The following is a 54,983-nucleotide window of genomic DNA, read 5'->3' as shown; positions in this document are numbered from 1 at the left end:
GCACGACGACGGTGGCACCCGCACTGCACCGCCCTGCTCGCCGAGCAGGGCATCCGGAAGGAACCATGCGAAGCACCAGCAGCGCCCAGTCCGATGCCCTCGACCGCGGGGAGCTCCCGCAGCTCGACCGGGTGCGCGACGACGTCTGGGCTCTCGCCCAGCCCATGCCCGGCGGGCACCTCGCGTACTCCTTCACCTACCTGCTGACCGCGGGCGACGGCGGTATCCACGTCGTCGATCCCGGGTGGGACTCCGACGGGAACTGGGAGCGCCTGCTCGCCGCGCTCGCCGTCGTCGCGCCCGGTTCGACCGGCGCCGGAGCGGTCTCGGGCATCACGGGTACCCACCTCCACCCCGACCACGTGGGTATGGCGGCGCGGCTGCGGCGAGCGTCCGGCGCCCCGCTGGGGATGCACGCGGACGAGCGTGCGGCCCTGGAGCAGCACAGCACGCGGCTGCTGGACCTCGACGCGGCCCTCGGACGGCTCGGGGGATGGGGTGTGCCCGAGGAGCGGCGGACCGAGCTGGCGCAGTACGTGGACCGGTCTCCGGAGGGCCTCGTCCTCGCCGTCGACCACGAGCTGCACGGCGGCGACCGGCTGCCCGTCGCGGGATTCGGCCTCGTCGTGATGCCCACCCCCGGTCACACGGCCGGGCACGTCTGCCTGCGTGACGACGCCCGCCGGCTGGTGTTCACGGGCGACCACGTGCTGCCGACGGTGTTCCCCGGGCTGGGGCTCGGCGGGCCGACGGCGACGAACCCGCTGGCCGACTACGTCGCGTCCGTCGGGGCGCTGGCGCCGTGGAGCGACTACGAGGCGCTGCCGGGCCACGGTTTCCGCTTCACCGGGCTCGGGGAGCGGGCGGCGGCGTGCGCCGGGCACCAGCTGGCCCGGGCTCGGCAGGTCGCCGCGATCCTCGGTGAGGAGGGGCCGGAGCCCACGGTGTGGGAGCTCGCGTCGCGCCTCGCCTGGACCGCCGGCTGGGACGGGCTGCACGGCTTCCAGCTCCTCTCGGCCCTCAACCAGACGGAGATGCACCGCGGTTTCGTCCGTGGCGGCGGCCTGATCGGTACGTGAGACGTCGGACACAGTCGGACTTATCCGGCGAAACCCGTCCTGCTTGCTCCGGGCATCTATACGATGCGTCCATGGAGACAGCGATGGGGCACGACGACGTGGAGTTCGAACGTGCCATCGAGGTGCTCGAGGAGCAGACCAGCGTGCTGTGGAGGCGGGAGCGCACCACCTCCCATGCCCTGGCGAAGAACGTGCACCCGGCGATGGAGCCCGCAGCCTACGGAATCCTGACGCTCCTGCAGCGCGAGGGGTCCCTGCGTGCCACGGACATAGCCCAGAGCATCGGCGTCGGGAAGCCCTCGGTGAGCCGCCAGCTCGGGGCCCTCGAAGGGCTGGGCCTCGTGACCCGCCGCCTCGACCCGCTGGACGCCCGCTCGCAGCGGGTCCTCCTGACGCCACTCGGCGAGCAGCAGCTCGCGGCCGCTCAGAGCGGACGCCGCACGGCGTTCACCGCCCTCATGCGGAGCTGGGATCCGGAGGACGTGGAGGTCCTGGGCTCGCTCATCGCCCGCCTCAACCTGACCTACACGAAGGACACCTGGTAAGGGTCAGCCCTCGGTCCACCCCTCACCCTCGCGGAAGGAGCCGGTCCGCCGGCCGCTCCCGGCCTCCGCCCGGGCGTCCGCGAGGGAATCCGCCGAGATGCGGCTCCGCGCCGGCAGCGCGTCGAGGTGGATGACACGCTCTCCGGTGCCGCCGTCGGGGGTCGGAGCATCCACGGGCACCTCCGCGCCGTCGTGTTCGGCAGGGACGAGGTATTCGAGGAAGTACGCCATGCTCCACGGTCGCACCCGGAGCCGCGGGCTGCTCGACCGGGGTGGCGTGCACGAGCAGCTTGCCCTGGGTCACCCGGCCTGTTATCCGGCAGAGGCCCCGCGCCGGGCGTCCCTCCCGTCACATCCCGTCCGGGACGCCGGGAACATGCGAAGCCTGCTGATCCACGCCTAGATTGGGAGCATGGCCGACACGACACTGCACGAAGACTCCGAACCCACGACCCCGACGCCGCTCGAGCAGCTGGCCGAGGCCCACAGGGTCGGCACCACCTTCAAGGGATGGGACGGCGGATCAGCGCAGGTGTCCGAGGCGACCCTGAAGACCGTGCTGGGGGCCCTCGGCGTGGCTGCCTCGTCGGAGACCGAGATCAGCCGGTCCCTGGCGGAGGTGGACGCCGGCCCGTGGCGTTCCGTGCTGCCCGCCGTCGTCGTCGTACGCAGCAGTGACACCGATCCGCTGCACCTCCACGTGCCCGCCGGGTCCGATGTCGAGTTCTGGGCCGTCGACGAGGACGGCGTCCACTATACGGGGACCGTGGGCGAGGCCACGGTCACGCGCGCCGTCGACGGGCAGGACCTCGAACGGCGCGAGGGCACCCTCCCGCACGCGCTGCCGCTCGGCTGGCACACCGTGCACGCGAGGGTCGACGGCGTCGAGTCCTCCTGCACGCTCGTGGTGACGCCGGACCGGCTGAGCACGACGGCGTCCCTGCTGGACCGCCGCACCTGGGGGATCATGGCGCAGCTCTACTCCGTCCGGTCCGCGGATTCGTGGGGCATCGGAGACCTCGCGGACCTGGCCGGGATAGCCCGCGCGGCAGCGGAGCACGGCGGCGGCTTCGTGCTGGTGAACCCCCTGCACGCGGCCGAGCCGAAGCCCCCCGTCGAGCCGTCGCCCTACCTGCCGACCACCCGGCGCTACTTCCACCCCCTCTACCTCCGGATCGAGGACATCCCGGAGTACGCGAGGCTCGACGACGCCGCCCGCCGGCGCATCGAGGTACTCGCGGCGGGATTCGACGCGGTCAACCGCACCGCGGACCTGCTGGACCGCGACACGACCTATACGGCGAAGCTTGAAGCGCTCGAGCTCGTGTACGCCGTGGAGCGCCCCGAACAGCGCCAGCACGACTTCGATGCCTACCGCGCGCACCAGGGCCAGGGGCTGGCCGACTTCGCGCTGTGGTCCGCCCTCGCGGAGTCGCTGGAGCCCGGAGCGCAGGAATGGGACGACGTCGGACGGCCCGGGTCGGCGGGCGCGGAAGCGTTCGCCGAGCAGCACGCGGATCGCATCGGCTTCCACGCCTGGCTGCAGTGGCTCCTCGACGAGCAGCTGCAGGAGGCGCAGCTCGAGGCGACCGGGGCGGGCATGTCGATCGGCGTGGTGCACGATCTCGCCGTCGGCGTCCACCCGAGCGGGGCCGACGCGTGGGCGTTGCAGGACGTGCTGGCGGCGGGCATCAGCGTGGGTGCCCCGCCGGACATGTTCAACCAGCACGGGCAGGACTGGAGCCAGCCGCCGTGGCACCCCGAGCGCCTCGCCGAAGCCGGGTACGCACCCTTCCGCGACATGCTCCGGAACATCCTGCGGCACGCCGGGGGGATCCGCGTGGACCACATCCTGGGACTCTTCAGGCTGTGGTGGATCCCGCAGGGCCAGGCGCCGGGCGAGGGGGCGTACGTGTACTACGACCACCGGGCGCTGATCGGCATCCTCGCCCTGGAGGCGGAGCGTGCCGGGGCGATCGTGGTCGGCGAGGACCTCGGGGTCTTCGAACCGGGGGTCCAGGAATACCTCGCCGAGCGGGGGATCCTGGGGACCTCGATCCTCTGGTTCGAGCAGGACGACGACGGTCCGCTTCCGCCGGAGTCCTACCGGGAGGGGTGCCTCACCACGGTGACCGTGCACGATCTCCCGCCGACCGCGGGCTACCTCGCGGGCGAGCACGTCAAGCTCCGCGACCGGCTGGGCCTGCTCAGCCGTCCCGTCGAGGAGGAGCAGGCCGAGGACCGCGCGGTGCAGGAGAAGTTCCTCTCCCTGCTGCGATCGCGCGGTCTGCTGGCTGCCGGGGACGTGTCGGTGCAGCAGACCGTCGAGGCACTGCACGCCCTCATCGCGGAGACGCCCTCCGTCCTGCTGGGCGTTGCCCTCGCGGATGCCGTGGGGGAGCAGCGCACCCAGAACCAGCCCGGGACCAATGACGAGTATCCGAACTGGCGCATCCCGCTGGCCGATGCGGAGGGGCGGGCGGTGCTGGTCGAAGACCTTGCCGGCAGCGAGCGGTTCGCGTCGCTGGTGCGCGCCCTCGGTCCCGCCGGTCCGAGCGAGTCGCCTGGCTGACCCGGCGGACGGCGTGGCGTGGCTGACCCGGCGGACGGCAAGGAGTATTTCGTCCTGCCCGGTGGGTGCAGGCGTGATCGGATGAAGGCATGGACAGGCAGGATGCGTACGACGCCGTGATCGTCGGCGGCGGAGTGGCGGGCCTGAGTGCGGCGCTCGTCCTCGGGCGGGCACGACGCCGGGTGGCGGTGATCGACGACGGCTCGCCGCGCAATGCGCCGGCCCGGGCGGCCTTCGGGTTCACCACCAGGGACGGCATCCGTCCCGGCGACCTCGTGGATCTCGCCCGGCAGGACCTCGACCCCTACGGGGTCGCGTTCATCGACGGCAGGGCCGAGGATGCCCAGGCGGACGGGGCGGACTGGATCATCCGGACGGCGGACGGCGCCTCGGTGCGCGGCAGGCACGTCGTCGTCGCCACGGGGCTCCGCGACGAGCTGCCCGGGATCGGCGGGGCGCGGGAGGCCTGGGGGTGCGGCCTGCTGCAGTGCCCGTACTGCCATGGCTGGGAGGTCCGCGACCAGGCGCTGGGAGTGCTCGGGTCCTCCTCCGAATCCGTGCAGCAGGCCCTGCTCGTCCGCCAGTGGTCGGAGGACGTCACCTTCTTCCCGCACGTGCTCGGCGCGTTGTCCGACGATGACGAGCGCCGCCTCCGGTGCCGCGGCATCCGGATCGTCGGAGGGACCGTGCGCGGGCTCGTGCTGCAGGGCGGCGACGACGGCGGACCCCGGGCCGTCCGGGGCGTCGCGCTCGACGGCGGTGCGACCGTCCCGTGCTCCGCGGTCTTCGGCGAACCAGGGTCGGACGCCTTCCTGCCGCTGCTCGAGGCGCTCGGATGCGCCATGCGGGACGACGGCTGCGTGACCACGGACGGGGTCGGACGGACTTCGGTCGAGCGGGTCTGGGCAGTGGGGAACGCCGCCGACCCGGCTGCGCAGCTGCTGCCGGCAGCGGGCGACGCCTATCGCGTCGCGGTGGCCATCAATGCCGTCATGGTGCGGGACGAGGCCGAGGCGTCCCTCGCGTCGGAGGAAGCCGTCCGCGGATAGGGCCCCGGCATGGGACAGGGCCCCGGCTCGACGCCGGGGCCCTGTTCGCCGCCGAGGCCGAGTCAGCTCCTGCCGAGGTCGGGACGGGTGGACTCGTCCTGCTCCTGGAAGGGGGTGTCCTCGACGGTGCGCGGATCACCGCCGCTCGGGCCCGTGGTGCCGCCGGCGCTGCCGGATCCACCACCCATGGCGCTCGCGGTGGGCGGGAGGTCCAGGGGAAGGTCCCCACTCGCGCCGACGTCCTTGCCCGGATCCTGCGGTGCCTCCGCACCGTCAGGACCTCCCGACCCGTCCTTCTTCAGGACTCCCTTGAGGGTGTCCTGGACCTTCGGCGTCGTGCTCTTGAGGGTGTCCGTCGTGGAGCTGACGGTGTCCTGGACCTTCGGACTGTTCCAGAGCTGCTGCGCCTTGCCCTTGATCTGCTCGTAGCTCTCCCGCCCGGCCCGCGTCCCGAGGACGTATCCGGCAGCCATTCCCGCTGCGAAAACGAGTTTGTTCTTCACGCTGTTCTCCTGTCGTCGGTCTGCAGTGCAATCGAATCTAGACCACGGCACCGGTGCGCTGCGAGCAGAGTTTCGCCGGCAGCGGTGCTGTAGACGGCCGGGGTTCCGATGGCGGGGGCCATGCGTGAGAATGGTGTGGAAAGCGCTATCCAACCGAAGGGTCACCAGTGCACTCGGAGCTCGACGTCATCCGTCCCACCACCGATGTGCCGTCGGCGTCCCGGCGTCGGGCCTTGCCCGTCCTGGCGGCACTCGCCATGCTGCAGGTGATCTGGCCGCTCACCATGGATCTCTACCTGCCCTCCTTCCCGGCGATCCGCCGCGACTTCGGCGTGGACGAGGCGGCGGTCCAGCTCACGCTCACCGGCGCCTTCATCGGGATGGGCGTCGGTCAGCTCACGTCCGGGCCGGTGTCCGATGCGATCGGGCGAGCCCGCCCCCTCGCCGTGATGATGGTGCTCTACTGCGTCGCCACGGCATCCTGCGCCCTGGCGCCCAGCCTGGGCTGGCTCATCGCGAGCAGGGCGGTCCAGGGCATGGGCTCCGCGGCGTGCGCCGTCATCGCCCTCGCGATCGTCCGCGACCTCTACAGTGGCAGCCGGCTCCTCGTGTTCCTGGCCCGTCTGTCCATCGTCTCGGGGGTGTTCGTCGTGGCGTCGCCGGCGCTCGGCGCGCAGCTGCTCGGCGTCGTGGGGTGGCGCGGCCTGTTCTGGGCCCTGTTGGCCTACGGGGTGGTCCTGCTCTGCGTGGCCGGTGGGATCCTCCTCCGCAACGAGACCCATACCGAGGAGCGCCGGCGCCTGCGGGAGGGCACGAGGCTGCGGGACGACTACGCTGCGCTGGCCACCGACGGGCGTTTCCGGTCCGTCGCGGTGGCCGGGGGGTTGCTCTTCGCCGCGATGATGGCCTTCATGGCCGGCAGCGCCTTCCTGGTGCAGGAGGTGTTCGGCCTGAGCCCCACGGAGTATGCACTCGTCTTCGCCGCCCAGGGGGCGCTCCTGGTGGTCGGCGCGCAGGTGGGCGCGCTGATCGCGCGCCGGGCCTCGCCCCTGATCACGGTGCGCGTCGGAGCGATCGCCCTGGTGCTGGCGGCCTCGATCCTCGTCCTGAGCGTGGTGCTGCTGCCGGGCCTCGGACTCTGGGGCCTGGTGGGACCGGTCATGGGTTTCACTGCCGCGTTCGGCCTGATCAGTCCGGCCCTGCAGGCCACCGCGCTGGAGCGCCACGGGTCGCGTGCAGGGACGGCAGCCTCGCTGCTCGGCGCCGCGAACATGGTGGGCGCTGCCGTGATCGCTCCGCTGACCGGTGCCTTCGGGCTGACGTCGCCGGTGCCGACGGCGGTCGTGATGCTCTGCTGCGCCGGAGTGGCCTGCCTGGTCCTGATGGTCTCGGTGCGGTCGTCGCGCCCATGGTCGGAGGCAGTCCCGGCGTCCTGAGGAAACCGGTACCTCAGGACACCGGCCTGGTCAGGAGGAGCGGCGGGCCGGCTCGACGACGTCGGGCAGGACGGGCGAGGACTCGGGGCGCCGGTCGCGCCGGTCCAGTTCCTCGGTCAGTTCCTCGTGGCGGATCTCGGTCTCGAGGGAGGGTTCGCCGTCGTGCGCGTACTCGTAGTCGAGTTCGCGGTGGATCTTGCTGTTCAGCGCCTCGACCGTGGGGAGATCGAGCGTGGTGAGGTCTTCCGGGAAGTCCTCGGCGGGCGAGAGTCTTGTGCTCATGGGGGCCTGTTCGGTGGTTCGGAGCGGACACGGGCGACCGGGCCCGCTTCTGGACCACGCATGCCGGGAAGCCCGGCAAAGGTCGATGATATCGGTCGCCCGGCGAGAACGGAAGCCATCCGGCGGGGGATCGACGACGTGTGGACGGGAGCGAGCGGGGAGTCCGCCCGGCGTTCTCGACGCGGACGACGACGCGGACGACGACGCGGACGATGTCGTGGACGACGACGCGGACGACGACGCGGACGACGACGCGGACGACCGGACGGCGGCTGGGCCGCACGCGTGTCGGTGGCGGGCGGTACCGTAGCCCGGATCCATCCGCGCCCACCGCGCACAGCCCCGACGAGCAACGGCAGGGAGGCTCCATGCCCGAGGGAGACAGCGTCTTCCGGCTCGCCGCGAGGCTGCGCAGGTCCCTCGACGGCCGCACGCTCGAGCGCGGCGACCTGCGCGTACCGGCGCATGCCACCGACTCGCTGGACGGCATGCGGCTGATGGAGCACACCACCCACGGCAAGCACCTGCTGACCCGCTTCGACGGCGGCGTGACGCTCCACACCCACCTGCGCATGCAGGGCTCGTGGACGGTGACGGCGCCGGGCAGGTCGCTTCCCCGCGCGCTCCTGCCCGACGCCCGCGTCATCCTGGCGGTGAGGGACGGGCCGACGGCCTACGGCCTGGCCCTGCCCGTCGTCGGCCTCGTGGCCACGCGCGCTGAACACGACGTCGTCGGGCATCTCGGGCCGGACCCGCTCCGTCCGGACTGGTCGGTCGAGGAGGCGGTGCGGAGGTTGCGACGCGACCCGGGCGAGCGGGTGGCGGCAGCCCTGCTCGACCAGCGCAACGTGGCGGGCTTCGGCAACCTGTGGGCCAACGAGCTCTGCTTCCTGCGCGGCGTGCACCCCGACACGGTGATGGCCGACGTCGACGTCCCGGCCCTCGTGGCGTTGGGCGCACGGTGCCTGCGCTTCTCGGCGACCCAGCCCGGCGCCCACCAGGTCACCACCGGCAGGACGCGGAAGGGGGAGCAGCACTGGGTCGCGGGACGAGCCGGGAAGCCGTGCCTGCGCTGCGGCACCACCATCCGTGTGCGGGCGGAGGTGCCCGGTGATCCGGGCCGTCGCCGGACCTGGTGGTGCCCGCGGTGTCAGCCCCTTCGCTGACGCGCGATGTGGGGGCCCGCGCCGTGAAGGAGGAGAGGTCCTCAGCGCCTCGCGTCCAGGGCGGCAGCAAAGGCGTCGACCGACGCCGTGGAGCTGTCGATCCGCCAGTCCGCCTCCTTGGCGATGTGGAACCAGACCAGGCCGACCACGTCCGGCTGCGCGGAGAGGTATCCGAAGAGGTCCGTGATCCAGCGGGCCTTGGAGCCGCCGAGTTCGGAGGAGGACGTCTCGGCGATCACGATGGGCGTGCCGGGTGCGAGGCGCCGGAGCTGCGCGAGGCCGTCCCCGAACAGCGCCGCAGGATCCTGCCAGCCGCTCCAGGACTGCGACGTACCCCAGTTGTAGCCGTCGAGGGCGACGACGTCGGCATAGCCCTGCCCCGGGTACAGGCCGTCCAGCGGGATGGAGCCCCAGTAGGGCACGTTCGGGTTCCAGACCCAGCTGACATTCGTGGCTCCGGTGGACCGGACGACGTCGTGCACGTGGCGGTAGGCGGCCACGTAGTCTCCCGCACCGTTCCCGTTGACGCCCTCGGACCACGGGTACCAGTCGCCGTTCATCTCGTGCCCGAACCGCAGGTAGACGGGTCGGCCCCACTGACCGAGGGCGCTGCCCCACTCACGCAGGTAGGCGTCGAAGTCGCCCGCGGCGATGCGGTCGAGCGAGTAGGCGGGCTGCTCGGTGCCGCCGCCCCAGGTCCACGGCTCCCATGTCAGCAGCGTCTCGGCACCCCGCGCCCTGACGGCCTCCAGCTCCGCGATGGGCGCGGGCTGGTTGAAGTCCTTGTAGGAGAGGACGATCGACGGAGCCTCGCCCGCCAGGGCTGCCACCTCGTCGAGCTCGCCCCCTGCGGCGGGACCGCCACCGGTGCCGACGCCGAAGCGGATGCCCTTGGAGGAGTCGGTCCCGGGCGCCGCCGCGAGGACCGTGTACCCGGTGGAGGCAGCGGCGCTGCCGACCGCTGCGCTGATGGTCACCGTCCCCGAACCGCCGGGCACGATCGACACCTGGAGGGTGCCGGTCGACGTCGTCGTGACCGCGACGCGGCTGGTGCCCGCGACGACGGTCCCCTTCGTGCGCTTGGGGAAGCCAGCACCCGTCACGGTGACGCCTGCGCCGGCTGTCCCGGCGGAGCTGCTCAGCGTGATCGTCGCCGCGGCGCCGGCCGGAGGAGGCGTGAGACCCACCATCAGCACGGCCACCGCAGTGAGGAGCAGCAGGATCCGGGCGGCGGCGGGGAGCGTGCCGGGCGGGAGGGGCTGGGCGGGGACGATGCTCATGCGGGGTACCTCGCTGGTTCGGTAGCCCGGCTGACCGCGTGGGTCCCGTGGCTTTGCGTCCCCGGCTCGCACCGGGTTTGCCTTTGTCGCCCGGCGGCCACCCGCCGGTCGTCCGTCCTCGTGGACTGCTTCCATTCTCCCGCGCCCTACACGCCCCGGGGTGCGATTACCCCGAATTCTGCCGAAGGATTGGTGCAGGTCCGGCGCAGCGACTCCTCCGGTGCCCAGCACCTGCACCGCGCGGGGAAGCCCGGCACTGCTGTGCTTTTGGTGTGTCCTGGCCCACAATGGTCCTGTCGCGGTTGGAGGCACCCGCGACGGGTTGTGCTGGAGGGAACCATGAAGCAGATACCGGCGTTCACGCGCACCATTGCGTCTCAGGTGGACGGCTACAGGCCGGAATTCGAGGCACGGGTGGGGCCGGAACTCGCCGCGGTCTTCGCCCGCGAGCAGGAGGACCTCCGCCGCGCGGGACTGCCGGAGGGTATCGCCCGCGTCGGTGACCGGCTCCCGGATGCGGTCCTGCACGACGCCGCCGGCCGGACCGTGAGCCTGTCCACGGTGCTCGATGCCGCCGCCGCGATCATCGTCTTCTACCGCGGGTCCTGGTGTCCGTACTGCAGTATCGCGCTCAAGACCTACCAGCGGGAGCTCCGCCCCGTGGTCGAGGCCTTCGGGACCAGGCTGATCGCGGTCAGCCCGCAGGCGCCGGATGTGGCCGCGCGGGGAGGGCGACAGGCCGGACTGCACTTCGAGCTGTACTCCGACGAGGGCAATGCGCTCGCGGCGCACCTCGGCATCGTGACGACTCCCAGCCCGGAGTCGCTGCGGGCCCGGGAGGCCCTCGGCATCGACGTGGCGGGGAGCAACATGGACAGCACTGCCGCCATCCCGTTCCCCACGGTGGTCGTGGCCGATGCGACCGGCACCATCCGGCTGATCGACGTGCGGGTGGACTACACCACGCGGACGGAGACCTACGAGATCATCGACGCCCTCGTGGCGCTGTAGGTCCCCGCCGGCGGCCCGTCCTACCGAGGCTGCCACCAGGGCCGATGCCGGTGCCTCTCCGGCCGGTCGGTCGGGCCGGGTCGAGCGAGGGTCCGCCCGGTCAGGCGAAGGAGACGGAGCGGAGGGACCGGGGTGACATGCGGTCCTGCAGGACGAGGGTCGCCGCGCCGAGTGCCGCGGCGTCGTTGCCGTTGACCGACAGGCGCACCTCGACCGGATGGATGGCGCGCGCCATCGCCCGCCGGGAGAGCAGCCCGCTGATGATGTCCACATAGAAGGCGCCGGCCGTCGAGAACGCGCTCCCGGCGAGGACGATGAGCTGGAGATCGAGGAGGTTGACCATGGAGATCACGGCACTCGCCACGTACTCGGCAGAGTTCCGGATGAGCTGCAGGGCCACGGCGTCCCCGTCCGCCGCGGCGGTGCCGAGTGCGGCGAAGTCCTCGGAGATGACGCCTGTCAGGGGGATGCCCAGCTCGCCGCGCGCTGCCGCTTCTGCAGCCTGTGCGACGACGACGCGCGGACTCGCGTACAGCTCCAGGCACCCGATGTTGCCGCAGGGGCAGGGCAGTCCGCGGGCGTCGACGGTGACGTGGCCGATCTCGCCGACGTTCGAGCTGACGCCCTGGTAGATGGTGCCGTCCATGACGATGCCCGAGCCGATACCGGAGCCCATGTAGACCGAGGCGTAGTTGGCATAGCCCTCGGTGGCTCCGAGCCAGTACTCGCCGATGGCGGCGGCGGTGGCATCGTTGTCGAATTCGCAGTGGAAGCCGGTGGTGGAGGTGAGGGCGCGCCGGATGGGGAAGTCGCTCCACGTCTCGAGCGAGGGCGCGTTCCGGACCGTGCCCGCTGCCCGGTCGAGCGGCCCCGGTGTGGCGATGCCCATGCCGACGATGCTCGTCCGGTCGACACCGGACTCGAGGATGAGGGCGTCGATGTCGCGGGTCATCCTGCTGACCACGGTCAGGGGCGAGGTTCCGCCCGGGCCGTCCACGCGTCGCCGCCCCACCACGTGGCCCCGGAGGTCCGAGATGATGTACGTGATGTAGTCCTGGTCGATGTGCAGTCCGACCGCCAGGCGCGACGCCGGATTGAGTTCCAGGAACATGCGTGGCTTGCCGCCTGTCGACTCGCCGCGACCGGATTCGACGATGATGTCCTCGGTGAGGAGGGTGCGCACCAGGGTCGAGATGGTGGCCTGGGTCAGCCCGGTCTTCTCGGCGAGTTCGACCCGGCTGATGGGCCCGCTGGAGCGGATCAGGTCGATGATCTTGCCCCGGGAAGACTCGCGGCGGCGGGTCTTTTCGATCACGGTCAATGGTAGCTCAGCGGCCAAGGAAGTTGAAGGAGCAACCTTTTGCGGGCCGGCCCCCGGAGGCATCGTCACGCTGCCCCCACGGTCCTCGACCAGGCTGCGGCGATCTCCCGGTGTCCGCGCTCGGTGGGGTGCACGCCGTCAGCGGCGAGGGCAGGGGCGCCGAGTGTCCGGGCCAACCGGTGGAGGACCGCGTCGATGGGTACGAGGACTGCGCCGAACTCCTCGGCGAGCAGGTGTACGACCTCGATCCGCGGATCGAGGTCGTCCCGCCACCGCTCCTGGTCCTCGGTGACGGGAAGTACGAAGGGTTCCAGGAGGACGATCCGCGTGGTCGAGGGAAGAGCCGAGAGCAGGAGCCGGTACCGCTCGGCGAAGGCGCCGTGATCCGAGCGCTCGCCGGTGTCATGCAGGCGCCAGGTGTCGTTGATGCCGATCAGCACCGAGACGTGGTCCGGGTGCCGTGCGACGACGTCGGCCTCCCATCGGTCGCCGAGGTCGGCGAGGCGGTCGCCGCCGACGCCCGCGTTGGCGACCCGGACACCCCGTGGGACGAGCGTCGACGCCAGCTCGCGGACGTAGCCGGAACCGAGCCCCGCCGGGTCCTCGCGCCGGCCGCAGTCGGTCACGCTGTCCCCGGCGAAGATCAGGGACCCGTGGACGTCCATCGGCACTCCTTTCATTGCTCACTATCTTTAGTGCACTAAGTTAGTCCATCCGGGCAACCTCCCGGATACGGGACCCGCGACTCCGCGCCTGCAGGCCGCGATGGAAGGATGGGAGGGGCACGAATGACGCCTCACGAGGATGACCAGCGACCATGCACCTGACCCTAGATCCGGTCCCCTTCGACGCCCCCGAAGCGCACGCGCTCCGCACTGCCCAGCAGGCGGAGCTGCACGTCAGGTACGGAAGCGAGGATCACGAACCCGGCGAGCAGCCGACGGCCGCCAACGTGCACTTCTTCCTCGTCGCCCGGACCGAGGACGGAAGGGCTGTGGGGTGCGGCGGGCTGCGACCGCTCGCAGGCGGCGGCCTGGAGGTGAAGCGGATGTACGTCCTGCCGGAGCTTCGCGGCAATGGCGTCGCGACGGCGATACTGCGGCGGATCGAGGACGAGGCACGGGCCCGGGGCGTCGCGGAACTGCTGCTGGAGACCGGGATGGGGCAGCCCGATGCGATGCGCTTCTACGAGCGCGAGGGGTACCACCGCATCCCGGCCTTCGGCGCCTACGTCGGTGAGGACCACTCCGTCTGCTACGCGAGGGTACTGGGTGCTCCTGCCGCGACGTCGGGGTCAGCCGTCGGCCCCGCAGCTGCCGGCGCGGGAGCCGCCGGCGCTCAACCCGGCGTCGAACCCGGCGCGGGAGCCGCCGGCGCTGAATGCGTCCTGCCGAACCGGTGAACGGGACCTAGGACGTGATGTCACCCGTCACGGCGCCCAGCGAGTCCAGCAGCGCGTCGGCGTCGATGAAGAGCAGGTGGTCCGCGGATCCCGATCCCATGCCGATCCGTCGACCCCTGATGCGCTCGTCCGCGTAGACCGGCAGGACCGTCGAACTGCCCAGCGGCGTGATGGTGCCCGGGGCGTAGCCCGTGACCTCGAAGGCGGCGTCCGGGCGAACGAGGGAAGCCTTGTTGACGGACAGCAGGGCGCGGAGCTTGGCCCAGTCCAGGCGCCGGGTCCCGGGGATCAGCACGAAGACCGTGATGCCCCCGCTGATCTTCGCCACCATCGTCTTCACGCCGTCGTCCTCGGACAGGCCCTGTGCGGCGGCCACCTCGTCGAACGTGCCGTCCTCGTGCCGTGCCACGAGGACGATGTCGAGGCCCCGGGCCTCCGCGTCACGCTCGGCGGGGGAGGGGTGGGTGCCGTCGATGTCCATGGTGCCCATCGTAGGGCCGCGCGGCCTCGCTGCGGCCGGGCGTGATGGTGCTTCCCCGCGATGACGACGGCAGGGTGGCGGGCGGCGCCGACCAGGCCGGTGGGGCGAGGGTCCTGGCGGACCGGGATCCGGTGCAGGACGACGGCTGCGCTTCATGGAGGAGTGTGGCGGCTCTGCTGGGGCAGCACGGAGGGGCCACGCTTCGGGACGCACGTCGGACACTTACTTGACTTAGATAATAAAGTCGCCTAAGAAAGTACCCAACGGTTTACCTCGGGTGGTCGAACCGGCCGGCGGCACCGTAGCCGCCCACGATTGAAAGGTACGAAGATGTCCTCATCACTTTCGGGAACCAGGCGCCTGAGTCTGGCAGCAGCCACGATGCTCAGCGTCGCAACCCTCGCCCTCAGCGGCTGTGCGGGCGGCGGGGGAGCATCGAATGACGCCGGCGGCTCGGAGAACACCTCCGTCACCGTCTTCAACGGCGCGACCGGGACCATCTCCGAGAACTTCAACCCGTTCTCCTCCACGGCGCTCCAGCCGACCCTCGGCGTGATCTTCGAGCCGCTCTTCTGGTACAACGCGGCATCCGACGAGCCGCCCACCCCGCTCCTCGCGGAATCGTTCGAATGGAACGAGGACGGCACGCAGCTCACCATCACGACGCGCGAGGGCGTCCAGTGGTCCGACGGCGAACCCTTCACCGCGAACGACGTCGCCTTCACCTTCAACCTCGTCAACGAGACGCCGGAGCTCAACACCACGGGCCTGGCCGCCACGGCGGAAGCCACCGATGACACGACGGTCGTCCTGACGTTCACCGAGAACTCCTTCATGCAGGAGCCCAGCGTGCTCGGCAACCGCGGGATCGTCCCCGAGCACATCTGGAAGGATGTCGCGGATCCGATCACCGAGATCAACTCCGACCCCGTGGGCACCGGACCGTTCAAGGTCAAGGACTTCACGGCGCAGAGCTACCTCCTGGAGAAGAACGATCTCTACTGGGAGGAGGGCAAGCCCGCCATCAACGAGGTGCGCTACATCTCGCTCGACACCGCGGACGCCGCGACGGGCGCGCTGCTCGCCGGGGAGGTGGACTGGATGAGCTCCTTCCTGCCGGGCCTCGAGCAGATCCTCGCGGACAACGAGAACCTGTCCTACGTCAACACCCCCGCGCTGACCGCCTCCATCTTCACCTGCTCCAACGAGGCCCTGGGCTGTGAGGGACCGCAGACAGACCCCGCCGTGCGCCAGGCCATCTACCAGGGCATCGACCGCGAGCAGCTGAACGCCCTCGCCGGCGGAGGCTTCGCCGGTACGGCATCCCCCACCCTGGTGCTCCCCGAGCGGGATGCCGACTGGATCGCCGATCCTGCCAACACCGAGACGCCGGCCAACGCCGATGTCGAGGGAGCCAAGAAGGTGCTCGAGGACGCCGGATGGGTCGAGGGTTCGGACGGCATCCGCGAGAAGGACGGCGAGCGGCTCTCCCTCGGCATCCAGACGGTCACCGGCTACAGCGACTTCATCTCGCTGAACGACGCCATGTCGCAGCAACTGCGCGACGTGGGGATCGAGCTGAACCCGACGTCCATCACCTACAACGAGTGGGTCAACAACCTCAACATCGGCGAGTACCAGCTCACGCTGGAGTCGATCGGCCTGCAGCCCTCCAACAATCCGTACTACTCCTACGAGAAGTGGTACAACTCGGCGAACACGACGCCGGTGGGTGAGTCGGCGCTGAACAACAACACCTCCCGCTACAGCAACCCGACGGTCGACGAGGCGCTCGCCGTCGCGCGCTCCACCAACGACGAGGCGGTGCAGAAGGAGCAGTACGGGATCATCCAGGAGGAGATCGTCCGGGACATGCCGTACATCCCCATCTACGTGAACTCGCTGCTCACCGAGTTCAACACCGAGCGCGCCACCGGCTGGCCCACCAACGAGGACCCCTACGCCCTCGCCGCCACCTGGAAGGCCTGGGACAACGGGATCGTCCTGAAGAACATCACCCCCGCCCAGTAGGCTCCCCTCCGCACCACGGGCAGGACGGCGCGTCCCACCGACGCGCCGTCCCGCCCCCGGGCGCGGACCTCGACCCGTCGTGGAAAGTCGATCGCCATGAAATACATCCTGCAGAAGCTCGGGTTCTACCTCGTCGCCTTCTGGGCCGCACTGACGGTCAACTTCTTCCTCCCGCGGCTCCTTCCGGGAAATCCGGTGGACATCATGCTCGCGAAGCTCGCGCAGCGCGGACCGGTCACTCCCGAAGCGCGCGAGGCCGTCGAACTCCTCCTCGGCACCAACACCCAGGCGCCGCTGATCGTGCAGTACTGGCAGTACCTCGGCAAGCTCTTCACCCTCGACCTCGGGACGTCGGTGGCCTTCTTCCCGGCGTCCGTCACGGACATCATCGCGCAGACGCTGCCCTGGACCATCGGGCTCATCGGCGTCGCCACGGTCATCTCGTTCGTCCTCGGGGTGGGCCTCGGGATGCTTGCCGGGTGGAAGCGCGGCTCGTGGCTCGACAACCTGATCCCCGTGACCACCATGCTGCAGTCGGTGCCCTACTTCTGGCTCGCGCTGATCCTCCTGTTCGTGCTCGGCGGCATGTGGGACCTGTTCCCGCTGAACGGCGGCTACAACGTCTACGAGGTCAGCCCCGGCTGGAACTGGGCCTTCATCAGCAGTGTCGTCTACTACGGGACGCTGCCCGCCCTGACCATCGTGATCTCCTCGGTGGGTGGCTGGATGCTCGGCATGCGCAACATGATGGTCTCCACCCTCTCCGACGACTACATCCTGACGGCCGAGGCCAAGGGCCTGCGTCCCCTGAGGATCATGACCACCTACGCGGCACGCAACGCCGTGCTGCCGTCGGTCGCGGGATTCGCGATCTCGCTCGGCTTCGTGGTGGCCGGGTCGATCGTCACCGAGGCCGTCTTCTCCTACCCCGGCATCGGCTCCGCCCTGCTGAACGCCGTCGGCAGCAACGACTACTCGCTCATGCAGGGCCTGTTCCTGGTCATCACGCTGTCCGTCCTCGGCGCGAACCTGCTCGTGGACCTCCTCTACTCGTTCATCGATCCCCGCACCCGGGCCCGAAGCTAGGATCCGCCATGACCGCCACCACGCAGGACCCGGGGATCGCCGCCACCAGCGCGCGCTCCACCCGGTCGAGACGATCAATGCCACCGATGACGCCGAAGCTGGCCATCGGGCTCCTCATCGCCGGCAGCATCATCCTCTTCGGGATCATCGCCCCCTTCTTCGTGGGTGATCCCTCGGAGGTCGACAACGTGGGCCTCGCCGGCCCCGCCGACGGCTTCATCCTCGGCACCACCCAGACCGGGCAGGACGTCTTCGCGCAGCTCGCGTACGCGACGCGCGGATCGCTCACCGTCGGCTTGATCGTCGGCATCCTGACCCTCTTCCTGTCCGCGTTCTTCGGGATCATCGGCGCCTACTTCGGGGGCTGGCTCGACGAGTCCTTCTCCCTGTTCACCAATGTCATGCTCGTGATCCCGGGGCTCCCGCTGGTCATCATCATCTCCAGCTACGTCCCGGAGAAGAGCATCCTCCTGGTCTCCGTGGTCCTCGCCATCACCGGCTGGGCCGGGTCGGCGCGCGTGCTGCGCGGCTTCACCCTGAGCGTGCGGAACCGCGACTACGTCGCCGCGGCCCGGGTGTCGGGCGAGAAGCCCTGGCGCATCCTCGGCGTCGAGATCCTCCCCAACCTGATCCCGCTCCTCGCCTCGCAGGTGGTGTTCGCCGTCATCTTCGCCATCCTGGGCGAGGCCGGACTGTCCTTCCTCGGCCTCGGCGCCGCGGACTCCTTCACCTGGGGCACCATGCTGTACTTCGCGCAGAACGGCCTCGCGCTGAGGCTGGGCGCCTGGTGGTGGTTCGTCCCGCCGGGACTGCTGATCGCCCTCTTCGGCGCGGCCCTCGCCCTCATCAACTTCTCGATCGACGAGATCATCAATCCGAAGCTGCGCTCGCAGACACGGGCCACCCGGCGCGGCTGGAAGCTATCGAAGGCAGAACTGCGCGCCGCCACCAAGGAGGACGTCCTGTGAGCAGCACCGACCAGGGAGCCCATTCCGTCAGCATCACCGACGTCGGCGCACGCGGATCCGCGGACGAGGCGCGGCCCGGACGCGAACGCCGCACCGAGCGGGCCGCCGAGGCCCGCGAGCACCCGGTCCTGACCATCGAGGACTTCAGCGTCGAGTACAAGGGCGACCGCGTGGTCCGAGCGGTGAAGAACGTGACGCTCTCGCTCGGCCGGGGCGAGATCCTCGGTCTCGCGGGGGAGAGCGGCTGCGGGAAGTCCACGCTCGCCTACGGCATCAACCGCCTCCTGAAGCCCCCCGCCGTCATCACCGGCGGCACCGCCCACTTCCATTCGCGCGAGGGCTACGTGATCGACCTCAACGAACTCAGCGGGGAGGAGCTGCGGGCCTTCCGCTGGGACAAGATCGCGATGGTCTTCCAGGGGGCCATGAACTCGCTCAACCCCGTGATCACGGTCCAGCGGCAGATGGAGGACATCTTCTCCACGCACCGCCCCGACCTGTCCAGGAAGGAGCGCCGGACCCGGTGCGGCGACCTCCTGGAACGCGTCGGGGTGGATCGGGCCCGCCTGCGCTCCTACCCGCACGAGCTCTCCGGCGGCATGCGCCAGCGCGTCATGATCGCCATGGCCATGGCGCTGGACCCGCAGGTCATGATCATGGACGAGCCGACCACCGCCCTCGACGTCGTGGTCCAGCGCGAGATCCTGCGCGAGATCACGCGCCTGCGCGCCGATCTCGGCTTCGCCGTCATCTTCATCACGCACGACCTCCCGCTCCTGCTGGAGATCAGTGACCGCATCGCGGTCATGCGCGAGGGCGAGATCGTGGAACTCGGGGACGCCGTCGAGCTCTACACGAACCCGCAGCACGACTACACCAAGAAGCTGCTCGCCTCCTTCCCCAGCCTGACCGGCGAACGCGGCGACTTCATCCGCGGAGGAACGCGGCACCAGGACGGAGGACAGGCATGAGCGCACTCGAGGTCAGGGATCTGGTCAAGGAGTACCGGCTGCGCAACGGGCTGCGGTCCAGCACCCTGAAGGCCGTGAACAATGTCAGCTTCTCGATCGACAGCGGCCGCACCGTGGCCCTCGTGGGACAGAGCGGCAGCGGCAAGTCCACGCTCGCCAAGCTGCTCATGCAGCTCGAACGGCCCACATCCGGCAGCATCCTGCTCGACGGCGAGCCCGTGAGCAGGCGGGGTGCAGGGCTCCGGCAGTACCGCAGCGACGTGCAGATGGTGTTCCAGGACCCGTTCGCCTCGCTGAATCCCTACCACACCATCGCCCACCACATCGGCCGGCCCTTGATCCTGCACGGCAAGGCGACGGGCCGCGACGAGGTCATGGCCGGTGTCATGTCGCTGCTCGAGAGGGTACGGCTGGACCCCGATATGGCCCAGCGCAAGCCGCACGAGCTCTCCGGCGGCCAGCGCCAGCGCATCGCGATCGCCCGCGCCCTCGCGCCCGAGCCGAAGATCCTCGTCGCCGACGAGCCGGTGTCCATGCTCGATGTCTCGATCCGCCTCGGAGTGCTCAACCTCCTGGCCGACCTGCAGCGCGAGGAGAACCTCGGCGTCTTCTATATCACGCACGACCTCGCCACCGCACGCCACTTCTCGGACGACATCCTCGTGATGTTCAAGGGCGAGATCGTGGAGCGCGGCCCGGCCGACGACGTCATCCTCAACCCCCAGCACGAGTACACGCAGCTCCTCGCGGAGGCCGCGCCCAACCCGGAGAAGCGCCTCAGCGCCTGACCCCGGTCCCCGAACCACAGGCGGCGCAAGCCGCCGCAGACCTACTGGAGTACGCGCATGAACACCTTCACCCCCGCACCGCAGGCCCTCGACCTCGGCGGAAGCTGGAACCTCACCTGGACCGCCGGACCGGTGGATGCGCCGTCGTACGCGACGTCCGGAGCGCCCATCCGGGCCTCCGTGCCCGGCCAGGTGCACACGCACCTCATGGCCGCGGGCCTGCTCGACGACCCCGATGTGGGGCTTCGCGAGGCGGACCAGATGTGGATCGGGCACTCGCAGTGGACGTACGCCCGCCACTTCGCATGGGACGGCACGATCGCGGGGGAGCGGATCGAGCTCGTGGCCGAAGGGCTGGACACCTTCGCCACGGTCACGCTGAACGGCCACGAGGTGGCCGTGACGGCGGACCAGCACATCGGGTACCGCTGGGACGTGGCCCACCTGCTCCTTCCTGGCGAGAACCTGCTCGAGATCCGCTTCGGATCAGCCTGGGACGCCGCGCACGAGTGCGAGGTCCAGGTTGGTGAGCTGCCCCGGCCGTACGACGAGCCGTACCCCTTCGTCCGCAAGAGTGCCTGCAACTTCGGGTGGGACTGGGGACCCCACTACGTCACCGCCGGCATCTGGCAGCCCATCCGCCTCGAGGCTTGGTCCGGCGTGCGGATCGATTCGATCCGCCCCGACGTGACGCTCGACGGCGGTTCGGCCCGCGTCGGCATCACCGTGGGCCTCGACCGGCAGGGGACGACGTCGGACGTGTCCGTCACGGCCGTCCTGACCGCGCCCGACGGCTCGGAGGTGGCCCGCAGCAGCGTGGCGGCCGGGGCCGACCGGGCGGTGCTCGCGCTCGAGGTCGCCGATCCCGCGCTGTGGTGGCCGACGGGCCTCGGGGACCAGCCCCTCTACGGCCTGTCCGTGACGGCCGGGACCGAGGGCCACGTGCTCGCGGAGGGCACGCGCCGTATCGGCCTGCGCACCGTCGTTATCGAGGAGGAGCCGGACGCCGTCGGCACCACCTGGGCCCTCGTGGTCAACGGCAGGCGCGTCCGCGTGCGCGGCTACAACTGGATCCCGGACGATCTCTTCATCGCCGAGGTGACGGAGGAGCGGCTCGGCCGGCGCCTGGACCAGGCCGTGGACGGCGGAGCCAACCTCCTGCGCATCTGGGGCGGCGGATACTTCTCCACCGAGGAGTTCATGGCCGGCTGCGACGAGCGCGGCCTGATGGTGTGGCACGACTTCCTCTTCGCCTGCGCCGCCTACGACGAGTCCGACGCCATGATCGAGGCCGTCACCACCGAGGCCGAGCAGGCCGTGGCCCGCCTGTCCGCGCACCCGAGCCTCGTCATCTGGTGTGGCGGCAACGAGTGCGTCTGGGGCATGTACGACTGGGGCTGGCCCGAGATCCTGCAGGGCCGCCCGTACGGCGCCGCCTTCTACACCGAGGTCCTCCCGGGCGTCATCGGGCGTCTCGATCCCTCGCGCCCCTACGTCCCCAACAGCCCGTGGGCGGGGTCGCTGGAGAAGCACCCCAACAGCCGTGACGAGGGACCCGTCCACATCTGGGAGGTGTGGAACACCGTCGACTTCGTGCACTACCGCGACGTCGATCCGCCCTTCGTCTCCGAGATGGGCTGGTGTGCGCCCCCGGCCTGGTCCACCCTGCGCCGTGTCGTGACGGAGGGGGACCTCGTGCCCGACAACCCGCAGGTGGCGCACCACATGCGTGCCGCGGACGGCATGGAGAAACTCGCCCGCGGCCTCGAACCCTACTTCGGTGCCCCCGAGGCTGCGGAGGACTGGCACTACCTGACCCAGATGGTGCAGGCACGCTCGCAGGCGGTCGGCGCCGAATGGCTGCGGACCCGCGAACGGTGCGCCGGTGTGGTCATCTGGCAGCTCAATGACTGCTGGCCCGTGCTCAGCTGGTCGGCGGTGGACGGTGACGGCATCGAGAAGCCCGTCTGGTACGCGCTCCGCCGGTCCTTCGCCGAACGGATGCTCGCGATCGTCCCCTTCACTGCGGGCGGAACCGACGACCCCACCGGTCCGGACGGACTCGAGATCGTCCTCGTCAACGACGGGCTCGACGCGGCTTCGGTCGACGTCGTCGTCCGCCGCCTGACGCTCGACGGCGCCGAGGTGGGACGGGCGGAGCTCACCCTCACGGCAGCTCCGGACGGGACGGCGCGCACGGCGCTCCCCGCCGCACTCACCGAGGCGAGCGACCGCGAATTCCTCGTGGCGGACGCCGACGGGCTGCGCTCCACCTGGTTCTTCGTCCCCGATGCGGCGCTCGCGCCGTCCGGACCGAGCTTCACGGCGCGCGCCTCGGCCGATGGCGGGTTCCTCCGCATCACCGTCGAGGCGGGGTCGCTGCTACGGGACCTGTGCGTCTTCGCGGACCGCCTCGCCGACCTGCTGGACGTCCCGGCGCCGGATCTCACCGTCGACGACATGATGGTCACCCTCCTGCCCGGCGAGACCGTGACCTTCACCGTCAGCCGGCGGGACGGCGCACCCCTCACCGTGCCCGCAGACCTGTCGGTGGCGGAGCGGTCCCCGGTGATCCGCTGCATCGGTGACAGCGCTGCCCTCGCGGGCACGCCACGGCCGGACGCCGCGGAAGGGACCGCGGCGTCATGATCGCCGGTATCGAGACGGGTGGCACCAAGGTCATCTGTGCCGTCGCGGATCCCCGGGACCCCGGGAGCCCGGTCGACCAGGCGCGCATCGACACCACCTCACCCGCGGAGACCCTCGCGGCGGTCCGCGCCTTCCTCGCTCCGTACGCCGTCGACGGGCGGTTCGACGCCGTCGGGCTGGCCTCTTTCGGGCCGGTCGAGGTCGACGCCGCGTCCCCCCGCTACGGCCGGATCACCTCCACACCCAAGCCGGGCTGGCGCGACACCGACCTCATCGCCGGTCTCGGCCTCGTGGACGGGACGCCCGTCCGCCTCGTCACGGACGTCACCGGGGCTGCGCTCGGTGAGCACCGGTTCGGTGCGGGCCGGGGCGTCGCGGACCTCGCCTACGTGACGGTGGGAACGGGGATCGGTGCCGGCATCGTGGTGAACGGGGCGCCCTTCACGCTCCGCAGCCACCCGGAACTGGGACACCTGGTCATCCGACGGCACCCGGAGGACTCCTTCCCGGGCGTGTGCCCCTTCCACGGGGACTGCCTGGAGGGACTCGCCTCGGGTCCCTCCGTCGCTGCCCGGTGGGGACGCCCGGGCCACGAGCTCGGATCGCTGCGCCACCGCGCGGTGGAGTTCTCGGCCTACTACGTGGCCCAGCTGCTGGCCACGGTCACCTATGCGGCGGCGCCGCAGCGGATCGTCGTCGGGGGCGGGGTGCTGAAGACGCCGGGGCTGCTCGACGCCGTACGGGAGCAACTGGCCCTGCTGGTGGGCGGCGCGCTCGCCGATCACCCGCTGACCGACACCCGCAGCGGCTACGTGGTCAGGCCCGCCCTCGGGGACGAGTCCGGGGTGCGTGGCGCGCTGTCCTTCGCCGGTGAGGCGTTGCCGCTGGGCGCGGCCCTCGCGAGGGCGGGCTGAGCCGAGGCGGAACTCCGGCCGCTCCAGCCAAGGGATCGACCGGTCGCACGGTCGCACTGTCGGGGGCCGGGTCGGCTATTCCTCGGGCTCGTAGCCGATGAGCCAGTGCAGGCCGTGGCGGTCGGTCACCTGGCCGTCCGTGGCTCCCCACGGCTTCCTCGCCAGGGGATCGGTCACGGAACCGCCGTCGGCGAGGGCGTCGAACCACCTGTGCAGGACCGCGGGTCCGGCGGTGCCGAGGAGCGACAGCAGGACGCCCTCGAGCCGGACGGTGGTCCCGCCGTCGGGAGCGTCCGATCCGCCCAGGGCGACCACGCCGTCGAGCACCCCGTGCGCCACGGCGTCCGTCGGTCCGTCGGTCCTGCCGAACTCCTCGTACGTGTGGAGGGTCAGATCACCCCCGAAGGTGTCCCGGTAGAAGCCGAGGGCCTCACGTGCCGTGCCCGGGAAGCTGAGGTAGACGAGGGGTGCAGCCATGGGATGTGCTCCTGACGCTCGATCATGGTCGGTCGGTGCGGTGCGCTGGTGCGTCCTGCGGGTTCCTGCCGGGTCCGCTTCCTGATGGACGGCTCGGGCGGTGGGAAATCATCGGTGGCCGGCTGCACCTCCGGGTGCGGGCCGGTGGCGGCCGCGGTCAGCTCCCGGTGCTGGACCTGGCCACGAGGTCGCTCGCCGGCATCGCACGCGTCTGCAGCGTGCCCGCGTCGAGGAGCGAGAGCAGGAGCTCCGCCGCCACCCGCCCCTGCATGACCGGGTTCCTGGACAGGGCGGTGACCGACGGAGAGGCGAGCTGGCAGTGCAGTGAGTCGTCCCAGCTCACGATCGCCACGTCCTCGGGGCACCGCAGGCCCAGCTCGCGGAGTGCCAGGAGCGCGCCCATGGACATGAGGTCGTTGCCGAGGATCACGGCGGTGACGCCGTCCTCCGCGGTGTCGCCGAGGAGGGACACGACGGCGTCGTGACCGGCGGCGAGGGCGTAGTTCCCCTCGCGTGTGACCACGGCCATGCCGTGCGCGGCAGCACTGCGCCGGACGCAGGCGATGCGCTGCTCCTCGTGCAGGAACCGGTGGGGACCCGAGACGTGCGCGATCCGCCGGTGGCCGCGGAGGTGGAGGTGGTCGACGATCGTCGCGGAATCCACGGCGTGGTCCGTCGTCGTGCCCGAGAACAGGGCCGGCCCGTGCCGCTCCGGGGCGCCGTGCAGGACGAACGGGAGGCCCAGCCGGTCGAGCAGCGCGGGCCGCGGATCCTCGTGCAGGTGGTCGAACATGAGGACGCCGTCGACCTTGCGTTCACCCGCCCACCGCTCGTACGTGGCCCGTTCCTGCGCCGGGTCCGTGCCGACCATGCGCAGCATCAGTGCCATGTCGCCCTCGGCGAGGGCCGTCTCGATGCCCGCGAGCAGCCCCATGTAGTAGGGCTCGGTGCCGATGAGGTCCGGATCCGCCGAGAGGACCATCCCCACCGCGCCCGACCGGGAACGGGAGAGCGCGCGGGCCGATGAGCTGGGGTACCACTCGAGCTCCTCGGCGAGGTCCAGCACGCGGCGCCGCGTCACCTCGCTGACCCCTGGCTGGCCGTTGAGCGCGTAGGACACCGATGCCTTCGAGATGCCCAGCCTCTTCGCCAGGCCGGCGATGGTTTCCTTGGCCATGGCTTCCACAATAGCGTCAGGTTTTCCTTGACCGGCCCCGTCCTATCCCCTAGGTTCGTGTCATACCTGAACCGGTTCAGTAGTCCTACTTTCTCAGCGAGGAGAATCCCCGTGACGTACTCACTCCAGCTCTACACACTGCGGACAGCCATGGGGGAGGACCTGCCGGGCACCATCAAGCGCGTCGCGGACCTCGGCTACACCGCCGTCGAGCCCTACAACTTCGTCGCCACGGCGGAGCAGCTCGCCGAAGCGCTCTCGTCGAACGGGCTGAGCGCACCCTCAGGCCATGCGCCCCTGCTGCGCGCCGACCAGGACGAGATCTTCGAGGCCGCCCGCACGCTCGGCATCGGCACGGTGATCGACCCCCACGTGGAGCGCTCGCACTGGACCACCGAGGAGGACATCAAGGCGACGGCGGAGGCACTCAACGCGGCAGCGAAGAAGGGCGCCGAGTACGGCATCCGGGTCGGGTACCACAACCACGAGTTCGAACTCGAGGAACGCATCGACGGCACCTCGGCCCTCGAGGTGCTCACCCGGTACCTCGACCCCGAGGTCGTCCTCGAGGTGGACACCTACTGGGCCGCGGTCGGCGGCGAGGACCCCGCAGAACTGCTGCGCCGCCTGGGTGACCGCGTGCGCTTCGTCCACATCAAGGACGGTCCGCTCACCAAGAACGACAAGGAGCAGGTGGCGGTCGGCCACGGCTCCATGCGCGTCTGGGACGTGCTCGACGCCGTCCCCGGCCTCGAGGCCGCCGTCGTGGAACTCGACGATTTCGACGGGGACGTCTTCACCGCCGTCGCCGACAGCCTGACCTATCTCGACGAGGGGAAGAAATGAGCACGGACACCCCCGGTACCGCTGCAGCGGGCCACCGCACCGGCCCGGTCGGCGTCGCCGTCATCGGCGCCGGCGTCATCAGCAAGGAGTACCTGACCAACCTCACGAGCTTCCCGGACGTGACGGTGCACATCGTCGCCGACATGTTCGAGGAGGTTGCCGCAGCCCGCGCCGCCGAGTTCGGAGTGCCCGCCTCGGGCGGCGTGCAGGACGCGCTCAACCACCCCGACGTCGAGATCGTGGTGAACCTGACCATCCCCGCCGCGCACGTCGAGGTGGCCACCGCCGCGGTCGCGGCCGGCAAGCACGTGTGGAGCGAGAAGCCCTTCTCGCTGGACCGCGAGAGCGGCATCGGGCTCCTGAAGACCGCCGACGCCGCGGGCCTGCGGCTGGGCTGCGCCCCGGACACCTTCCTCGGCGCCGGCCTGCAGACCGCCTTGCGCCTCGTCGCCCGCGGTGACATCGGGGTACCCCTGACGGCCCTCACCCTCATGCAGTCCCCGGGCCCCGAGTCCTGGCACCCGAACCCCGCCTTCCTCTTCCAGGAGGGTGCAGGGCCGCTCTTCGACATCGGTCCGTACTACCTGACCACGCTGGTGCAGACCTTCGGAGCCATCACCAAGGTGGCCGGGTTCGGCTCCACCTCGCGGTCGACCCGGACCATCGGTTCCGGTCCGAAGGCCGGCGAGGTCTTCGACGTCACCGTGCCCTCGCACGTCAGCGCCATCGCCCAGTTCGCGAACGGCGAGTCCTCGCAGAGCATCTTCAGCTTCGACTCGCCGCTCAAGCGTGCGGGCTTCGTGGAGGTCACGGGCACAGACGGCACCCTCGCGTTCCCCGACCCGAACAACTTCACCGGTGACCTCACCCTGACCCGCCGCGGCTCCGACGAGGCCGAGGTGATCCCCGCCGTGGGCGCGACGTCCACGCGCGGCAGCGGGGTGCTCGAGATGGCGCGGGCCATCCGCGAGGGGCGTCCGCACCGCGCACAGGGCGAGATGGCCTACCACGTGCTCGATGCGATGGTCTCCATCTCCGAGAGCGTGGCCACCGGCGAGTTCGTCACGCTCTCCAGCACGGCGACCGCAGCCGAACCACTGCCGGAGGACTGGGACCCGTACGCCGCGACCCTCTCCTGATCCCGGGGCGGCGCCGCGGATGAGCCGCGGTGCCGCTTCGGCCAGGACCGACGGCGCCCGGCCGGCCCCAGGTGGCCCGACGGAGCCACCTGACGAAGACCGCGGACGCGCGAGCCGCCCGCAGCCGCCCTGCTCTCCACCAGACCGAGAACGGACTGTCCGATGACGTACCTGCCCGCCGACGACCGCTACGACTCCATGCCCTACCGCCGTGTGGGACGGAGCGGCCTGCGGCTGCCCGCCGTCTCCCTCGGCCTGTGGCACAACTTCGGGGACGACAAGCCCTTCGACGTTCAGCGTGACATCCTCCGCCGGGCCTTCGACCTCGGCGTCACCCACTTCGACCTCGCCAACAACTACGGACCCCCGGCCGGTAGTGCCGAGACGAATTTCGGCCGGCACCTGAAGGACGACTTCCGCCCGTTCAGGGACGAGCTCGTGATCTCCAGCAAGGCCGGCTACGGCATGTGGCCCGGACCCTATGGCGATTTCGGGTCCCGCAAGTACCTGCTGGCGAGCCTCGACCAGTCGCTCGGGCGCATGGGCCTCGAGTACGTCGACATCTTCTACAGCCACCGGCCGGATCCGGCGACGCCCCTGGAGGAGACGATGGGTGCCCTCGACACCGCGGTCCGCTCCGGGCGCGCGCTCTACGCGGGGATCTCCTCCTACTCGCCCGAGCGCACCCTGGAAGCGGCGGCCATCCTGCGGGACCTCGGGACGCCGCTGCTCATCCACCAGCCCTCCTACTCCATGCTCAACCGCTGGACGGAGGACGGCACGCCCAACCTGTACGAGGCCCTCGAGCAGGTGGGCGCCGGGTCCATCGCCTTCTCGCCGCTGGCGCAGGGCCTCCTGACCAGCAAGTACCTCGACGGCATCCCCGAGGACTCACGCGCCGCGGCGAACAAGTCCCTGGACGCCGGGCAGCTCAGCGCGGAGAACCTGCGGCGGATCAGGGGCCTGGACGCGATCGCGACGGGCCGCGGCCAGAGCCTCGCGCAGATGGCCATCGCCTGGGTGCTCCGCGACAGGTCCGAGGGTACGCCGGTCACCTCTGCGCTGATCGGTGCGTCGAGCGTCGGACAGCTCGAGGACAGCCTCGCCGCCGTGCGGAACCTGGCGTTCACGGCCGATGAGCTGCACGCGATCGACGAATTCGCCGTGGAGTCCGACATCAACCTCTGGGCCAGCGCCCTCGAGGCCTAGCGCGGCGACGATGACGATGCCGCTGAGGAACGTTCCGAGGGCAGTGCGATCCCGTGCTGCACAGACCAGGGCGACGCGCGGGAGGACCACCGTGGAGCGGCAGAGCGGCAGCAGGAGCGACGACCACGGGCTCCGGCCGGAGACCCCGCGGTGGCGCCGGCTGCTCCCGGGGCAGCGTGCCCGCCTCATGGTCTTCGACGTCGTCACCCGCTCCTCGACCTGCGTCTTCGAGACCGACGACTTCGTCATCGAGGCGCCGAACTGGACGCCGGACGGCGCCTGGCTCGTCTTCAACTGCGACGGCCTGCTCTACCGCACCCCGCCGGAGGAGGACGGGCAGCCGCGCGTGATCTTCACGGGAGCGGTGACGGACGCCAACAACGACCACGTGGTGTCCGCCGACGGACGGTACCTCTATCTCTCCTCCCAGGACGGGCATCTCTACGAGGTGCCCCTCGGCGGCGGTGAGGCGCGGCGCGTGACGCGGCCCGACGACGGCCTGGAGGCCCGCTACCTGCACGGCATCTCGCCCGACGGGACCACCCTGGCGCACATCGGCTGCAGGCGCCGCGACGGCGTCCAGGCCTTCGACATCTTCACCGCGGACGTCAGGGACGGCTCCACCCGCCGGCTCACGGACTCCGACCGGCCGCACGACGGCGCCGAGTACAGCCCGGACGGCGCGTGGCTGTATTTCAACTCCGAGCGCGCCTCCGATCGAGCGGGCCACTCGCAGCTGTTCAGGATGCGCACGGACGGCAGCGGCGTGGAACAGCTGACGTCGGACGACCGCGTGAACTGGTTTCCTCATCCGGCCCCCGACGGCAGCCGCCTGGTGTACCTGAGCTACCCACCCGGCGTGCTGGGCCACCCCGCCGACGAGCCGGTGGTGCTGCGCGTGGCGGAGCCCGACGGGCGGAACGCGTGGGACGCCGTCGAACTGTTCGGGGGCCAGGGGTCGCTCAACGTCAACAGCTGGGCCCCGGACGGGCGGCGCTTCGCGTACGTCGAGTACCCGACGGCGCCGGCGGCGGGCTGAGGCATTCGGGTAGGACCCGGGTGGGCGGCCAGGGTGCGGATGCCGGGGCGGGGCCCGCTCCAGGAAGGCCGGCCGCGGACTGGCGTAGGCTGGAAGTCAGCGGACACGTTCGCGCCACCTCTGGCGCCGTTCGCGAGGAGGCGGAATTTGGTACAGCGCATGGCAGACCCCACGTACAGGGACCAGCAGTGGGAACAACGCTACGATCCACAGATCGAGGACGTGAACCGGCTGTGTGACACCCTGGCCGAGTCCAAGCCGGGATCGGCGGTGCCCTACATCGATCCGATCCATGACGTCGACGGGTGCAAGATCGTCAGTCTCTTCTCCAACCCCGGGGCCTCCCTGCCCTCGGGGTTCGTCTCCTTCGAGAACGACGACCCCAGCTCCATCCGGATGGCCGGGATCTACGAGGCCGTGGGACTGCGTCCCGACGCCTTCATGCCCTGGAACGCCCACCCGTGGTACCTGCCCGAGGGCAAGGAGCGGGCGCTGACGATGGACCAGATCTCCGACGGCGTGAAGCCGTTGCTCACCTTCCTGCAGCAGGTGCCCCGTGCCTCCGCCCTGGTGGCGCACGGTGCTGACGCGCACAAGGCTGCGCGGCGCCTGATGAAGCTCGAGAACCGCGCGATCGCCAAGCGCGGGTTCAAGATCTACGAAGTGCGGTCCCCGGGGGAGCGTGCCTTCAAGGGCACCCCGGCGAACCAGGAGCTGTGGCTCAAGGACATCCAGTCGGCCTACACGGACGCGATGGGCAGGGCCGGCATCCGGGCCCGCCAGTCCATCCAGTAGTCCCCGTCGTCCTACCCGCGACGCCGATCGTCCCGCGTGGGGCGGTCGGCGTCGTCGTTCCGTGGGCGAGAGCAGTCCGGGCCGATCAGTGCCGGACGAGGAGTCCTGGCCGATCAGTGCCGGACGAGGGCTCAGGCGGGGCCGTTGACCGCGCGCACGCGGGGCTCGGCAGGTGCTGCCTCGACCTCGGAGCGGTTGAGGGACAACCCACGCAGCGTGGCAGCGACGTCCTCCAGGGATTGCTGCACCCACGCGAAGGCGTCGTCGTCCGTCACCTGGTCCTCCGGGTCCTGCGTGCAGGACCGGTGCGCGAGCGCGAGCCGCGCCACAGCACTTTCCAGGGATTCGAGGAGCGCTTCCGTCTCGACGGCGATCTGCGCCGCCAGCGCGCCGACGTCCTGCGCATCACGTCCGCCGGGCACCATGAGGAGCGTGGTTCGGGGGAGCCCCGAGGCGTCCGTGGACGTGAAGGCTGGAGGGCGCTGTGCGCTCATGGAACTGAGACCTCGTTCGAGTCAAAAAGGGCGCCCTGCATATCCCCACGGGCGGAAAGACGGTGACCATCGCAAGTCTGCCACCGGTTGGGTGCGTCCCCTAGGGATTCCGACGCAGGAAATCCGCAAGTTACCGCCCGGTTCATCGAGATGTCATCAGGGCGAGGGATGCATCGCAGGCGTGCACGCTCGCTCCGGGCATCCGTATACCTGGAGACCTCACGCCGGGTGGTTGTCCCCGGACCTAGTGCTCGCGGCCCTGCTCCTCGCGCTTCGGAGTCAGGTAGGTGGAGCCGTCCGCGTTCCGCACCACGGTCCACTGCTGCAGTTCCTCCTGCCGCCGGCGCTGCGCTTCGTCGTCGAGATACACGATCGGCCCCGCGGTGGAGCCCCGCTGGGCCGGCCCGAAGAACATGCGCAGCTTGCCGGTTGCTGCCATGAACCGTGCTGACAAGGGTTCCTTGGTGCTCATGATCGGGGCCTCTCGTGGGTCATCGATGCGTCCGGGTAGAGGTTCGTGCGGGCCTGGCCGGCGGGGGAGCTCGGCAGTTCGGTCCCCGTGGCCCTGATGATCGCGTGCATCGCCTCGTTGAGTGCGTCCACCTGGTCCCGGGTGAGCCCGAGGCGCTTCATCATGGTGCCGGGGACGTCGACCGCGCGGGACCGCAGGTCCCGTCCGGCAGTCGTCAGCTCGACGGCGAGTGCCCGCTCATTGCCCGGGACGCGCGTCCGGGTGAGGAGTCCGAGGGCCTCCAGCCGCTTGAGCATCGGGGAGAGGGTCGCCGATTCCATGGCGAGCGCCCGGCCGATGTTCCTGACCGTGCGGGGGCTCTCCTCCCAGAGCGAGAGCATCACCAGATACTGGGGGTGGGTGAGGCCGAGGTCGTCGAGGACCGGACGATAGGCGCCGACCACGCTCCTGGAAGCGACCGACAGGGCGAAGCAGAGTTGTCTTTCGAGCAACAGGTCGTCATCCATCCGCGTCGTCATCCTCCTCCTGTATTTCGTACCCTAATGATTAGTGTACTACTGGTGAGTCCCAGGATGCCCACGAAGTCCTCGTCCTGGTCCTCATTCCGGCAGCGAGCCCGGGAAGCGCCAGAGCCAGTCTCCGACCCGCCCCCAGGGCTGGCCGATGCCGGCTGACGCGGAGGGGAGGCCGGGAGGGGGCTCTTGGCAGCGGAGGTTCCTCATCGATGAGTTCGTTGAGTGCCCGAGCGAGGAGATTGCACTCTGTCACCGGCAGGGGCATGAGACCGCCGAGGTACGCCTCGAGCTCGAACAGGTCGGCGTGACCGCCGGTCTCGACGTAGCGGCGCCCGACGTCCGCGAGCACGAAAGCCGCGGCGGTCATCGCCGCCTCGATCAGGCAGCGCTGCCGCTCCTCTTCTGCTGCATAGTCCGACATGATCGTCCCGTTCTGGAACCCCGTCCCCACCACCATTCTTCCGAGAACCGCAGACGCGTCGCGGACGAACACCGGTGCCTGAATCATCGACACGAGGACCACCTGCCGTTACAAGCCGGACCCGGCAGATCACACCCGGCAGTCGTCCCCCGGTGCGAGCTGGTCCGGTCGACGCGGGATCAGGGGCCGATGATGGCACCATGGATCCGCGACACGGCTCCTCGGGTTCCACCGCGTATCGCGGTGACGAGGGAAGCGGCAGCAGGAGCGGGACAGCCGGCCCGCAGGATCTGTCCCGGACGATTCGGTGTCCGCTGTGATGGTGACTCGTCCTAAGGTGGAGGATCAGTCCGCCCGGGATGCCGATGTCCGGGCGAAGAACGTTCGCCGAGTACGGAGCTTCGTCACTCATGATCAGTAGCTGCAGGCAGCAGTGGACAGCGGTCCAAGCCCTTCAGGCCGGGGGGCTCGATCCTTCCGATGCCTGGGTGTCGTATGTCGGCTTCGGTGGGGAGGCCGACGAGGTCGACGTGTCCGGCTACCTTTCCGGGCTGATAGGCCTGCCCCGTGCCGATCGCGATCTCCTCTCGTACGCCATCAACGAGATGCTCGCGGAGAAGGGACTCGTCATCACCGGCGCCCAGTACAGCCAGGACGGCGCAACCGGGAAGACCTGGGTCGCGGATGGCCTGTACCGGCTGCTCGTCGCCTCCAACGAGGTCAGCACCGGCCATCCATTCCGCCCGCGGTCCGGGCGCCCTGCAGAGGGTGACGCGGGACGGCCGGAGGATCGGGCCGGGTTCCTGGCCCACGAGGCCAGGCGATGCGATGCCCTGTCCCGGAGCGGGCTCCTCGATTCCGGCGCGGAGGAGCGCTTCGACAGGATCACCGCGAAGGCCCGCCGGCGTTTCGGAACGTCCTCGGCGTCCATCGCACTGATCACCGATGACCGGCAGGTCATCAAATCCGTGGTGGGACCGATCGGGCAGGACCTGCCCCGCGACGTCGCTCTCTGTTCCCGCACCGTCGAAGCGGACCGCACCCTGGTCATCACCGATGCTCGCAGCGACCCCGACTACAGCGACCACCCCCTCGTCGCCGGGAGTCCCGAGATCCGGTTCTACGCGGGACACCCCCTGACCAGTGCCGACGGGTGGCGCATCGGCTCCCTCTGCGTCATCGACGATCGGCCGCGGGCCTTCACACCAGCCGACGCACGCGACCTGCGGCTCCTCGCAGCCCAGGTGCAGCTCGAGATGTGGACCGGAGAACCACCGGGGTAGACGCGTTCCATCATCCGTGCGGTGGGCCCCTTCCCCGGGCAACCGGACACCGGTTCCGACCCCGTTCCGGGTGGACTGCGCCTCACTCCGCCGGGTCAGCGGGGAAGGGCCGCGATCCACTCGGAGAAGTCGGTGAGCTCGGTGCCGGTGACGACGGCGGCGGGGCCTGCGTCCATCGGATCGCTGAGGAGGGCCAGGGATTCGGCCGGCAGGTCCTTCGTGGACTCCCAGACGATCGACGTGGGCGATCCCGAGTCCGGCCAGCACAGGAAGACGAGAGGATCAGCGGTGGTGGACTCCACGATGCCGACACGGTGATGGAGCAGGTCCGCGAGTTCGCTCGTGAACATGGGCGCTGACACGTCTCCCGCAGTGAGGAGGACGCCTGATTCCAGGGTTCCCTTGCGTCCGCGGGGGAGCGGGTACGACTCAGCCCGTAGGCTGGCGCCCTGCCAGGGTGCGACGTCGCCTGGCACCGCGGGAGCCGTGGTCTGCTGCCGGGGGGTGCTCTGCTGCAGGAAAGCGACCAGGTCGGTGTAGCCGATGCTGATCCTGGTCGCCGTGAAGAGCATCCTGCCGCCCACGTCCCTGACGTCGATCCCGCCGAGGGCGTTGGGCGCCGGACGGACCGAACCGATGTCGGTCAGGGCGACGACCCGCGTCGCTCGGAACCACGGGCGGACCGTCAGGTGGTCGTCGAACGCCTCGACCCTGAACCGGTGGATGCCCATGGCGAGAACCACAAAGACCGCCCCGGCCACCGTGATCCCGGCCGCACCGACCAGGGGACCCGGACCCTCCAACTCCTCGGTCCTGGCGACCGAGACGATCGTGAAGAATCCCCCGACAACCAGGAGGACGATGCCGAGCACCCGGAACAGGGCAGCCTGCCAGCGCCGATTCCTCACGACGAACAGCGCCCCCGTGTCTGCATCCGTGCGAGCCGTTCCGCGACCGCTCCGGTCACCCCGGCGGACGGCCCCGCCGACGATCACGGGGATCACGCTCGACAGCAGGACCGTGACGACCACGGGAATCATGATGGGAGACATCCACCGAATGTAGCCCGTACCGCACGTGCAGTGTCCTCGCCGCACAGAACACCGCAGCACGGGACAGCCCACACGCCCACTCCGGCAGGCGACGGCAGTGCTGTCGCAGGAGACAGTACCGGCAGTCAGGCCGAGCGTGAGGTGTTCCGCCGTGGTGCGTCACTCCGAGCACCGCGGCTGGCCGACGCCACGCGCGCGTGGTCGTCCACCCTGATCACGGCTCGATCCTCGCCGACGGCGTCGACCCGGGGAAGGGGCTGCAGGTGCGGAGGATCGTGGCGCTGATGATGAGGCCTGCGGTGCAGGAGCGGGCTGATGACCGCCACGCCTGCGTAGAGGGCGATGGCGAGCACCGTGATGGTGGCTCCCGGGGAGAGCGCATGGAAATACGTGATGGAGAGGCCGACGACGCAGACGGTTCCGCCCAGCACCATGGCCAGTCCCATGGTGGCGCGGAAGGAGGGCGCGATGAGCTGCGCCACGGCGACCGGCACGATCATCAGTGCCGACACCAGCAGGACGCCGACCACACGCATGGAGATCGCCACGGTCAGCGCGGCGGTGACGGCGACCAGGATGTTCAGGGCCCGCACCGGCAGCCCGCTGGCGCGGGCGAACTCCTCGTCGTAGCAGAGGGCGAACAGTGCCGGCCGCAGGCCGAGGCCGACGCCGAGGATGAGGACGGCCAGTCCGGCGCTGAGCCACACGTCGAGGGAGTCGACGGTGGAGATGGATCCGAAGAGGTACCCGGTGAGATTCGCCGCTGTTCCGCCCGCGAGCCCGATGAGGAGCACGCCGCCGGCGATACCACCGTAGAACAGCATCGCCAGGGCGACATCGGCGCTGGTGCGGCCGCGTTCGCGGACGAACTCGATGAGGAGCGCCCCGATGATGGCGGCGGCGACCGCACCGGGCACGGCCAGGGCGTCGGCGGATGCGGTGCCGGCGGCAGCGCCGGCGAGCCATCCCATCGCGACACCTGTCAGGGCGACATGGCCGATGCCGTCGCCGAGCAGTGCAAGGCGGCGTTGGACGAGGTACGTGCCGATGACCGGAGCGCTGACACCGACGAGGCCGGCGATGAGCAGGGCCCGCTGCATCAGCTCACTGGACAGCATGGACAGCAGGGTGTCGAGGAAGGTCATGATGATCTTCCCCCGCCGGTCGTGAGGTCGAGTGCGTGATGGTCCGGGTGGGGTGCGCGGCCCGTCCCTCGGACGTGCGCGTCCTCCCAGGCGTCGGAGGGCAGTGTGCTCCGGGCCCTCGACGGAGGGCCCTCGATGCCTGCGGCGCCGTCGTGACTCACCCGGCCGTGGTCGAGGACGACGGTGCGGTGGATCAGCGGGGCGAGGGCGCCGGGATCGTGCAGCACGACCAGGATGGTGGTTCCCCGCGCCTGGAGACCGCGCAGTGTGACCGCGAGTGCCGCCTGCGAGTCCTGGTCGATACCGGACAGCGGCTCGTCGATGATCAGCAGGTCCGGCCGGCGGATCAGGGCGCGGGCGATCAGCACGCGCTGCTGCTGTCCGCCGGAGAAGAGGTGCACGTTGTCGCGGGCGCGTTCGCGCAGACCGACCTGCCCGAGGGCGTCCTGCGCGCGCTCGCGAGCGTGCGGCCCGGGAGTCAGGCGCCGATGGTCCAGCAAGCCGGCGGCGACGACTTCCTCGGCGGTGACGCTCATGCCCGGCTGGGCGTTCACGCGCTGCGGGACGTACCCCACGCGTGACCAGGGCACGGTGCGGCGCATCGCGAGGTCCGCGCCGTACACGGCGATCCGCCCGCGGGTGGGCGGCACCAGTCCCAGAAGGGCCCTGACCAGGGTCGTCTTCCCCGAGCCGTTCGCCCCGAGGAGGGCGAGGGTCTGGCCGTCCGCGACCTCCAGGTCGATGCCCTCGAGGACGGAGTGCGCGCCGAGCTGCACGTGGAGTCCGTCGATCTGCACCGCAGGATGCCGGCCGGCACGGTCACGCACAGCCGAGGGCTTCCCGCAGGGCGCTGAGGTTGCCGCGCATGACGTCGAGGTAGTCGCCGCTGGTGTCCGCGTGCGATTCGATCGGATCGAGCAGCGCCGTCGTCACGCCGAGGTCCGCGGCCAGCGTCTCGGCGACCTTCGGATTGACGAGGGATTCCGTGAAGATGGTCGTGACGTCCTGGCCCTCGATGACGCGGCGGATCTTCGCGATCCGGGCCGGCGCCGGTTCGGCTTCGGGGTCGATGCCCGAGACCCCGGTCTGCTCGAGATCGTAGCGGTCCGTCAGGTAGCCGTACGCCTCGTGGGAGACGACGATCGTGCGGCGCTCGCACGTGGCGAGACCCGTGCTGAAGTCCTCGTCGAGGGTGGACAGCTCCTGGTTGAGCTGGTCGGCGTTCGCCGCATACTCTGCTGCGTTCTGCGGGTCCAGTTCGCCGAGACGTTCGGCGACCACGTCCGTGACGTCGCCGAGGCGTTCCGGGTCGAGCCAGAAGTGGGGGTCCCCCGCGTCGTCGTCCTCGGCCGTGCCGCCGCCGGCGGTCGAGAGCTGTGCGGCATCCGCCACGTCGATGGAATGCTCCGGTGCGGTCTGCACGACCGCTTCGTCCACAGCGGCCTGGAAGCCGGAGGCGAAGACCACTGCGGAGGCGTCGGCCAGTTCGGCGACCTTTGCCGGTGAGAGTTCGAGGTTGTGGGGCTCCGCGCCGGGAGGCGTGATCGAGCTGATCTCGACGGTGTCCCCGCCCACCCTCTCGACGACGAACTGGAGGGGGTAGAACGAGGTGAGCACCTTCATCGACGTGCTGTTCGTGCCGTCGGGATCTGCGGGATCGGACGGCGGGGCGCAGGCGGACAGGGCGAGGGCTGCCATGACCGGCAGAACGAGGATTGGACGCGACAGGACGTTCACTGGATTCCTTGAGGAGGTTCGGGGAGGGTCGGGGCCCGATCGATGACGGGCAGCCGCGACGACCCGACGGGCCGTCGCGACTGCTCAGTGCCGGTGGCCTCAGCCTTCGCCGTCGGCGTGGTCGTGTCCGTGGCTTCCCTCTCCGGTCACGACGGCGAGCTCCACCGGGGTCTCGGGAAGGTCGAAACTGTCCAGCAGGGTACCCTCGGCGACGTCGATGACATGCAGCTTCTTGGCGGACGGCTCCGTCACATAGGCGAAACCGTCGGCTCCGACCTTGACGGTCGGGGCGGGAGACTGCCATTCCTCGGGCTCCTCCCAGGGTGCGACGACCTCCACCTCGTGAAGGACGGCGCCCGTCTCCTCGTCGAGGATGTTCAGTTCCCCGTCATAGGTCAGGACGAGGGCCTCACCGTCGGCGCCCCGGGCGAGTGAACGGAACCAGTACGCCGATCCGAGGTCGACGGTGGTCATGACGGAGGCGTGGGTGTCGATCAGCCCGACGCGGGTGGGGCGTTCCTGCTCCGCGTCAGGGTCCGTCTTGTAGTCGGCCAGGACGATCGGGGACTCGTGGCTGCCGAACTGGTTGCCGGAGCGCTGGTAGGGCTCGTCGACGGGGATCTTGTGGAACTCGCCGTCCCGATAGACCACCGGACCGTTCTCGCAGCCCAGGGAGACGACGTCGCCGCCCGCGGTCGGCATGGCAGCGGCTTCGCCGTGCACCCCCGGGCAGTCCGTCGTCTCGGCGAGGACCTCACCCTCAGGGGAGACGACCTGCACGGTGGAGCGGGAATCCGCTGTCCCCTGCGTCATCAGCAGATCACCCGACGTCAGGGGGACGGCCACCCCGTGGTGCGGGTCATCGGTGGAGAAGCCCTCGACCTCGTCCGCGTCGATCCGGCCGTCCTCGAACGCCGAGGTGTCCATGATGCTGATCGCTCCGCTGCCGTCGGCGAAGAGCGCGGTCTTCCCCCCGTGCGCAACGACGTGTCCGGCCTCGGCGGCCTCCACCGTGGAGCCCGTGAGCGCAGGGGCCTGCTCGTAGTAGTGGTCGTGGTCCCCGTGCCCTTCGACGATCAGGCCGCTGTCGAACACGCGGAATTCCTTGCCGGCGCTGACGAGGACGTGCCGTCCGTCGCCGGCCTCGTTGAGGCGCAGGAAGCCCTCGGACTCGGTGTTCGTCAGCACGTCACCGGTCTCGGTGTCGACAGCCATGATGCCGCCGTCGTACGTCAGGACCGCCCGGGGTGCGAGACCGTCGACCTCCTGCCGATCCGTGGCGTCGGCGCCAGGTGTGCCGGCTTCCGAGGGGCTGTCGGCGGTCGTGGCGGGACTCGCCGGGGTATCGGCCCCGGAGCCCGTCGAGGCCGGCGTGGAACACGAGGTGAGCACCAGGGCTGCGAGGACGGCGGTGGACAGGGGGAGGGTTCGACGATGTAGCGACATACCCCTAGGTTAGACGTAAATGAAGATCATTCTCAACAAGGACAGGAATGGACGGGTTCGCCGGGGAAGTGTCGGTGGTGGAACCTACCGTGGAGGGACACAACGCCACGCGAAGGGTCCCATGCTCCAGGCCGAGAAGCTCCTGCAGATCAGTCGCATCTATGTCGAGCCTGCAGCAGCAGCGCTGCCGCGTGGACAGGAGGTCCTTGCGCGCTGGCCCGAGGCCGACGTCGTCGAGGTCGCCAGTCACTGGCGCATCCCGGAGCTCAGCGGCGACGAGGCGAACGTGCGCCGCTGGGTCCGCATCAAGACCGAGGCCCTGATCATCGGGGTGAAGAAGTCTCTCACCGCCAAGCCCAACGGCAGGTCCGCGGACTTCATCGCGCCCTCCACGGCCAACGGCTGTGCCATGGCGTGCGCCTACTGCTATGTCCCCCGGCACAAGGGGTACAGCAATCCCATCACGGTCTTCGCGAACATCGACCAGATCAGCGGCTACCTCGAGCGGCATGTGGCGCGCCAGGGCATGAAGCTGGAACCGAACCAGTGCGACGACCGGGCCTGGGTCTACGACATCGGGGAGAACAGCGACTGCTCCGTCGACGCCCTCGTCAGCGACAACGTGCAGGACCTCGTGTCGCTCTACCGGGAGCTGCCCACCGCCAAGCTCTCCTTCGCCACCAAGTACGTGAACCGCGATCTGCTCGGGTGGGATCCGCAGGGACGCACCAGGATCCGGTTCTCCCTCATGCCGGAGAAGCTCGCCCGGATGGTCGACGTGCGCACCACACCCGTGGCCGAGCGCATCGCCGCCATCAACGACTTCGTGGAGGCGGGGTACGAGGTCCACGTCAACTTCTCACCGGTCATTATCACGCCCGGGTGGAAGGAGGACTGGCGGGAGCTCTTCGCGCAGCTCGACGCAGCGCTGTCACCCGCCGCGAAGCAGCAGCTCGCGGCCGAGGTCATCTTCCTGACGCACAACCAGCAGCTGCACGAGGTCAATCTCGGTTGGCACCCCCAGGCGGAGGAGATCCTGTGGCGCCCGGACCTGCAGGAGACCAAGCAGTCCCAGAACGGCTTCGCGAACGTGCGCTACATCGCCTACGAGAAGCGTGGCTACCTGGATGCCTTCCTCGGCCTCGCCGCCGAAGCGCTGCCGTACTGCCGCATCCGTTATGCCTTCTGAAGCCACTGCTTCCGCCGCCCGGCGATCCTGCCGTCGCAGGGGCGCCGGGACGGGGGCGCAGGTGCTCCGTTGTAGATTGGCCGGGTGGTCTCAACCCTCGCGCGCGTGCTCACCGCACTGCTCCTCCTGTCCCTCTGCGCCTGCAACATCAACCCCACGGCCAGGCCGTGCCCGCCCATCGAGGGACGTGACCTCGCACCGGAGGTGGGCACCCTTATGGGCGTGAACCTCGAGTGGGGCAAGGAGACACTCGCCGAGTACGCCGGGAAGCTGGGGGGCCGGCCCGCCGTCGCCGTGTCCTTCGCCGACTTCCCCTTCGCCGCCGAGGATCGGGCCCTCATCGCCGCGGCGGCAGAACAGCTGCGTCAGGAGGGCGGCACACTCCTGCTGACCCTCGAGCCGCAGCAGGGTCTCGCGGCCGTGACGGCGGAGCGTGCCGACGAGCTCGCCGCGATGCTGGCGGGCTTCAACACCAGCGGTGTGCCGGTGATCGTGCGTTTCGCCCACGAGATGAATGGCTCGTGGTACCCGTGGGGGCAGCAGCCCGCCGAGTACATCGACGCGTTCCGCCGGGTGTCGGACGCCGTCCACGGCCGGGCTCCGGGCTCGGCGATGATGTGGGCTCCGAACTATGCCGGCGGCTACCCGTTCGCGGGCGGCGCCCACGAGGCGCGTCCCGGCACGGCCGGCTTCGCCGCTCTCGACACCACGGGCGACGGCGTGATCACGAGTGACGACGACCCCTACGCGCCCTACTATCCCGGCGACGACGCCGTCGACTGGGTGGGCATGTCCCTGTACCACTGGGGGAGCACCTACCCCTGGGGCGAGAGCGAGATGCCCGAGGAGGGCAAGTTCGTGGAGCAGCTCACCGGCGCCTACGACGGGAAGAACGGGGACAATTCGATGCTCCCCGACTTCTACGCCGACTACGGGGTGCGGCACGGCAAGCCCGTCGCCATCCCCGAGACCGCGGCCCTCGTCACGGACGGGATCGGCGACCTGCGGACCCTCAACATCAAGCGCGCCTGGTGGGAGCAGGTCTTCGACCCGGCGGTGCAGGAGCGGTTCCCGCACCTGAAGATGGTGAACTGGTTCGAATGGAACAAGGTGGAGCCCGAGGTGGGCTCCGCGGTGGACTGGACCGTCGTCGAGGACGCAGCGGTCCGTGCCGAATTCACCGGGGCGATGCCCGAGTGGTACCGCTTCGCGGAAGAGCCCGACGACTGCGGGGAGCAGATCTCATGACCGGTGGATCAAAGGACGACGCCGCGCGATCAGGCGGAGCGGCACAGCCCGGTGGCGGGCCGCAGGACGACTGGCCGCTCGCGCCCGCGCTGCCCCTGCCGGTCATCATGGACCAGTTCTGGGCGGACGCCGTGTTCCTACACTGGCGCGTCGCCGCGGCCGAGGTGGCGCGGTACATGCCGCCCGGCGTGGCGCCGGACGAGGTGGACGGCTCGTCGTGGGTGGGACTCATCGGTTTCCGGATGATCGGTGCGGGGCTGGGCCGGGGCCTGCCGGTCCCGTACGTCGGTTCGTTCACCGAGATCAACGTCCGGCTCTACTCGCGCGGCCCGGACGGCACGCGCGGGGTGGTGTTCGTGACCCTCGACGCGTCGCGGCTGGCCGTGGTCCTCGCCGCCCGGGCCGGCGGCATCCCGTACGTCTGGTCGAGATGCTCGCCCGTCCGGCGCGGGAGCGGCGACGGGCGGGAGTACGGGTACGACGTCGCCCGCTTCCGACGGCAGGCCGAGTCCCGCTTCGCCGTCCGGCCGGACGTGGCACGGACGGCGGTGGACCGCCTGTCCCTCGAGCTGACGGCGCGCTTCGGCCTGCACAGCACCCTGGCCGGCCGCACGCTGTACATCCCCAACACGCACACGCCCTGGCCGCTCCACCCCGCGACGCTCACGGAGCTCGACGACGGATTGCTGGGAGCCGCGGGGATCCGCGTCCAGGGTCCGCCGGATTCGGTGCTCTTCTCGCCCGGCGTGCAGACGCAGTTCGGCAGGCCGCGCGTCGTGCCCGCCGCCTGACCTCACCCTCGGTCGCCGTCGATCTGATGCCTCCTCCTGCCCGGGTGGCCGTGGAAAGGGCAGCCGCCCAGGGCGTGGAGGACGAGGACGGTCATCGACCGGACGCGAACCTGCATGCGATCACGGCACCGCCCACGCGCGGATTCCCCGATGTTGTCCCGCGCCCGCAGGAGGAGGAAGGACGGCGACCGGACGCGGGTAGCCGGCGGGGGGAGGCGTCAGCCGCCCTCGAGCGTGATGCCCGACGGGCGGATGCTCAGCGTCTCGATGGTCGATTCGGGTGTGGCGTCGACGGCGAGCCGCACCGCTTTCGCGACCTGGCCGGGCTGGATCCAGGCCTCGGGACGGTAGTCCTTGCCCTCCCAGGCATGCAGCTCCTCCTGCATGTCCGTGGCGACGCGGCCGGGATGGATGGAACTCACCCGCACGCCGTGCGCCCGCTCCTCGTCGCGCAGCGCGTCGGTGAGGGCACGCAGCGCGAACTTCGTGCCGCTGTACACCGAGGAACCTGCGCCGGAGGAATAGCCCGACCCGCTGTTGATCGCGATCACCTGGCCGCGCGCGCTGCGCAGCGCCGGCAGGAGCGCGCGCGTCAGCGATGCCACCGCGAACACGTTCACCTCGAAGCTCTCGCGCCAGGCGTCGTCGGACAGGTCGGCGACGGAACCCATCCTGAGCACGCCCGCGGAGTGCACGAGGACGTCCAGCCGGGGGATGCCCGCCACGGCGGCGGCCACCTGACCGGCGTCGCGCAGCTCTGCCGCGAACGGTTCGGCGGACGGGAACGACGACGAGAGCTCGGCGAGCGCGGAGAGGTCGCGGCCGCCGAGCAGGAGGTGGTGCGTGGAGCCGAGCTCGTCGGCGATGGCGCGGCCGATGCCGCGGGAGGCGCCGGTGATGAGGGCGACGGGGTGGGGGGACATGCTGCCACCCTAGCAACGCCGGCAGGACACGCGGACTGCCGACCGGTGCAGAGCGCGGACGGCCAGTACGGGAACGCCCTTCCCGCCGAGGGAGGGGAGGGCGTTCCCGGGTGCCGCGTGTCGGCTGGTCAGAGGGCCGCGGAGAGCGCCTGGATCTCCTCGTCGGAGAGCTGGAGCTCGGCGGCCTTCGCCGAGTCGATGATGCTTTCCGGCCGCGAGGCGCCCGGGATGGGGATGACGGTCGGCGAGAGGGCCAGCTCCCAGGCCAGGCAGACCTGCTGGGGGCTTACCCCGTGCTTGTCCGCGGCCTCCTGGAACGGCGCGAAGGTCTCACCGAGCCCACCGGCCTTCTGGATGCCACCGAGGGGGCTCCACGGGAGGAAGGCGATCCCGTTCTCGCCGCAGTAGCGCAGCTCGTCCTCGCTGGAGCGGAAGGCGGGGGAGAACTGGTTCTGCACGGAGACGAGGCGGCCGTCGAGGATCTGGTTCGCCTTCCGGATCTGGTCCACCGTGGCATTGGAGATGCCGGCCATGCGGATCACGCCGTCGTCCAGCAGGTCCTTGAGGGCACCGATGGAATCCTCGTAGGGCACCTCGGTGTCCGGGCGGTGGAACTGGTAGAGGTCGATCGCGTCGCCGCCGAGCCTCGCCAGGGATGCCTTCGCGGCCTCCTTGAGGTAGTCCGGGTGGCCGTTCTGCGTCCACGAGCCATCACCGGGCCGCAGGTGCCCGCCCTTGGTCGCGACCAGCACGTCCGTTGCGCCCGACCCGAAGCTCGAGAGCGCCTTCGCGATGAGGGACTCGTTGTGGCCCACCTCGTCCGCGTCGCGGTGGTAGGCATCCGCGGTGTCGATCAGGGTCACGCCGGCCTCGAGGGCGGCGTGGATGGTGCGGATGGAACGGTCCTCGTCGGGACGACCCTCGATGGACATGGGCATGCCGCCCAGGCCGACTGCGCTGACGCTGGTACCGCCGAGTGTGCGTTGCTGCATTGTCGTTCTCCTTTGGATAGACGTGCTGCCCTCATGGTAAGCACGCTTCAGGAATTGGTGCCAATGACAACAAAGCCTCAGTCGACGGTGAAGATCCGCCGCACCACCCGGCCCTCGGCGAGGGCGTCGAGGCTCTCGTTGAGGTCGGCCAGGGGTCGGGTGTCGGTGTGCAAAAGTTCGACGGGGAGCTTCCCGCTCCGCCAGAGGTCGAGGTAGGCGGGAATGTCCCGCTCGGGCACGGCGTCCCCCATGTAGGAGCCGAGCAGCCGCCGGCCCATACCGGCGAACTGCAGGGCCTGGGTCGAGATCGCCTGATCGGGGTGGGGCAGTCCGACGGAGACGAGCGCGCCGCCGCGGGCGAGCAGCTGGAGCCCCGACTCCAGCACGCGGGCGCTGCCCACGGCCTCGATGACGACGTCGGCCCCGCCGTCCGTCGCCTGCCGCACGAGGTCCGCGGCGTCCTCCGGACCACCAGCGTGCTGCGCGCCGCACCGGAGACCGAGCTCCTGCTTGGACTGCAGGGGATCGATCGCGATCACGGTGGTGCCCGCGATCTGCGCGGCGGCCATGACCGCCATCAGGCCCACGGCGCCCAGGCCGAACACGACCACGGACTGTCCCGCGGCCACCTCCGCCGTGTTGAGGACGGCGCCGATGCCCGTGAGCGCCGCGCAGCCGAACATCGCGGCGATGTCGAACGGCACGTCGTCGTCGATCACCACCAGTGATTCCCGGGCCACGACGGCGTAGTCGGCGAAGGCGGAGACGCCGAGGTGGTGGTTGATGCGCTCTCCGTCGGCGGTGGCCAGGACGGCCGGACCGTGCAGCAGGTCACCACTGCCGTTGGCCTCGGCGCCGCGGTAGCAGAGCGCCGGCCGCCCGGCGGAACAGGCGCGGCAGGAGCCGCAGGCGGGTACGAAGACGAGGACCACGTGGTCCCCGGGCCGGACGTCGTCGACGCCGTCGCCCACGCTCTCCACGACGCCGGTCGCCTCGTGACCGAGGGCCATCGGCAGGGGGCGGACCCTGGACCCGTTGATCACCGAGAGGTCCGAGTGGCAGAGGCTGGCCCGGGCGATCCGCACGCGGACCTCACCCGCACGGGGTGCGGGCACGGGAACCAGGTCCAGTGCGAGGGGCTTGCTCCGTGCATACGGGGCAGGCAGTTCGGCGGTACGCAGTACCGCGGCGCGCATCATCGGGCTCATGGCATCCCCTCGTCATAAAGGTACGGACTGCGCCAGTCTAGGGGGAGGCCAGTACCGTTACGATCACGACCGGGGGCGGACCGTACCGGCTCGCCGCCGGCATCTTCTGAGGAGCCTGCATCATGGAAGTACCGTTCTACGTCTGGACCGCCACGGTGATCGGCATCGTGGGACTGCTGCTCTTCGACTTCTTCTTCCACGTCCGCAAGGCGCACACGCCGACCCTCCGCGAGTCCGCCATCTGGTCCTCCATCTATGTGGGGATCGCTCTGGTCTTCGGCATCGGCGTCCTCCTGTTCGGCGGACCGACCATGGGCACCGAGTACTTCGCCGGCTACGTCACGGAGAAGGCGCTCTCCGTGGACAACCTGTTCGTCTTCCTCATCATCATGTCCAGCTTCAAGGTGCCACGGGCGGACCAGCAGAAGGTGCTGCTCTTCGGCATCGTCTTCTCGCTGATCGCGCGGACCGGGTTCATTTTCCTCGGCGCCGCCCTCATCAACAGCTTCGCCTGGGTCTTCTACATCTTCGGGCTGATCCTGCTCATCACCGCCGGCAACCTGCTGAAGCCGGGCGGGCACGACGACGACGGCGACAGCCTGGTGATCCGGCTCGCCAAGCGCTTCCTCCCGGCGTCGGAGCACTACGACGGCGACAAGCTGTTCACCATGGAGAACGGCAAGCGCGTCCTCACGCCGATGCTCCTCGTGATGGTGGCCATCGGCGCGACCGACATCCTGTTCGCCCTCGACTCCATCCCCGCGATCTTCGGCCTCACCCAGAACACGTTCATCGTGTTCACGGCCACGGCCTTCTCCCTCATGGGGCTGCGGCAGCTGTTCTTCCTCATCGACGGGCTGCTCGACCGCCTCATCTACCTCTCCTACGGACTGGCCGTCATCCTCGGCTTCATCGGCGTGAAGCTCATCCTGCACGCGCTGCACGAGAACAACCTCCCCTTCATCAACAACGGCGAGCACGTGGAGGTCGTGGAGATCAGCACGGGCCTGTCGCTGAGCGTGATCCTCGGGGTCCTCGTCGTGACCGTGCTGGCCTCGGTGCTGAGCCCCAAGGGCCGGGCGAAGAACGCGATCTCCGGAGCCAAACGGCACGCTGCCGAGTACCTGGACCTCACCTACGAGACGGATATCAGCGAGCGCGAGAAGATCTACGCGCGGCTGTGCGCCGAGGAGCGGGAGCTCAGGACCCTGCCCGAGAAGTTCAAGCGGCTCATCCGGAACGAGACCGAGTTCATGGAGATGATCCGGAAGGCGCACGCCGAGCACGACGTCGCGCTGGAGCGCGAACCGGGACGGTAGGGCTAGCGCCGCTCGCGCGAGATGATCCGGCCGATCACGCCGCTGTCGAGGATCTCGCCGAGCAGCTCGAGGGGCGCGCCGGGCGGCAGGGGGACGCCCGGGCGGCCCCTGAGGGGGCGGACGTCGAGGCCCGTCAGGAAGAGCGAGCCGAAGGTGTCGGGCGAGTGCGGACCCACGAGGTCGTCCACGGGGACGCGGAAGGGCCCTTCGTCGAGTCGGCCTGCGTCCTCGCCCTCCGTGCCCGGTCCGACGCCGGGCAGGATGCAGCCCGGCAGGGTGTCCTCGAACAGGCCGTCGTCGAGCATCGCATCATGGAGGACGACGTCGGCAACCGTGCGGTCCGTGACGGCTGTCGAGGAGTAGGGGGCGCGGCAGAGGGCCGCCTCGTCGGCGGGGCAGGCGTCGTCGATGAGTTCGTTGACGGCCTGCGACACGAGATCCGCGTCGTCGTCGTCGAGGGTGTACACGCCGTACAGGTAGGCGTCGAACTCGAAGTAGTCGGTCCAGCCGCCCATGTTGCAGTAGTGCATCCAGGTCTCGTAGGTGGAGAGCCCGGCGAACTCCATGGCCGTCAGGGTGTCGTCATTCTGCATCGTGGTCAGCTCCTCGTCGCGGCCCCCAGCTGAGCCTCGACCGATCCTCGCAACCGCACGTCAACTGAAGCGGTCGCTGACGCTCAGTTTTGGCGCAAGCTCGCGGCAGTACCTCAAGGCAGCCCGTCGAAACCCCCGCAAGACTCCGGAGGGGGACACATCCGCCGGCCCTGCCGCGTCGAATCATGCTCACCGGGGCCGTGGCGTGTGTCACTCCGGCCGACCGCGCGTCCACCGGGACGCTGACGAGAACGGGACCGAACGTGAAAGCAGTCACGCAGCAGTGGTTGACCCGGCAGGTGCTGGCGGACGTCGGCGCGGACCCCTTCGAGGCGTGGGTCGTGTACGTCGGTCTCGGTGGGTCCGCCGACGGCGTCGTGGTGGACGGGTACCTCAACGGCCTGCTGACCGCCCGGCCCGAGGACCGCGACCTCATCGCCCGCGCCGTCAACGTCCTCGCCGAGGAGACGCCCGGTACCGGGACCCGGGCGCCGTCGGGGAGGCAGCCGGCATGGGCTGACCGGGAGGAGCCTTTTGCCTCCTGGAGCACCTGCGGCATCTCGCCCGCGGACCTGATCGCACCCCTGGTCAGCGCGCGCCGCGCCGAACTCCTGCGCCTCGAATCGCTCGAGCGGACCGGTCTCCTCCGCTGCGTCGGCGAGGACCAGGTGGACGCCATCACGGCGGAGGCGGCGCGCCGCTTCCCCGGCTGCTCGTCCTCGCTGGCCCTGATCACCCGGGACCGGCAGGTCATCACCTCGATCTCCGGGACCATCGGGACGGACGGCCCGCGGGAGACATCCTTCTGCCACCGCACGGTCGGGGATGCCCAGCCCTTCGTCGTCACCGATGCCGCCCTGGATCCGCGGGTCTCGTCGAACCCCCTCGTGACCGGAGGACCACGCATCCGCTTCTATGCCGGATACCCGGTGCTCGGCCCGGGGGGCTGGCGGATCGGGTCGCTGTGCGTGGTGTCGGACACACCGCGTGGGTTCTCTCCGGCGGATGCGCGGACGCTGGAGCTCCTCGCGGCCTCGCTGCAGGGACTGATCGGGGTCTAGCCGCCCCGCGGTCGCGCCACGCGTCGGGCGGACGGTGTCAGTGGGACAGCTTCAGCCCGACGACGCCGCCCACGATCATCAGGACGAACACGATCTTCAGGAGGGACGCGGGCTCGGCGCCCGTGGCCATGGCATAGACGACGGTCAGCGACGCCCCGATCCCCACCCAGACCGCGTAGGCGGTACCGATGGGCAGCGAGCGCATCGCGTAGGCCAGGCCCGCCATGCTCGCGATGATCGCGACGGCGAAGACGAGGCTCGGCACGAGTCTGCTGAAGCCCTCCGACCTGCCGAGGGCTGTTGCCCAGACAGCTTCAAGGATTCCGGAGATGATGAGGACGAGCCAGGCCATGATGAACTCCCACGCGCCGTCTTGTCGCACTCCGGGTACGGCGCCCTCGTCCGGGGGGCCGGTCGTCCCTGCCCCGGTCCCCATGGTGTCACGATCGTGTCGTGCGCGGCGAAGGCGCCGACTCAGTCGACCGTGACCCTGCCCGCGTCGACCTGCCAGCGGCCGTCGAGCCGGACGTTCTCGAGCAGGCGCCGATCGTGCGTGACGAGCAGGAGGGCGCCGGTGTAGGACTCGAGGGCGTCCTCCAGCTGTTCGATCGCGGGGAGGTCGAGATGGTTGGTCGGTTCGTCGAGGACGAGGAGGTTCACGCCGCGGGCCTGCAGGAGCGCCAGCCCGGCACGGGTCCGTTCCCCCGGGGAGAGGGATCCGACGGCGGCGCGCACCTGGTCCGCCTTCAGGCCGAACTTCGCGAGCAGCGTCCGCACCTCGCCCTGCGTCATCTCCGGGACGAGCGCTTCGAAGGCCTCGCCGAGCGGCAGGGTCTCGTCGAGCTGCCCGCGGGCCTGGTCGATCTCCCCGATGGCGACGCTCGAGCCGAGGGCCGAGCCGCCGTCGTCCGGCTCCTGGTGGCCGAGGAGGAGGCGCAGGAGGGTGGACTTCCCGGCGCCGTTCGGCCCGGTGATCCCGATGCGCTCGCCGGCGTTCACCTGGAGTGACACCGGGCCGAGCGTGAAGGACCCCAGCGTCGCCGAGGCGTTGTTCAGGGTTGCCACGACCGAGCTGGAGCGCGCTGCGGACCCGATGGTGAACTGCAGCTGCCACTCCTTGCGCGGCTCCTCGACCTCCTCCATCCGGGCGATCCGCGACTCCATCTGCCGGACCTTCTGCGCCTGCTTCTCGGAGGACTCGACGCTCGCCTTCCTGCGGATCTTGTCATTGTCCGGGCTCTTCTTCATCGCGTTGCGGACTCCCTGCGAGCTCCATTCCCGCTGCGTCCGCGCACGTCCCACGAGGTCCTGTTTCTTGTCCGCGTACTCCTCGTAGGCCTCGCGGGCATGGCGCCGAGCGACGGCGCGTTCCTCGAGAAAGGCGTCGTACCCGCCGTCGTACACGGCCACCCTGTTCTGCGCCAGGTCCAGTTCGACGACGGTGGTCACGCAGCGGGCGAGGAACTCGCGGTCGTGGGACACGAGGACGACGCCGCCGCGCAGGTTCTGGATGAAGGACTCGAGGCGCTCGAGGCCCGCGAGGTCGAGGTCGTTGGTGGGCTCGTCGAGCAGCACGATGTCGAAGCGGCTCAGGAGCAGGGCCGCGAGGGCCACGCGGGCCAGTTGTCCGCCGGAGAGCGCCGTCGTGGGGGTGGCAGGGTCGATCGCTCCGGCGACATCGGCCAGCACGGACGGCATGCGGTCCTCGAGGTCCACGGCGCCGGAGGACATCCAGTGGTCGAGGGCGGCCGCATAGGCGTCGTCCGCTCCCCTGGCCCCGCTCCCGAGGGCGGCCGCGGCATCCTCCATGGCGAGGGTCGCCGCCGTCGTCCCCGTACGGCGGCCGATGTACCCGGCCACGGTCTCGCCGTCGAGCCGCTCGTGCTCCTGCGGGAGCCAGCCGACGAAGGCATCGGGAGGCGTGGTGCGGACCGTTCCGGCGATCGGGGTGTCGGCGCCGGCGAGCAGCCGCAGGAGGGTCGTCTTCCCGGCGCCATTGGCCCCCACCACGCCCACCACGTCCCCGGGCGCGACGGTGAGGTCGAGCTTCGAGAAGAGGGTGCGGTGGGCGTGTCCCCCGGACAGGTCCTTCGCCACGAGGGTTGCAGTCATGGTCCCAGTCTAGGAGGGGAACATGGCCGGGACCGGTCCTCCGACCCCATCCGGCGTAGTCTTCGGGCACCGCTCCGCGCCCGAAGACCGGGACGCAGGCCGGGCTGCGTCGGCACCGGCGACATCGCGGTGGGCGGAGCCACGATGCCTCGGGCGTCGTCCACGCGAGCTACCGGGTCCTGCGCTGATGTCGTCCACGGCCGTCAGGCGGTGACCCGCCAGATGCTGTAGTCATCGAGGTGGAGGATGGCCCGGTGGCCGGCCAGGGTGTCGCGGACCCACACCACGCCGAGCCCGGGTGCCGAGTCCTCGACGCAGCCGCGGTAGTGGACCTCGCCCCTCCGGCGCGCTTCGACCACGGTGCCCGCGGTCACCGAACCCAGGTCGAGGATCCGGGACGTTGCGGTTGCGGTGGCGGGGGTGGCGACGACGGACATCGGGTGCTCCTCAGGATTCGGGATGTGCGGTCCGCCGGCTCGTGCTGCGGCCGGCGACCCCTTCATGATTCGGGAGCGGTGTTGCCGGGATATTTCGGGCAGATTATGTTTCGGGACGCCGGCCGGGATGTTACTCCGGAGGTCCCGCGGGGTCTGCACAGCAGGCTGATCGTTGCCTAAGCTACTCGAATGAGCCACCCCACCGACCCGGACCGGGCCTACCTCCGAGCCATCGACGAACGCACGCGGACCCTCCTCGCGGAGGCCACGCCGGACCCCTCGCCGTTCGACGGGGCGCCGGCCGCCCTGGCCGACGACGTCGAGCGCGGGGTCGAGGGCGTGGCAGGGCGCCTGCGGCACGTGGTCCAGCACCTGCACGCCCACCCCGAGACGGCGTTCAGGGAGCACGCCGGCGCGACGCTGCTGCACCAGGAGCTCACCCGGCACGGCCTCGACGCCCGCCTCGGCGTGCACGGGGTCGAGACCTCGGTGCGGGCGGAGATCGGCAGCGCTGAGCGGGGGCCCACCATCGCGGTCCTCGCCGAGTACGACGCCCTCCCGGAGATCGGCCACGCCTGCGGCCACAACGTGATCGCCGCGGCCGGACTCGGCGCGTTCCTCGCTCTGGCATCGGTGGCGGACCGGTTGCCCGGCCGCGTCGTGTTCCTCGGCACCCCGGCCGAGGAGGGACATTCCGGCAAGGAGGTCATGGCGCGCCACGGAGCCTTCGACGACGTCGACGCCGCGATCATGGTGCACCCCTACGGCTACGACCTCGCCGACCAGGTGTGGCTCGGACGCCGCCTGCTCACCATCACCTTCACGGGGGTGGAGGCCCACGCATCCGCGCAGCCCTTCATGGGGCGCAACGCGCTCGACGCCGCGAACCTCGCGTACCAGGGCATCGGCCTGCTGCGGCAGCAGCTGCCGCCGTCGGACCGGGTGCACACCAACCTCACCGAGGGCGGGCAGAGCCCGAACATCATCCCCGGCCGTGCGGTGCTGAAGCTCTACGCGCGGTCCCAGCAGCCGGCCACGCTGAGGGACCTCAGCGTGCGCCTCGAGGACGTGGCCCGCGGCGCCGCGCTGATGACCGGCACGGGCGTGGAGCTGCAGTGGGACGAGCATCCGCCGTCGCTCCCCATCCGCACCAACACCGCGCTGACCGGTCGCTGGGTGGCCGCCCAGCAGCGGCGGGGGCGGGCACCGCTCCCGCTCGGTGTCGTCTCGGAGACCCTTGCCGCTTCCACCGACTTCGGGAACGTGAGCTACCGCGTCCCGGGGATCCATCCCCTCATCCGCATCGCCGAACCGGCCACGGCGCTGCACACGCGCGCCTTCGCCGAGGCGGCCCGCAGCGCGGCGGCGGAGCAGGGGGCGCTGGACGGCGCCGTCGGGCTCGCCCTGACGGCCCTCGACTACCTGACCGATCCGCTGCTCCGTGCCGCGGTCCACGAGGAGTTCGAGGACCAGGGCGGCGCGATCGACGTGCCGTCCTACTTCGCCTGACCAGCGCCGACCAGCAGCATCGCCCATCCGCAGCACCCACCGCCAAGGAGAACGCATGTCATCCACTGCAGCAGCCCGTCCCGGGCTGGGCGACCGCTTCCTGACCGGCGTCGAGCGGGTCGGCAACAAGCTGCCCGATCCGTTCATGCTGTTCCTCATCCTGTTCGCGATCACGGCCGTGGTCACCACGGGCATGGCCCTCGCGAACGTGACCGTCCAGGTGCCCGGCGCCGAGGAGGCCACGGTCATCAGGGGGCTCTTCACGGGTGAGGGACTGACCTGGCTGACGGAGAACATCGGGGCCAACTACCTGGGCTTCCCTCCGCTCGCCACGGTGCTGCCCATCCTGCTCGCCGTGGGCGTCGCGGAGAAGTCCGGGCTCCTCGGCGCGCTCATCCGGCGGGTCTTCGGGTCCGCTCCCCGCTGGGCGCTGCCCTACGCCGTCGGTTTCGTGGGCGTGGTGGGCTCGGTCATGTCCGACTCCGCTTTCGTCATCATCCCGCCCCTGGCCGCCCTCGTGTTCAAGGCTGCGGGGCGCCACCCGGTGGCGGGACTGCTCGGCGGCTTCGCGGCCGCGGGCGCGGGCTACTCCACCAACCTGCTGGTCACGAGCCTCGACGCACTGTTCGCCGGGATCACGACGGCCGTCACCGAGAACCTGCCGAACGCGGGCGCCCCGGTCACGCCGCTGTCCAACTACTACTTCAACATCGCCTCTTCGCTGGTGCTGATCCTCATCGCCGGGTTCATCATCGACAGGGTGCTCGAGCCGCGCCTGGCCCGGCAGGACGTCCCCGTGGACGAGGTCGTCGAGGACGGGGAGCACGCCTCCGCGCCCGTGGCGCTCACGGCCGGGCTCGAGCCGGTCGAGGCACGCGCCCTGCGCTGGTCCGTGATCGTGGGCGCCGTCGTCGCGCTCGTGATCCTCGTGGCCGTGATCATCCCCGACTCGCCGTGGCGCAACGAGACCGGCGGATTCCTGCCGCGCTCGCCGCTGCTCAGCTCGATCGTCTTCATCGTGTTCCTGCTCTTCACCATCCCGGGCCTGGTGTACGGACGCGTCGTCGGGACCATCACCACGGGTCGCGACGTCCCGCGGGTCATGGGCGAAGCCATCAAGGACATGGCGGGCTTCCTGGTGCTGGCGTTCATCCTCGGTCAGTTCATCGCCCTCTTCAACTGGTCCGGCATCGGGTCCTGGATCGCGGTCGCGGGCGCGACGGGCCTGGAGACCATCGGCCTGACGGGGTATCCGGCGGTCCTCGCGTTCATCCTGCTCGCCTCCGTCCTGAACCTGTTCATCATCTCGGGCTCGTCCATGTGGACCCTGATGGCCTCGGTGTTCGTGCCGCTGTTCGCGCTCCTCGGCTACGAGCCGGCCTTCATCCAGGGGGCGTTCCGCGTGGGTGACTCGGCCACGCAGGTCATCACGCCGCTGAACCCCTACATGATCGTGTTGCTCACCATGCTGCGGAAGTACGAGCCGAACGCCGGGCTCGGCACCTTGATGGCCAGGATGCTGCCCTTCGTGGTGCCGTTCTGGCTGGCCTGGGTGGCCATCCTCACCGTGTTCTTCTATCTCGACCTGCCCATAGGCCCGGGGAACGACATCTTCATCGACTAGCCGGGGAGAGGCCGCCCTGGCCGGGCCCGGGTCCGGCCAGGGCGGAATAGGTGCCCGGGAGCACGGGTTATGCGGGGCGAGCCTGTCCCACGACGAAAGGACGATCCGTGACCACGGTCTACGCCCTGCACGAGAACCCCGAGTGGTTCCCGCCCTTCGCGCGCGCCTTCGAAGCCGAGGGGGTGGAGGTGGTCGAGTGGCTGCTCACGGACGGTGTGCTGGATCTGGACGCGGTCCCCCCGGAGGGCATCTTCTGGTCCCGGATCAGCGCTTCCGCACACACCCGCGACCACGGTCTGTCGAAGGACTACGCGCGCTCCGTGCTGTCGTGGCTGGAGGCGCACGGCCGCCGGACGGTCAACGGGCGCCGCGTCCTCGAGCTCGAGATGAGCAAGGTCGACCAGCTCACCGCGCTGAGGGCCGCCGGTATCGACACGCCGCGCACCGTGGCCGCCGTCGGTCGTGAGCGCATCGTGGAGGCGGCGCAGGGCTTCGACCCGCCGTTCATCGTCAAGCACAACCAGGGCGGGAAGGGTCTCGGGGTCCGGAAGTTCGAGTCCCATGACGAGCTCGCCGCCTACGTGGCGTCGGGCGAGTTCGAGGAGCCTGCCGATGGCATCACGCTCGTGCAGGAGTTCATCCAGGCCGCGGAGCCCTTCATCACCCGTGCGGAGATCGTCGGCGGCCGCTTCGTCTACGCCATCAAGGCCGACACGGCCCGCGGTGGCTTCCAGCTCTGCCCGGCAGACGCCTGCGCCCTCGACCCGGAGACCGGCAAGCCGATCATGCCGCCCGGGGCGACCATCGCCCCCGAGCCGGACCAGCAGCTCTTCAGTCTCCGCGAGGACTTCGACCATCCGGTGATCGCGCAGTTCGAGGAGTTCGCGCGGCGCAACCACCTGGAGGTGTGCGGCATCGAGTTCATCGAGACCGCCGACGGCCGGGTGCTGACCTACGACGTGAACACGAACACCAACTACAACGCAGCGGTCGAGGCGGTCGCTCCCGCCTCGGCTCCTCGCGAGCTGGTGCGGTACCTCAAGACCCTGGGCTGAGCAGTGGTCCCGCCGGTGGCGGCGTGGTTCCCGGTACCGCAGGTTCATCCGGCGGCCCACCGGCGTCGGTCTTCCGATCACCCGTGCTTCCTAGCGTGGGGAGTCACCGCACCCCACGAGGAAGCCGAAGGCCCATGCCGA

At 70.3% G+C, this 54,983-nt stretch carries 56 protein-coding genes and 2 riboswitches (1 of these 58 only partly in view); of the genes, 31 read left to right on the top strand and 25 right to left on the bottom strand.

Features of this window, described 5'->3' with window-relative positions:
* Positions 1–65: 65 nt before the first annotated feature.
* Both ACTIMO_RS01325 and ACTIMO_RS01320 read left to right on the top strand, forming a co-directional pair.
* Positions 66–1,079, top strand: a complete 1,014-nt coding sequence (locus ACTIMO_RS01325) for an MBL fold metallo-hydrolase (protein WP_448181219.1) — start codon at positions 66–68, stop codon at positions 1,077–1,079.
* Between the two features lie 71 nt (positions 1,080–1,150).
* The gene (locus ACTIMO_RS01320; protein ID WP_055766901.1) at positions 1,151–1,624 is read left to right on the top strand and encodes a MarR family winged helix-turn-helix transcriptional regulator; all 474 of its coding nucleotides are present in this window, start codon (positions 1,151–1,153) and stop codon (positions 1,622–1,624) included.
* Between the two features lie 3 nt (positions 1,625–1,627).
* Here the strand turns inward: ACTIMO_RS01320 and ACTIMO_RS01315 are convergent, their stop codons facing one another.
* Positions 1,628–1,855, bottom strand: a complete 228-nt coding sequence (locus ACTIMO_RS01315; protein WP_448181218.1) for a hypothetical protein — start codon at positions 1,853–1,855, stop codon at positions 1,628–1,630.
* A 181-nt stretch (positions 1,856–2,036) separates the two neighbouring features.
* On the opposite strand from ACTIMO_RS01315, the gene malQ reads away from it, so the two are divergent.
* Positions 2,037–4,196, top strand: coding sequence for a 4-alpha-glucanotransferase (malQ, locus tag ACTIMO_RS01310; RefSeq protein WP_422390744.1), 2,160 nt, complete (start codon positions 2,037–2,039; stop codon positions 4,194–4,196).
* Positions 4,197–4,285: 89 nt separating this feature from the next.
* A complete protein-coding gene (locus tag ACTIMO_RS01305; RefSeq protein WP_448181217.1) occupies positions 4,286–5,245 on the top strand; it encodes an NAD(P)/FAD-dependent oxidoreductase in 960 nt (319 codons plus the stop codon).
* 62 nt (positions 5,246–5,307) lie between these two features.
* Here ACTIMO_RS01305 and ACTIMO_RS01300 read toward each other — a convergent pair whose 3' ends face one another.
* A complete protein-coding gene (locus ACTIMO_RS01300; RefSeq protein WP_422390742.1) occupies positions 5,308–5,748 on the bottom strand; it encodes a YtxH domain-containing protein in 441 nt (146 codons plus the stop codon).
* A gap of 167 nt (positions 5,749–5,915) precedes the next feature.
* Between ACTIMO_RS01300 and ACTIMO_RS01295 the strand changes: the two genes are divergently transcribed.
* Positions 5,916–7,184 carry a multidrug effflux MFS transporter gene (locus ACTIMO_RS01295; protein ID WP_448181216.1) on the top strand — a complete coding sequence of 423 codons (1,269 nt, stop codon included), beginning with the start codon at positions 5,916–5,918 and terminating at the stop codon, positions 7,182–7,184.
* 30 nt (positions 7,185–7,214) lie between these two features.
* On the opposite strand, the gene ACTIMO_RS01290 is transcribed toward ACTIMO_RS01295, so the two are convergent.
* Positions 7,215–7,466: a hypothetical protein gene (locus ACTIMO_RS01290; RefSeq protein WP_448181215.1), complete on the bottom strand. Its 252-nt coding sequence runs from the start codon at positions 7,464–7,466 to the stop codon at positions 7,215–7,217.
* 85 nt (positions 7,467–7,551) lie between these two features.
* Here ACTIMO_RS01290 and ACTIMO_RS01285 point away from each other — a divergent pair, with 85 nt between their 5' ends.
* Both ACTIMO_RS01285 and ACTIMO_RS01280 read left to right on the top strand, forming a co-directional pair.
* Entirely contained in the window at positions 7,552–7,776 is a 225-nt protein-coding gene (locus ACTIMO_RS01285; RefSeq protein ID WP_448181214.1) for a hypothetical protein, read from the top strand.
* Positions 7,777–7,834: 58 nt separating this feature from the next.
* On the top strand, positions 7,835–8,632 hold the full coding sequence (locus tag ACTIMO_RS01280; RefSeq protein WP_448181213.1) for a DNA-formamidopyrimidine glycosylase family protein: 798 nt from the start codon (positions 7,835–7,837) through the stop codon (positions 8,630–8,632).
* A gap of 41 nt (positions 8,633–8,673) precedes the next feature.
* Here the strand turns inward: ACTIMO_RS01280 and ACTIMO_RS01275 are convergent, their stop codons facing one another.
* Positions 8,674–9,912, bottom strand: a complete 1,239-nt coding sequence (locus tag ACTIMO_RS01275) for a glycoside hydrolase family 26 protein (RefSeq protein WP_448181212.1) — start codon at positions 9,910–9,912, stop codon at positions 8,674–8,676.
* 17 nt (positions 9,913–9,929) lie between these two features.
* Positions 9,930–10,004, bottom strand: a riboswitch (cyclic di-GMP riboswitch).
* 247 nt (positions 10,005–10,251) lie between these two features.
* On the opposite strand from ACTIMO_RS01275, the gene ACTIMO_RS01270 reads away from it, so the two are divergent.
* Positions 10,252–10,923: a peroxiredoxin-like family protein gene (locus ACTIMO_RS01270; protein WP_422390738.1), complete on the top strand. Its 672-nt coding sequence runs from the start codon at positions 10,252–10,254 to the stop codon at positions 10,921–10,923.
* 100 nt (positions 10,924–11,023) lie between these two features.
* Here the strand turns inward: ACTIMO_RS01270 and ACTIMO_RS01265 are convergent, their stop codons facing one another.
* On the bottom strand, positions 11,024–12,238 hold the full coding sequence (locus tag ACTIMO_RS01265) for an ROK family protein (protein ID WP_448181211.1): 1,215 nt from the start codon (positions 12,236–12,238) through the stop codon (positions 11,024–11,026).
* Between the two features lie 71 nt (positions 12,239–12,309).
* On the bottom strand, positions 12,310–12,909 hold the full coding sequence (locus ACTIMO_RS01260) for an SGNH/GDSL hydrolase family protein (protein WP_422390737.1): 600 nt from the start codon (positions 12,907–12,909) through the stop codon (positions 12,310–12,312).
* 152 nt (positions 12,910–13,061) lie between these two features.
* Here ACTIMO_RS01260 and ACTIMO_RS01255 point away from each other — a divergent pair, with 152 nt between their 5' ends.
* Positions 13,062–13,646 (top strand): GNAT family N-acetyltransferase, encoded by a 585-nt coding sequence (locus tag ACTIMO_RS01255; protein ID WP_448181210.1) that lies wholly within the window; start codon positions 13,062–13,064, stop codon positions 13,644–13,646.
* 7 nt (positions 13,647–13,653) lie between these two features.
* Here ACTIMO_RS01255 and ACTIMO_RS01250 read toward each other — a convergent pair whose 3' ends face one another.
* Entirely contained in the window at positions 13,654–14,127 is a 474-nt protein-coding gene (locus tag ACTIMO_RS01250; RefSeq protein WP_422390735.1) for an aminoacyl-tRNA deacylase, read from the bottom strand.
* A gap of 330 nt (positions 14,128–14,457) precedes the next feature.
* Between ACTIMO_RS01250 and ACTIMO_RS01245 the strand changes: the two genes are divergently transcribed.
* From ACTIMO_RS01245 to ACTIMO_RS01215, 7 genes are all read left to right on the top strand, one after another.
* Positions 14,458–16,158, top strand: coding sequence for an ABC transporter substrate-binding protein (locus tag ACTIMO_RS01245; protein WP_448181209.1), 1,701 nt, complete (start codon positions 14,458–14,460; stop codon positions 16,156–16,158).
* Between the two features lie 96 nt (positions 16,159–16,254).
* The gene (locus ACTIMO_RS01240; protein ID WP_055766942.1) at positions 16,255–17,244 is read left to right on the top strand and encodes an ABC transporter permease; all 990 of its coding nucleotides are present in this window, start codon (positions 16,255–16,257) and stop codon (positions 17,242–17,244) included.
* Between the two features lie 8 nt (positions 17,245–17,252).
* Positions 17,253–18,212 carry an ABC transporter permease gene (locus tag ACTIMO_RS01235; protein ID WP_055766944.1) on the top strand — a complete coding sequence of 320 codons (960 nt, stop codon included), beginning with the start codon at positions 17,253–17,255 and terminating at the stop codon, positions 18,210–18,212.
* A gap of 128 nt (positions 18,213–18,340) precedes the next feature.
* Complete coding sequence (locus ACTIMO_RS01230) at positions 18,341–19,183, top strand: ABC transporter ATP-binding protein (protein ID WP_055769078.1); 843 nt, start codon at positions 18,341–18,343, stop codon at positions 19,181–19,183.
* Positions 19,180–19,971, top strand: a complete 792-nt coding sequence (locus ACTIMO_RS01225) for an ABC transporter ATP-binding protein (RefSeq protein ID WP_422390731.1) — start codon at positions 19,180–19,182, stop codon at positions 19,969–19,971. Before ACTIMO_RS01230 ends, ACTIMO_RS01225 begins: the two co-directional genes overlap by 4 nt.
* 57 nt (positions 19,972–20,028) lie before the next feature.
* A complete protein-coding gene (locus ACTIMO_RS01220) occupies positions 20,029–22,620 on the top strand; it encodes a glycosyl hydrolase 2 galactose-binding domain-containing protein (RefSeq protein ID WP_448181208.1) in 2,592 nt (863 codons plus the stop codon).
* Positions 22,617–23,534, top strand: a complete 918-nt coding sequence (locus ACTIMO_RS01215; RefSeq protein WP_448181207.1) for an ROK family protein — start codon at positions 22,617–22,619, stop codon at positions 23,532–23,534. The genes ACTIMO_RS01220 and ACTIMO_RS01215 overlap by 4 nt, the downstream gene beginning before the upstream one ends.
* 75 nt (positions 23,535–23,609) lie before the next feature.
* On the opposite strand, the gene ACTIMO_RS01210 is transcribed toward ACTIMO_RS01215, so the two are convergent.
* Together ACTIMO_RS01210 and ACTIMO_RS01205 are read right to left on the bottom strand one after the other, a co-directional pair.
* On the bottom strand, positions 23,610–24,011 hold the full coding sequence (locus ACTIMO_RS01210; RefSeq protein WP_448181206.1) for a VOC family protein: 402 nt from the start codon (positions 24,009–24,011) through the stop codon (positions 23,610–23,612).
* 157 nt (positions 24,012–24,168) lie between these two features.
* Entirely contained in the window at positions 24,169–25,188 is a 1,020-nt protein-coding gene (locus tag ACTIMO_RS01205; protein WP_055766959.1) for a LacI family DNA-binding transcriptional regulator, read from the bottom strand.
* A gap of 111 nt (positions 25,189–25,299) precedes the next feature.
* On the opposite strand from ACTIMO_RS01205, the gene ACTIMO_RS01200 reads away from it, so the two are divergent.
* The 5 genes from ACTIMO_RS01200 (at position 25,300) to ACTIMO_RS01180 (ending at position 30,216) form a co-directional block, all read left to right on the top strand.
* A complete protein-coding gene (locus tag ACTIMO_RS01200; RefSeq protein ID WP_448181205.1) occupies positions 25,300–26,034 on the top strand; it encodes a sugar phosphate isomerase/epimerase family protein in 735 nt (244 codons plus the stop codon).
* On the top strand, positions 26,031–27,173 hold the full coding sequence (locus tag ACTIMO_RS01195; RefSeq protein ID WP_448181204.1) for a Gfo/Idh/MocA family protein: 1,143 nt from the start codon (positions 26,031–26,033) through the stop codon (positions 27,171–27,173). The genes ACTIMO_RS01200 and ACTIMO_RS01195 overlap by 4 nt, the downstream gene beginning before the upstream one ends.
* A 162-nt stretch (positions 27,174–27,335) precedes the next feature.
* Positions 27,336–28,382: an L-glyceraldehyde 3-phosphate reductase gene (mgrA, locus tag ACTIMO_RS01190; protein WP_448181203.1), complete on the top strand. Its 1,047-nt coding sequence runs from the start codon at positions 27,336–27,338 to the stop codon at positions 28,380–28,382.
* 91 nt (positions 28,383–28,473) lie between these two features.
* Positions 28,474–29,421 carry a hypothetical protein gene (locus tag ACTIMO_RS01185; protein WP_448181202.1) on the top strand — a complete coding sequence of 316 codons (948 nt, stop codon included), beginning with the start codon at positions 28,474–28,476 and terminating at the stop codon, positions 29,419–29,421.
* Positions 29,422–29,580: 159 nt separating this feature from the next.
* On the top strand, positions 29,581–30,216 hold the full coding sequence (locus tag ACTIMO_RS01180; RefSeq protein WP_055766972.1) for a uracil-DNA glycosylase: 636 nt from the start codon (positions 29,581–29,583) through the stop codon (positions 30,214–30,216).
* A gap of 131 nt (positions 30,217–30,347) precedes the next feature.
* Here the strand turns inward: ACTIMO_RS01180 and ACTIMO_RS01175 are convergent, their stop codons facing one another.
* From ACTIMO_RS01175 to ACTIMO_RS01160, 4 genes are all read right to left on the bottom strand, one after another.
* Positions 30,348–30,710 carry a hypothetical protein gene (locus ACTIMO_RS01175; protein ID WP_055766975.1) on the bottom strand — a complete coding sequence of 121 codons (363 nt, stop codon included), beginning with the start codon at positions 30,708–30,710 and terminating at the stop codon, positions 30,348–30,350.
* 244 nt (positions 30,711–30,954) lie between these two features.
* Complete coding sequence (locus ACTIMO_RS01170; protein ID WP_157365727.1) at positions 30,955–31,182, bottom strand: hypothetical protein; 228 nt, start codon at positions 31,180–31,182, stop codon at positions 30,955–30,957.
* Positions 31,179–31,688 (bottom strand): MarR family winged helix-turn-helix transcriptional regulator, encoded by a 510-nt coding sequence (locus ACTIMO_RS01165; RefSeq protein WP_448181201.1) that lies wholly within the window; start codon positions 31,686–31,688, stop codon positions 31,179–31,181. Before ACTIMO_RS01165 ends, ACTIMO_RS01170 begins: the two co-directional genes overlap by 4 nt.
* Before the next feature lie 40 nt (positions 31,689–31,728).
* Positions 31,729–32,211: a hypothetical protein gene (locus ACTIMO_RS01160; protein ID WP_422390723.1), complete on the bottom strand. Its 483-nt coding sequence runs from the start codon at positions 32,209–32,211 to the stop codon at positions 31,729–31,731.
* Between the two features lie 395 nt (positions 32,212–32,606).
* Between ACTIMO_RS01160 and ACTIMO_RS01155 the strand changes: the two genes are divergently transcribed.
* Positions 32,607–33,401 (top strand): GAF domain-containing protein, encoded by a 795-nt coding sequence (locus tag ACTIMO_RS01155; protein WP_422390722.1) that lies wholly within the window; start codon positions 32,607–32,609, stop codon positions 33,399–33,401.
* Positions 33,402–33,496: 95 nt separating this feature from the next.
* Here ACTIMO_RS01155 and ACTIMO_RS01150 read toward each other — a convergent pair whose 3' ends face one another.
* The 5 genes from ACTIMO_RS01150 to ACTIMO_RS01130 form a co-directional block, all read right to left on the bottom strand.
* A complete protein-coding gene (locus ACTIMO_RS01150; protein WP_422390721.1) occupies positions 33,497–34,453 on the bottom strand; it encodes a hypothetical protein in 957 nt (318 codons plus the stop codon).
* 125 nt (positions 34,454–34,578) lie between these two features.
* Positions 34,579–35,598, bottom strand: a complete 1,020-nt coding sequence (locus tag ACTIMO_RS01145) for a metal ABC transporter permease (protein WP_422390720.1) — start codon at positions 35,596–35,598, stop codon at positions 34,579–34,581.
* Positions 35,595–36,425: a metal ABC transporter ATP-binding protein gene (locus ACTIMO_RS01140; RefSeq protein ID WP_448181200.1), complete on the bottom strand. Its 831-nt coding sequence runs from the start codon at positions 36,423–36,425 to the stop codon at positions 35,595–35,597. The genes ACTIMO_RS01145 and ACTIMO_RS01140 overlap by 4 nt, the downstream gene beginning before the upstream one ends.
* Positions 36,418–37,335 (bottom strand): metal ABC transporter substrate-binding protein, encoded by a 918-nt coding sequence (locus tag ACTIMO_RS01135; protein ID WP_448181199.1) that lies wholly within the window; start codon positions 37,333–37,335, stop codon positions 36,418–36,420. The genes ACTIMO_RS01140 and ACTIMO_RS01135 overlap by 8 nt, the downstream gene beginning before the upstream one ends.
* Positions 37,336–37,434: 99 nt before the next feature.
* Complete coding sequence (locus ACTIMO_RS01130; RefSeq protein ID WP_448181198.1) at positions 37,435–38,781, bottom strand: hypothetical protein; 1,347 nt, start codon at positions 38,779–38,781, stop codon at positions 37,435–37,437.
* A 121-nt stretch (positions 38,782–38,902) separates the two neighbouring features.
* Here ACTIMO_RS01130 and ACTIMO_RS01125 point away from each other — a divergent pair, with 121 nt between their 5' ends.
* The 3 genes from ACTIMO_RS01125 (at position 38,903) to ACTIMO_RS01115 (ending at position 42,009) form a co-directional block, all read left to right on the top strand.
* The gene (locus tag ACTIMO_RS01125) at positions 38,903–39,970 is read left to right on the top strand and encodes a spore photoproduct lyase family protein (RefSeq protein WP_448181197.1); all 1,068 of its coding nucleotides are present in this window, start codon (positions 38,903–38,905) and stop codon (positions 39,968–39,970) included.
* An 84-nt stretch (positions 39,971–40,054) separates the two neighbouring features.
* On the top strand, positions 40,055–41,218 hold the full coding sequence (locus ACTIMO_RS01120; protein ID WP_448181196.1) for a glycoside hydrolase family 26 protein: 1,164 nt from the start codon (positions 40,055–40,057) through the stop codon (positions 41,216–41,218).
* Positions 41,219–41,325: 107 nt separating this feature from the next.
* Positions 41,326–42,009, top strand: a complete 684-nt coding sequence (locus ACTIMO_RS01115) for a YqjF family protein (RefSeq protein WP_448181477.1) — start codon at positions 41,326–41,328, stop codon at positions 42,007–42,009.
* A 218-nt stretch (positions 42,010–42,227) separates the two neighbouring features.
* On the opposite strand, the gene ACTIMO_RS01110 is transcribed toward ACTIMO_RS01115, so the two are convergent.
* From ACTIMO_RS01110 to ACTIMO_RS01100, 3 genes are all read right to left on the bottom strand, one after another.
* On the bottom strand, positions 42,228–42,932 hold the full coding sequence (locus tag ACTIMO_RS01110; RefSeq protein ID WP_422390714.1) for an SDR family oxidoreductase: 705 nt from the start codon (positions 42,930–42,932) through the stop codon (positions 42,228–42,230).
* A gap of 128 nt (positions 42,933–43,060) precedes the next feature.
* Positions 43,061–43,924, bottom strand: a complete 864-nt coding sequence (locus tag ACTIMO_RS01105; RefSeq protein WP_448181195.1) for an aldo/keto reductase — start codon at positions 43,922–43,924, stop codon at positions 43,061–43,063.
* A 77-nt stretch (positions 43,925–44,001) separates the two neighbouring features.
* Positions 44,002–45,120 carry an alcohol dehydrogenase catalytic domain-containing protein gene (locus ACTIMO_RS01100; RefSeq protein WP_448181476.1) on the bottom strand — a complete coding sequence of 373 codons (1,119 nt, stop codon included), beginning with the start codon at positions 45,118–45,120 and terminating at the stop codon, positions 44,002–44,004.
* Positions 45,121–45,254: 134 nt separating this feature from the next.
* Here ACTIMO_RS01100 and ACTIMO_RS01095 point away from each other — a divergent pair, with 134 nt between their 5' ends.
* Complete coding sequence (locus ACTIMO_RS01095; protein WP_448181194.1) at positions 45,255–46,451, top strand: TerC family protein; 1,197 nt, start codon at positions 45,255–45,257, stop codon at positions 46,449–46,451.
* A gap of 2 nt (positions 46,452–46,453) precedes the next feature.
* On the opposite strand, the gene ACTIMO_RS01090 is transcribed toward ACTIMO_RS01095, so the two are convergent.
* A complete protein-coding gene (locus ACTIMO_RS01090) occupies positions 46,454–47,044 on the bottom strand; it encodes a hypothetical protein (RefSeq protein ID WP_448181193.1) in 591 nt (196 codons plus the stop codon).
* Between the two features lie 263 nt (positions 47,045–47,307).
* On the opposite strand from ACTIMO_RS01090, the gene ACTIMO_RS01085 reads away from it, so the two are divergent.
* On the top strand, positions 47,308–48,105 hold the full coding sequence (locus ACTIMO_RS01085; RefSeq protein WP_448181192.1) for a GAF domain-containing protein: 798 nt from the start codon (positions 47,308–47,310) through the stop codon (positions 48,103–48,105).
* A gap of 37 nt (positions 48,106–48,142) precedes the next feature.
* On the opposite strand, the gene ACTIMO_RS01080 is transcribed toward ACTIMO_RS01085, so the two are convergent.
* The 3 genes from ACTIMO_RS01080 to ACTIMO_RS01070 form a co-directional block, all read right to left on the bottom strand.
* Entirely contained in the window at positions 48,143–48,457 is a 315-nt protein-coding gene (locus tag ACTIMO_RS01080; protein ID WP_448181191.1) for a DMT family transporter, read from the bottom strand.
* A 10-nt stretch (positions 48,458–48,467) separates the two neighbouring features.
* A riboswitch (guanidine-III (ykkC-III) riboswitch) is annotated at positions 48,468–48,526 on the bottom strand.
* A gap of 53 nt (positions 48,527–48,579) precedes the next feature.
* A complete protein-coding gene (locus ACTIMO_RS01075) occupies positions 48,580–50,217 on the bottom strand; it encodes an ABC-F family ATP-binding cassette domain-containing protein (RefSeq protein ID WP_448181190.1) in 1,638 nt (545 codons plus the stop codon).
* Between the two features lie 203 nt (positions 50,218–50,420).
* Positions 50,421–50,654: a hypothetical protein gene (locus tag ACTIMO_RS01070; protein ID WP_055767023.1), complete on the bottom strand. Its 234-nt coding sequence runs from the start codon at positions 50,652–50,654 to the stop codon at positions 50,421–50,423.
* A 189-nt stretch (positions 50,655–50,843) separates the two neighbouring features.
* Between ACTIMO_RS01070 and ACTIMO_RS01065 the strand changes: the two genes are divergently transcribed.
* The 4 genes from ACTIMO_RS01065 to ACTIMO_RS01050 all read left to right on the top strand — a co-directional run.
* The gene (locus ACTIMO_RS01065) at positions 50,844–52,163 is read left to right on the top strand and encodes a M20 family metallopeptidase (protein WP_448181189.1); all 1,320 of its coding nucleotides are present in this window, start codon (positions 50,844–50,846) and stop codon (positions 52,161–52,163) included.
* Between the two features lie 55 nt (positions 52,164–52,218).
* A complete protein-coding gene (locus ACTIMO_RS01060) occupies positions 52,219–53,787 on the top strand; it encodes an AbgT family transporter (protein ID WP_448181188.1) in 1,569 nt (522 codons plus the stop codon).
* A gap of 107 nt (positions 53,788–53,894) precedes the next feature.
* A complete protein-coding gene (locus tag ACTIMO_RS01055; protein WP_055767032.1) occupies positions 53,895–54,842 on the top strand; it encodes an ATP-grasp domain-containing protein in 948 nt (315 codons plus the stop codon).
* Between the two features lie 134 nt (positions 54,843–54,976).
* Positions 54,977–54,983 carry the beginning of a phosphatidylinositol-specific phospholipase C/glycerophosphodiester phosphodiesterase family protein gene (locus tag ACTIMO_RS01050; protein WP_448181187.1) on the top strand. Its footprint extends 854 nt past the window's final position, so the window shows 7 of its 861 coding nt (coding positions 1–7); the start codon lies at positions 54,977–54,979; its stop codon lies beyond the right edge, outside the window.

The sequence above is a fragment of the Arthrobacter sp. CP30 genome (assembly GCF_053470025.1).
The sequence above is the reverse complement of the archived record's forward strand: the minus strand, read 5'-3'. Positions and strand labels throughout refer to the sequence as shown.

Excerpts from the sequence above, each read along its gene's own strand:
- ACTIMO_RS01325 (WP_448181219.1), top strand. The coding sequence starts at position 66 with ATGCGAAGCACCAGCAGCGCCCAGTCCGATGCCCTCGACCGCGGGGAG.
- ACTIMO_RS01320 (WP_055766901.1), top strand. The coding sequence starts at position 1,151 with ATGGAGACAGCGATGGGGCACGACGACGTGGAGTTCGAACGTGCCATC.
- ACTIMO_RS01315 (WP_448181218.1), bottom strand. The coding sequence starts at position 1,855 with ATGGCGTACTTCCTCGAATACCTCGTCCCTGCCGAACACGACGGCGCG.
- malQ (WP_422390744.1), top strand. The coding sequence starts at position 2,037 with ATGGCCGACACGACACTGCACGAAGACTCCGAACCCACGACCCCGACG.
- ACTIMO_RS01305 (WP_448181217.1), top strand. The coding sequence starts at position 4,286 with ATGGACAGGCAGGATGCGTACGACGCCGTGATCGTCGGCGGCGGAGTG.
- ACTIMO_RS01290 (WP_448181215.1), bottom strand. The coding sequence starts at position 7,466 with ATGAGCACAAGACTCTCGCCCGCCGAGGACTTCCCGGAAGACCTCACC.
- ACTIMO_RS01285 (WP_448181214.1), top strand. The coding sequence starts at position 7,552 with ATGATATCGGTCGCCCGGCGAGAACGGAAGCCATCCGGCGGGGGATCG.
- ACTIMO_RS01280 (WP_448181213.1), top strand. The coding sequence starts at position 7,835 with ATGCCCGAGGGAGACAGCGTCTTCCGGCTCGCCGCGAGGCTGCGCAGG.
- ACTIMO_RS01275 (WP_448181212.1), bottom strand. The coding sequence starts at position 9,912 with ATGAGCATCGTCCCCGCCCAGCCCCTCCCGCCCGGCACGCTCCCCGCC.
- ACTIMO_RS01270 (WP_422390738.1), top strand. The coding sequence starts at position 10,252 with ATGAAGCAGATACCGGCGTTCACGCGCACCATTGCGTCTCAGGTGGAC.
- ACTIMO_RS01260 (WP_422390737.1), bottom strand. The coding sequence starts at position 12,909 with ATGGACGTCCACGGGTCCCTGATCTTCGCCGGGGACAGCGTGACCGAC.
- ACTIMO_RS01255 (WP_448181210.1), top strand. The coding sequence starts at position 13,062 with ATGCACCTGACCCTAGATCCGGTCCCCTTCGACGCCCCCGAAGCGCAC.
- ACTIMO_RS01250 (WP_422390735.1), bottom strand. The coding sequence starts at position 14,127 with ATGGACATCGACGGCACCCACCCCTCCCCCGCCGAGCGTGACGCGGAG.
- ACTIMO_RS01245 (WP_448181209.1), top strand. The coding sequence starts at position 14,458 with ATGTCCTCATCACTTTCGGGAACCAGGCGCCTGAGTCTGGCAGCAGCC.
- ACTIMO_RS01240 (WP_055766942.1), top strand. The coding sequence starts at position 16,255 with ATGAAATACATCCTGCAGAAGCTCGGGTTCTACCTCGTCGCCTTCTGG.
- ACTIMO_RS01235 (WP_055766944.1), top strand. The coding sequence starts at position 17,253 with ATGACCGCCACCACGCAGGACCCGGGGATCGCCGCCACCAGCGCGCGC.
- ACTIMO_RS01225 (WP_422390731.1), top strand. The coding sequence starts at position 19,180 with ATGAGCGCACTCGAGGTCAGGGATCTGGTCAAGGAGTACCGGCTGCGC.
- ACTIMO_RS01220 (WP_448181208.1), top strand. The coding sequence starts at position 20,029 with ATGAACACCTTCACCCCCGCACCGCAGGCCCTCGACCTCGGCGGAAGC.
- ACTIMO_RS01215 (WP_448181207.1), top strand. The coding sequence starts at position 22,617 with ATGATCGCCGGTATCGAGACGGGTGGCACCAAGGTCATCTGTGCCGTC.
- ACTIMO_RS01210 (WP_448181206.1), bottom strand. The coding sequence starts at position 24,011 with ATGGCTGCACCCCTCGTCTACCTCAGCTTCCCGGGCACGGCACGTGAG.
- ACTIMO_RS01205 (WP_055766959.1), bottom strand. The coding sequence starts at position 25,188 with ATGGCCAAGGAAACCATCGCCGGCCTGGCGAAGAGGCTGGGCATCTCG.
- ACTIMO_RS01195 (WP_448181204.1), top strand. The coding sequence starts at position 26,031 with ATGAGCACGGACACCCCCGGTACCGCTGCAGCGGGCCACCGCACCGGC.
- mgrA (WP_448181203.1), top strand. The coding sequence starts at position 27,336 with ATGACGTACCTGCCCGCCGACGACCGCTACGACTCCATGCCCTACCGC.
- ACTIMO_RS01180 (WP_055766972.1), top strand. The coding sequence starts at position 29,581 with ATGGCAGACCCCACGTACAGGGACCAGCAGTGGGAACAACGCTACGAT.
- ACTIMO_RS01175 (WP_055766975.1), bottom strand. The coding sequence starts at position 30,710 with ATGAGCGCACAGCGCCCTCCAGCCTTCACGTCCACGGACGCCTCGGGG.
- ACTIMO_RS01170 (WP_157365727.1), bottom strand. The coding sequence starts at position 31,182 with ATGAGCACCAAGGAACCCTTGTCAGCACGGTTCATGGCAGCAACCGGC.
- ACTIMO_RS01165 (WP_448181201.1), bottom strand. The coding sequence starts at position 31,688 with ATGGATGACGACCTGTTGCTCGAAAGACAACTCTGCTTCGCCCTGTCG.
- ACTIMO_RS01150 (WP_422390721.1), bottom strand. The coding sequence starts at position 34,453 with ATGTCTCCCATCATGATTCCCGTGGTCGTCACGGTCCTGCTGTCGAGC.
- ACTIMO_RS01145 (WP_422390720.1), bottom strand. The coding sequence starts at position 35,598 with ATGACCTTCCTCGACACCCTGCTGTCCATGCTGTCCAGTGAGCTGATG.
- ACTIMO_RS01130 (WP_448181198.1), bottom strand. The coding sequence starts at position 38,781 with ATGTCGCTACATCGTCGAACCCTCCCCCTGTCCACCGCCGTCCTCGCA.
- ACTIMO_RS01125 (WP_448181197.1), top strand. The coding sequence starts at position 38,903 with ATGCTCCAGGCCGAGAAGCTCCTGCAGATCAGTCGCATCTATGTCGAG.
- ACTIMO_RS01115 (WP_448181477.1), top strand. The coding sequence starts at position 41,326 with ATGGACCAGTTCTGGGCGGACGCCGTGTTCCTACACTGGCGCGTCGCC.
- ACTIMO_RS01110 (WP_422390714.1), bottom strand. The coding sequence starts at position 42,932 with ATGTCCCCCCACCCCGTCGCCCTCATCACCGGCGCCTCCCGCGGCATC.
- ACTIMO_RS01105 (WP_448181195.1), bottom strand. The coding sequence starts at position 43,924 with ATGCAGCAACGCACACTCGGCGGTACCAGCGTCAGCGCAGTCGGCCTG.
- ACTIMO_RS01100 (WP_448181476.1), bottom strand. The coding sequence starts at position 45,120 with ATGCGCGCCGCGGTACTGCGTACCGCCGAACTGCCTGCCCCGTATGCA.
- ACTIMO_RS01095 (WP_448181194.1), top strand. The coding sequence starts at position 45,255 with ATGGAAGTACCGTTCTACGTCTGGACCGCCACGGTGATCGGCATCGTG.
- ACTIMO_RS01090 (WP_448181193.1), bottom strand. The coding sequence starts at position 47,044 with ATGCAGAATGACGACACCCTGACGGCCATGGAGTTCGCCGGGCTCTCC.
- ACTIMO_RS01080 (WP_448181191.1), bottom strand. The coding sequence starts at position 48,457 with ATGGCCTGGCTCGTCCTCATCATCTCCGGAATCCTTGAAGCTGTCTGG.
- ACTIMO_RS01075 (WP_448181190.1), bottom strand. The coding sequence starts at position 50,217 with ATGACTGCAACCCTCGTGGCGAAGGACCTGTCCGGGGGACACGCCCAC.
- ACTIMO_RS01070 (WP_055767023.1), bottom strand. The coding sequence starts at position 50,654 with ATGTCCGTCGTCGCCACCCCCGCCACCGCAACCGCAACGTCCCGGATC.
- ACTIMO_RS01065 (WP_448181189.1), top strand. The coding sequence starts at position 50,844 with ATGAGCCACCCCACCGACCCGGACCGGGCCTACCTCCGAGCCATCGAC.
- ACTIMO_RS01060 (WP_448181188.1), top strand. The coding sequence starts at position 52,219 with ATGTCATCCACTGCAGCAGCCCGTCCCGGGCTGGGCGACCGCTTCCTG.